General features: G+C 52.6%; 61 protein-coding genes and 1 tRNA gene (1 of these 62 cut by a window edge). 39 read left to right on the top strand and 23 right to left on the bottom strand.

Annotated features, from left to right (window positions below):
- Both QI197_02225 and QI197_02220 read right to left on the bottom strand, forming a co-directional pair.
- Positions 1 to 12 carry the 5' portion of an acyl-CoA dehydrogenase family protein gene (locus QI197_02225; protein ID MDK2372176.1) on the bottom strand. It extends 1,191 nt beyond the left edge of the window, so only the first 12 of its 1,203 coding nucleotides appear in the window; the start codon lies at positions 10 to 12; its stop codon lies off the left edge, out of view.
- Between the two features lie 83 nt (positions 13 to 95).
- Positions 96 to 392 (bottom strand): 4Fe-4S dicluster domain-containing protein, encoded by a 297-nt coding sequence (locus tag QI197_02220; protein MDK2372175.1) that lies wholly within the window; start codon positions 390 to 392, stop codon positions 96 to 98.
- Positions 393 to 474: 82 nt separating this feature from the next.
- Between QI197_02220 and QI197_02215 the strand changes: the two genes are divergently transcribed.
- The 8 genes from QI197_02215 to moaA are packed head-to-tail and all read left to right on the top strand — an operon-like array spanning position 475 to position 6,731.
- Positions 475 to 1,248, top strand: coding sequence for an electron transfer flavoprotein subunit beta/FixA family protein (locus QI197_02215; protein MDK2372174.1), 774 nt, complete (start codon positions 475 to 477; stop codon positions 1,246 to 1,248).
- Between the two features lie 14 nt (positions 1,249 to 1,262).
- Positions 1,263 to 2,177 carry an electron transfer flavoprotein subunit alpha/FixB family protein gene (locus tag QI197_02210; GenBank protein ID MDK2372173.1) on the top strand — a complete coding sequence of 305 codons (915 nt, stop codon included), beginning with the start codon at positions 1,263 to 1,265 and terminating at the stop codon, positions 2,175 to 2,177.
- Positions 2,170 to 3,468, top strand: coding sequence for an FAD-dependent monooxygenase (locus tag QI197_02205; protein MDK2372172.1), 1,299 nt, complete (start codon positions 2,170 to 2,172; stop codon positions 3,466 to 3,468). Before QI197_02210 ends, QI197_02205 begins: the two co-directional genes overlap by 8 nt.
- A 23-nt stretch (positions 3,469 to 3,491) precedes the next feature.
- A complete protein-coding gene (locus QI197_02200; GenBank protein ID MDK2372171.1) occupies positions 3,492 to 4,676 on the top strand; it encodes a thiolase family protein in 1,185 nt (394 codons plus the stop codon).
- A gap of 3 nt (positions 4,677 to 4,679) precedes the next feature.
- On the top strand, positions 4,680 to 4,916 hold the full coding sequence (locus QI197_02195) for a MoaD/ThiS family protein (protein MDK2372170.1): 237 nt from the start codon (positions 4,680 to 4,682) through the stop codon (positions 4,914 to 4,916).
- Positions 4,917 to 5,339 carry a molybdenum cofactor biosynthesis protein MoaE gene (locus tag QI197_02190; protein ID MDK2372169.1) on the top strand — a complete coding sequence of 141 codons (423 nt, stop codon included), beginning with the start codon at positions 4,917 to 4,919 and terminating at the stop codon, positions 5,337 to 5,339.
- A gap of 14 nt (positions 5,340 to 5,353) precedes the next feature.
- Positions 5,354 to 5,785: a cyclic pyranopterin monophosphate synthase MoaC gene (gene moaC / locus QI197_02185; GenBank protein MDK2372168.1), complete on the top strand. Its 432-nt coding sequence runs from the start codon at positions 5,354 to 5,356 to the stop codon at positions 5,783 to 5,785.
- Between the two features lies 1 nt (position 5,786).
- The gene (gene moaA / locus QI197_02180) at positions 5,787 to 6,731 is read left to right on the top strand and encodes a GTP 3',8-cyclase MoaA (GenBank protein ID MDK2372167.1); all 945 of its coding nucleotides are present in this window, start codon (positions 5,787 to 5,789) and stop codon (positions 6,729 to 6,731) included.
- 29 nt (positions 6,732 to 6,760) lie between these two features.
- Here the strand turns inward: moaA and QI197_02175 are convergent, their stop codons facing one another.
- The gene (locus tag QI197_02175; GenBank protein MDK2372166.1) at positions 6,761 to 7,276 is read right to left on the bottom strand and encodes an HD domain-containing protein; all 516 of its coding nucleotides are present in this window, start codon (positions 7,274 to 7,276) and stop codon (positions 6,761 to 6,763) included.
- Positions 7,277 to 7,347: 71 nt separating this feature from the next.
- On the opposite strand from QI197_02175, the gene QI197_02170 reads away from it, so the two are divergent.
- Positions 7,348 to 8,070 carry a PH domain-containing protein gene (locus QI197_02170; protein MDK2372165.1) on the top strand — a complete coding sequence of 241 codons (723 nt, stop codon included), beginning with the start codon at positions 7,348 to 7,350 and terminating at the stop codon, positions 8,068 to 8,070.
- Here QI197_02170 and QI197_02165 read toward each other — a convergent pair.
- Positions 8,057 to 9,160 carry a magnesium transporter gene (locus QI197_02165; GenBank protein MDK2372164.1) on the bottom strand — a complete coding sequence of 368 codons (1,104 nt, stop codon included), beginning with the start codon at positions 9,158 to 9,160 and terminating at the stop codon, positions 8,057 to 8,059. The two genes, QI197_02170 and QI197_02165, sit on opposite strands and share 14 nt — an antisense overlap.
- Before the next feature lie 279 nt (positions 9,161 to 9,439).
- On the opposite strand from QI197_02165, the gene QI197_02160 reads away from it, so the two are divergent.
- Positions 9,440 to 10,345 (top strand): hypothetical protein, encoded by a 906-nt coding sequence (locus QI197_02160; GenBank protein ID MDK2372163.1) that lies wholly within the window; start codon positions 9,440 to 9,442, stop codon positions 10,343 to 10,345.
- Positions 10,346 to 10,379: 34 nt separating this feature from the next.
- Positions 10,380 to 11,477 carry a DUF373 family protein gene (locus tag QI197_02155; protein MDK2372162.1) on the top strand — a complete coding sequence of 366 codons (1,098 nt, stop codon included), beginning with the start codon at positions 10,380 to 10,382 and terminating at the stop codon, positions 11,475 to 11,477.
- Here the strand turns inward: QI197_02155 and QI197_02150 are convergent.
- On the bottom strand, positions 11,418 to 11,954 hold the full coding sequence (locus QI197_02150) for an NYN domain-containing protein (GenBank protein ID MDK2372161.1): 537 nt from the start codon (positions 11,952 to 11,954) through the stop codon (positions 11,418 to 11,420). The genes QI197_02155 and QI197_02150 overlap by 60 nt on opposite strands.
- Positions 11,955 to 11,970: 16 nt before the next feature.
- On the opposite strand from QI197_02150, the gene QI197_02145 reads away from it, so the two are divergent.
- The 7 genes from QI197_02145 (at position 11,971) to QI197_02115 (ending at position 14,684) form a co-directional block, all read left to right on the top strand.
- Positions 11,971 to 12,297: a transcription factor S gene (locus tag QI197_02145; protein ID MDK2372160.1), complete on the top strand. Its 327-nt coding sequence runs from the start codon at positions 11,971 to 11,973 to the stop codon at positions 12,295 to 12,297.
- Positions 12,298 to 12,500: 203 nt separating this feature from the next.
- On the top strand, positions 12,501 to 12,842 hold the full coding sequence (locus tag QI197_02140) for a nucleotidyltransferase domain-containing protein (GenBank protein ID MDK2372159.1): 342 nt from the start codon (positions 12,501 to 12,503) through the stop codon (positions 12,840 to 12,842).
- Positions 12,835 to 13,140, top strand: coding sequence for a HEPN domain-containing protein (locus QI197_02135; protein MDK2372158.1), 306 nt, complete (start codon positions 12,835 to 12,837; stop codon positions 13,138 to 13,140). Before QI197_02140 ends, QI197_02135 begins: the two co-directional genes overlap by 8 nt.
- 194 nt (positions 13,141 to 13,334) lie before the next feature.
- Positions 13,335 to 13,739 (top strand): hypothetical protein, encoded by a 405-nt coding sequence (locus QI197_02130; GenBank protein MDK2372157.1) that lies wholly within the window; start codon positions 13,335 to 13,337, stop codon positions 13,737 to 13,739.
- Positions 13,729 to 13,905, top strand: coding sequence for a hypothetical protein (locus QI197_02125; protein MDK2372156.1), 177 nt, complete (start codon positions 13,729 to 13,731; stop codon positions 13,903 to 13,905). Before QI197_02130 ends, QI197_02125 begins: the two co-directional genes overlap by 11 nt.
- The gene (locus QI197_02120; GenBank protein ID MDK2372155.1) at positions 13,886 to 14,047 is read left to right on the top strand and encodes a hypothetical protein; all 162 of its coding nucleotides are present in this window, start codon (positions 13,886 to 13,888) and stop codon (positions 14,045 to 14,047) included. Before QI197_02125 ends, QI197_02120 begins: the two co-directional genes overlap by 20 nt.
- A gap of 235 nt (positions 14,048 to 14,282) precedes the next feature.
- Positions 14,283 to 14,684 carry a DUF3883 domain-containing protein gene (locus QI197_02115; GenBank protein ID MDK2372154.1) on the top strand — a complete coding sequence of 134 codons (402 nt, stop codon included), beginning with the start codon at positions 14,283 to 14,285 and terminating at the stop codon, positions 14,682 to 14,684.
- A gap of 115 nt (positions 14,685 to 14,799) precedes the next feature.
- Here the strand turns inward: QI197_02115 and QI197_02110 are convergent, their stop codons facing one another.
- The 3 genes from QI197_02110 to aroA all read right to left on the bottom strand — a co-directional run bounded on the left by QI197_02110 (position 14,800) and on the right by aroA (position 18,104).
- Positions 14,800 to 15,498: a DUF3800 domain-containing protein gene (locus tag QI197_02110; GenBank protein ID MDK2372153.1), complete on the bottom strand. Its 699-nt coding sequence runs from the start codon at positions 15,496 to 15,498 to the stop codon at positions 14,800 to 14,802.
- A 582-nt stretch (positions 15,499 to 16,080) separates the two neighbouring features.
- Positions 16,081 to 16,830, bottom strand: coding sequence for a hypothetical protein (locus QI197_02105; protein ID MDK2372152.1), 750 nt, complete (start codon positions 16,828 to 16,830; stop codon positions 16,081 to 16,083).
- Positions 16,827 to 18,104, bottom strand: a complete 1,278-nt coding sequence (gene aroA, locus QI197_02100) for a 3-phosphoshikimate 1-carboxyvinyltransferase (protein MDK2372151.1) — start codon at positions 18,102 to 18,104, stop codon at positions 16,827 to 16,829. Before aroA ends, QI197_02105 begins: the two co-directional genes overlap by 4 nt.
- A gap of 89 nt (positions 18,105 to 18,193) precedes the next feature.
- Here aroA and QI197_02095 point away from each other — a divergent pair, with 89 nt between their 5' ends.
- From QI197_02095 to trxB, 4 genes are read left to right on the top strand one after another with little or no spacing between them, the layout of a single operon-like run.
- Complete coding sequence (locus QI197_02095) at positions 18,194 to 18,469, top strand: ACT domain-containing protein (protein MDK2372150.1); 276 nt, start codon at positions 18,194 to 18,196, stop codon at positions 18,467 to 18,469.
- A gap of 14 nt (positions 18,470 to 18,483) precedes the next feature.
- Entirely contained in the window at positions 18,484 to 19,854 is a 1,371-nt protein-coding gene (locus QI197_02090) for a PFL family protein (GenBank protein MDK2372149.1), read from the top strand.
- A 6-nt stretch (positions 19,855 to 19,860) separates the two neighbouring features.
- Positions 19,861 to 20,193: an ASCH domain-containing protein gene (locus QI197_02085; protein MDK2372148.1), complete on the top strand. Its 333-nt coding sequence runs from the start codon at positions 19,861 to 19,863 to the stop codon at positions 20,191 to 20,193.
- The gene (trxB, locus tag QI197_02080) at positions 20,190 to 21,212 is read left to right on the top strand and encodes a thioredoxin-disulfide reductase (GenBank protein MDK2372147.1); all 1,023 of its coding nucleotides are present in this window, start codon (positions 20,190 to 20,192) and stop codon (positions 21,210 to 21,212) included. The genes QI197_02085 and trxB overlap by 4 nt, the downstream gene beginning before the upstream one ends.
- Here the strand turns inward: trxB and QI197_02075 are convergent.
- The 3 genes from QI197_02075 to QI197_02065 are packed head-to-tail and all read right to left on the bottom strand — an operon-like array spanning position 21,209 to position 22,966.
- Complete coding sequence (locus QI197_02075; GenBank protein MDK2372146.1) at positions 21,209 to 22,219, bottom strand: DUF711 family protein; 1,011 nt, start codon at positions 22,217 to 22,219, stop codon at positions 21,209 to 21,211. The genes trxB and QI197_02075 overlap by 4 nt on opposite strands.
- Before the next feature lie 8 nt (positions 22,220 to 22,227).
- Complete coding sequence (locus QI197_02070) at positions 22,228 to 22,698, bottom strand: ArsR family transcriptional regulator (protein MDK2372145.1); 471 nt, start codon at positions 22,696 to 22,698, stop codon at positions 22,228 to 22,230.
- Positions 22,688 to 22,966 (bottom strand): hypothetical protein, encoded by a 279-nt coding sequence (locus tag QI197_02065; protein MDK2372144.1) that lies wholly within the window; start codon positions 22,964 to 22,966, stop codon positions 22,688 to 22,690. The genes QI197_02070 and QI197_02065 overlap by 11 nt, the downstream gene beginning before the upstream one ends.
- Before the next feature lie 198 nt (positions 22,967 to 23,164).
- On the opposite strand from QI197_02065, the gene QI197_02060 reads away from it, so the two are divergent.
- Entirely contained in the window at positions 23,165 to 23,632 is a 468-nt protein-coding gene (locus QI197_02060) for a hypothetical protein (GenBank protein ID MDK2372143.1), read from the top strand.
- Here the strand turns inward: QI197_02060 and QI197_02055 are convergent, their stop codons facing one another.
- The 3 genes from QI197_02055 to QI197_02045 are packed head-to-tail and all read right to left on the bottom strand — an operon-like array spanning position 23,633 to position 26,316.
- The gene (locus tag QI197_02055) at positions 23,633 to 24,652 is read right to left on the bottom strand and encodes a hypothetical protein (protein MDK2372142.1); all 1,020 of its coding nucleotides are present in this window, start codon (positions 24,650 to 24,652) and stop codon (positions 23,633 to 23,635) included.
- Positions 24,633 to 25,439, bottom strand: coding sequence for a nucleotidyltransferase family protein (locus tag QI197_02050; protein MDK2372141.1), 807 nt, complete (start codon positions 25,437 to 25,439; stop codon positions 24,633 to 24,635). Before QI197_02050 ends, QI197_02055 begins: the two co-directional genes overlap by 20 nt.
- Entirely contained in the window at positions 25,426 to 26,316 is an 891-nt protein-coding gene (locus tag QI197_02045) for a DMT family transporter (protein ID MDK2372140.1), read from the bottom strand. Before QI197_02045 ends, QI197_02050 begins: the two co-directional genes overlap by 14 nt.
- A 97-nt stretch (positions 26,317 to 26,413) precedes the next feature.
- On the opposite strand from QI197_02045, the gene QI197_02040 reads away from it, so the two are divergent.
- The 3 genes from QI197_02040 to QI197_02030 all read left to right on the top strand — a co-directional run bounded on the left by QI197_02040 (position 26,414) and on the right by QI197_02030 (position 30,099).
- The gene (locus QI197_02040; protein MDK2372139.1) at positions 26,414 to 28,438 is read left to right on the top strand and encodes an STT3 domain-containing protein; all 2,025 of its coding nucleotides are present in this window, start codon (positions 26,414 to 26,416) and stop codon (positions 28,436 to 28,438) included.
- A 4-nt stretch (positions 28,439 to 28,442) separates the two neighbouring features.
- Complete coding sequence (locus QI197_02035; GenBank protein ID MDK2372138.1) at positions 28,443 to 29,549, top strand: nucleoside-diphosphate kinase; 1,107 nt, start codon at positions 28,443 to 28,445, stop codon at positions 29,547 to 29,549.
- 121 nt (positions 29,550 to 29,670) lie between these two features.
- Positions 29,671 to 30,099, top strand: coding sequence for a helix-turn-helix domain-containing protein (locus tag QI197_02030; GenBank protein ID MDK2372137.1), 429 nt, complete (start codon positions 29,671 to 29,673; stop codon positions 30,097 to 30,099).
- 39 nt (positions 30,100 to 30,138) lie between these two features.
- On the opposite strand, the gene QI197_02025 is transcribed toward QI197_02030, so the two are convergent.
- Entirely contained in the window at positions 30,139 to 31,473 is a 1,335-nt protein-coding gene (locus tag QI197_02025) for an acetyl ornithine aminotransferase family protein (GenBank protein ID MDK2372136.1), read from the bottom strand.
- A 363-nt stretch (positions 31,474 to 31,836) separates the two neighbouring features.
- Here QI197_02025 and QI197_02020 point away from each other — a divergent pair, with 363 nt between their 5' ends.
- The 7 genes from QI197_02020 (at position 31,837) to QI197_01990 (ending at position 39,720) form a co-directional block, all read left to right on the top strand.
- A complete protein-coding gene (locus QI197_02020) occupies positions 31,837 to 34,425 on the top strand; it encodes an ABC transporter substrate-binding protein (protein MDK2372135.1) in 2,589 nt (862 codons plus the stop codon).
- Between the two features lie 88 nt (positions 34,426 to 34,513).
- Positions 34,514 to 35,587 (top strand): ABC transporter permease, encoded by a 1,074-nt coding sequence (locus QI197_02015; protein MDK2372134.1) that lies wholly within the window; start codon positions 34,514 to 34,516, stop codon positions 35,585 to 35,587.
- Positions 35,584 to 36,966 (top strand): ABC transporter permease, encoded by a 1,383-nt coding sequence (locus QI197_02010; protein ID MDK2372133.1) that lies wholly within the window; start codon positions 35,584 to 35,586, stop codon positions 36,964 to 36,966. The genes QI197_02015 and QI197_02010 overlap by 4 nt, the downstream gene beginning before the upstream one ends.
- Before the next feature lie 10 nt (positions 36,967 to 36,976).
- A complete protein-coding gene (locus QI197_02005; GenBank protein MDK2372132.1) occupies positions 36,977 to 37,933 on the top strand; it encodes an ABC transporter ATP-binding protein in 957 nt (318 codons plus the stop codon).
- Positions 37,934 to 38,893 carry an ABC transporter ATP-binding protein gene (locus QI197_02000; protein ID MDK2372131.1) on the top strand — a complete coding sequence of 320 codons (960 nt, stop codon included), beginning with the start codon at positions 37,934 to 37,936 and terminating at the stop codon, positions 38,891 to 38,893. It begins immediately after the preceding gene.
- A gap of 131 nt (positions 38,894 to 39,024) precedes the next feature.
- A complete protein-coding gene (locus tag QI197_01995) occupies positions 39,025 to 39,423 on the top strand; it encodes a hypothetical protein (protein MDK2372130.1) in 399 nt (132 codons plus the stop codon).
- Positions 39,424 to 39,489: 66 nt separating this feature from the next.
- Entirely contained in the window at positions 39,490 to 39,720 is a 231-nt protein-coding gene (locus tag QI197_01990; GenBank protein MDK2372129.1) for a hypothetical protein, read from the top strand.
- On the opposite strand, the gene QI197_01985 is transcribed toward QI197_01990, so the two are convergent.
- Positions 39,710 to 40,819 (bottom strand): inositol-3-phosphate synthase, encoded by a 1,110-nt coding sequence (locus QI197_01985; GenBank protein ID MDK2372128.1) that lies wholly within the window; start codon positions 40,817 to 40,819, stop codon positions 39,710 to 39,712. The genes QI197_01990 and QI197_01985 overlap by 11 nt on opposite strands.
- Before the next feature lie 470 nt (positions 40,820 to 41,289).
- On the opposite strand from QI197_01985, the gene mvk reads away from it, so the two are divergent.
- Positions 41,290 to 42,255 (top strand): mevalonate kinase, encoded by a 966-nt coding sequence (gene mvk / locus QI197_01980; protein ID MDK2372127.1) that lies wholly within the window; start codon positions 41,290 to 41,292, stop codon positions 42,253 to 42,255.
- Positions 42,256 to 42,259: 4 nt separating this feature from the next.
- On the opposite strand, the gene QI197_01975 is transcribed toward mvk, so the two are convergent.
- Positions 42,260 to 43,453 (bottom strand): nicotinate phosphoribosyltransferase, encoded by a 1,194-nt coding sequence (locus QI197_01975; GenBank protein MDK2372126.1) that lies wholly within the window; start codon positions 43,451 to 43,453, stop codon positions 42,260 to 42,262.
- 43 nt (positions 43,454 to 43,496) lie between these two features.
- Positions 43,497 to 43,573: transfer RNA gene (locus QI197_01970), tRNA-Asn, on the bottom strand.
- A gap of 73 nt (positions 43,574 to 43,646) precedes the next feature.
- Between QI197_01970 and QI197_01965 the strand changes: the two genes are divergently transcribed.
- The gene (locus tag QI197_01965; GenBank protein ID MDK2372125.1) at positions 43,647 to 44,360 is read left to right on the top strand and encodes a class II glutamine amidotransferase; all 714 of its coding nucleotides are present in this window, start codon (positions 43,647 to 43,649) and stop codon (positions 44,358 to 44,360) included.
- 8 nt (positions 44,361 to 44,368) lie between these two features.
- Here QI197_01965 and QI197_01960 read toward each other — a convergent pair whose 3' ends face one another.
- Positions 44,369 to 44,608: a 4Fe-4S dicluster domain-containing protein gene (locus QI197_01960; GenBank protein MDK2372124.1), complete on the bottom strand. Its 240-nt coding sequence runs from the start codon at positions 44,606 to 44,608 to the stop codon at positions 44,369 to 44,371.
- 51 nt (positions 44,609 to 44,659) lie between these two features.
- Between QI197_01960 and QI197_01955 the strand changes: the two genes are divergently transcribed.
- The 3 genes from QI197_01955 to QI197_01945 are packed head-to-tail and all read left to right on the top strand — an operon-like array spanning position 44,660 to position 48,480.
- Positions 44,660 to 46,123, top strand: coding sequence for an MBL fold metallo-hydrolase (locus QI197_01955; GenBank protein MDK2372123.1), 1,464 nt, complete (start codon positions 44,660 to 44,662; stop codon positions 46,121 to 46,123).
- Between the two features lie 57 nt (positions 46,124 to 46,180).
- Positions 46,181 to 47,308, top strand: coding sequence for a Xaa-Pro peptidase family protein (locus QI197_01950; GenBank protein MDK2372122.1), 1,128 nt, complete (start codon positions 46,181 to 46,183; stop codon positions 47,306 to 47,308).
- A gap of 8 nt (positions 47,309 to 47,316) precedes the next feature.
- Positions 47,317 to 48,480, top strand: a complete 1,164-nt coding sequence (locus tag QI197_01945; protein ID MDK2372121.1) for a class I SAM-dependent rRNA methyltransferase — start codon at positions 47,317 to 47,319, stop codon at positions 48,478 to 48,480.
- Here QI197_01945 and QI197_01940 read toward each other — a convergent pair whose 3' ends face one another.
- Complete coding sequence (locus QI197_01940; protein MDK2372120.1) at positions 48,481 to 48,687, bottom strand: AbrB/MazE/SpoVT family DNA-binding domain-containing protein; 207 nt, start codon at positions 48,685 to 48,687, stop codon at positions 48,481 to 48,483.
- 7 nt (positions 48,688 to 48,694) lie between these two features.
- Positions 48,695 to 49,066, bottom strand: coding sequence for a hypothetical protein (locus QI197_01935; GenBank protein MDK2372119.1), 372 nt, complete (start codon positions 49,064 to 49,066; stop codon positions 48,695 to 48,697).
- 94 nt (positions 49,067 to 49,160) lie between these two features.
- Between QI197_01935 and rgy the strand changes: the two genes are divergently transcribed.
- A complete protein-coding gene (rgy, locus tag QI197_01930) occupies positions 49,161 to 52,460 on the top strand; it encodes a reverse gyrase (protein ID MDK2372118.1) in 3,300 nt (1,099 codons plus the stop codon).
- Here the strand turns inward: rgy and QI197_01925 are convergent.
- Both QI197_01925 and QI197_01920 read right to left on the bottom strand, forming a co-directional pair.
- Entirely contained in the window at positions 52,441 to 55,341 is a 2,901-nt protein-coding gene (locus QI197_01925; GenBank protein ID MDK2372117.1) for a hypothetical protein, read from the bottom strand. The genes rgy and QI197_01925 overlap by 20 nt on opposite strands.
- 127 nt (positions 55,342 to 55,468) lie before the next feature.
- Positions 55,469 to 56,215, bottom strand: a 747-nt coding sequence (locus QI197_01920) for a glutamate--tRNA ligase family protein (GenBank protein MDK2372116.1), incomplete at its 5' end; no start/stop codon positions are given.

Here is a 56,215-nt window from a genome sequence, read left to right as displayed (position 1 = left end):
GAAATCGACCAAAGGGTTACACCCTAGGCTAGGGTGTGCTGGGAATCTTAAAAATTATGAGAGCTCTTCTTCGTAAAATATCAGCATGTTATATCTTATCCGAATCTATAGACTACCCCCATCCCTCCCGAAGGGTAGCTCCAGTGAACATTATCATGAGGGCATATCAGGAGGCATGTACCGCACTCCAAGCAGCCCTCATAGTTATACAGCATCTCCCTAGTCTCCTCGTCCCACTGATACAGTTTAGCCGGACAGGCTACCTGACAGGGCTTTTCCGAACATTCTCTGCAGACCTCCTGGTCCTTTATCCATATATGAGGCTTGTCGTCCACCTCGAAGTGAGTCGCGGCCAGCTTATCCTCTATGGAGAGGCCAAAGAGCTTGGACATTGTCCCACACCATCACATAGCCTTCCCGTTTAACTAATCAACTTTTTGATATTTCCATTCCCGGGCCAGCGCGGTGGCGATTATGGATATAGCCGTCCTCGTTAAGCAGTCTCTTGACGTTCAGGAGCTCAGAGTAGATCAGGATACCGGAAAAATCTACATAGAGGATGCTCCCACGAAGGCGGGGGATATAGAGCTCAATGCTACGGAGGAGGCCGTCAGACTGAAGGAGAAGCTCGGTGGAAAGGCCATAGCTATAATGCTATCCACTTGGGGCTCCTCGGGGAAGAGACAGAAGGAGGCTAGAGAGGCTCTCACCAGGGTATTGGCCATGGGGCTAGATGGGGCGGTGCTGATCATGGGAGAGGGTGCAGAGAAAGGTGACACATACGTGATAGCCAAGGCCTTAGCTGGGGAGATAAGGGATAAGTTCAGACTGGTCTTGGCAGCTGAGGGTAGTGAGGACAATTTCTCAGGCCTGTTACCGGCCAGGTTAGCTGCCGAGCTCGGCTGGCCTTACGTAGCCTATGCAACCGCCATCGAGGTTGAAGGGGATTACGTGAAAGTAACCCGGAGCTTGGAGGACTTCGAGGAAGTGGTGAAGGTCAAACTTCCAGCCGTGATAAGCGTTACTCAAGAGATAAATAAGCCTAGGGTACCTAAGCTGGTCGAGATAGTCAAGGCCAAGAAGAAGCCCATGGACCAGAAGGACTTCTCCCCTCCTGTTGAGCCCAAACTCGTGATTAGGGAGTTGAAGGTTCCGAAAGTCGAGAGGAAGCAGATAGTGATAGAAGGAGATGTTGAAGAGGCGGCAGAAAAGCTGATTCAGGCCCTGAAGGAGGAGGGTGTCCTGTGAGGGGGGTGGATAGGATGAAAGTCCTAGCGTTCTCTCATTCCATGGATCTGGCCCTCGAACTCATATCAGCCGGTAGGGAGCTGGGAGATGTATCCCTTCTCATGACCTCCGATCAGGAGGGCAGGATCAATGAGGTTAAGGGAGCCAAAGAAATCCTGCTCTGCAAGGGAATGGGTAGTGGAGATCAGGAGGGGTTGGTCGAGCTGATAAGCGGGCTTGCGGATGATTACGAGATCGTGCTCCTAGCCAGTGATAGGAGGGGCAGGGAGCTGGTGGGTCAGGTGGCCCACAGGCTGGGAGGCTCCTCGGCGGTAGATGTCTCCTCCCTGTCCGTGGAGGACGGGAAGCTCGTAGTCGAAAGGATGACCTTCGGTGGGAAGGCCATAGCCGTGGAGGAGCTGGGTCTTCCCGCCGTGATATCAGTCCAGAAGGGTAAGTTCAAGCCTCCAGAGGAGGGTGAGCCCTCAGTAAGGGAGATCAGTGCTCCCTCAGTGGAGAGGAGAATTGAGATCATCGAGAGGAAGGAGAAGCCTAAAGTCGGTGTCCCCCTCGACAAGGCGGAGATCGTCGTAGCTGTAGGTAGGGGATTCAGGAAGAAGGAGGACCTTAAATTAGCTTACGAGCTGGCTGATGTGCTGGGAGGGGTGGTGGGCGCCACTAGACCCCTAGCCGCGGACCTGAAGTGGATGGAGGAGGAAGTCTGGATAGGGATAAGCGGCGTCCGGATAGCTCCTAAGCTCCTGATAGTGGTCGGGGCGTCAGGCCAGCAGCAGTTTGCCGCCGGTATAATGGATTCCAAGGTCGTAGTCGCGGTTAACACGGACTCCAAGGCGCCCATATTCGAACAGGCTGATTATGGGGTCGTCATGGATCTGTACGAGTTCCTCCCCGTCCTCACGAGAAAGTTGAAGGAGATTAAGGGTGGCTGAGTTGGCGGACTTCGACGTCATAGTGGTGGGCGCGGGACCAGCTGGTTCCGTCGCCTCCTACCTCCTAGCGAAGAGAGGGTACACCGTATTGACTGTGGAGAGGGGGAAGAGGCCTGGAGCAAAGAACATGTTCGGGGGACGGCTCTACTCTTGGTCGTTAGAGAGGATCTTCCCAGAATTTTGGAAGGAGGCTCCTGTAGAGAGGGAGGTAACAAAGGAGGTCTTAGGGTTCCTCCATGGCGATAGGGGGGTGGAGATAAGGCTATGCACCAAGCCCGAGGGGAGGAGCTTCACCCTACTCAGGGCCAAGTTCGACCAGTGGCTGGCCGAAAAAGCGGAGGACGCCGGGGCAGAGGTGATATCCGGATTCAAGGTGGAGGAGCCCCTCATCAGGGACGGTCGAGTGGTCGGGATAGTGGCAGAGGGCGACGAGGAGATGGGGGCTGAGGTCGTGATAGCAGCTGATGGTGCCCTGAGCTTCATGGCGGAGAAGGCCGGTCTCAGGCCGAAACTATCCAAGGAGGACTTTGCCGTCGGTGCTAAGGAGGTTATAGAACTACCCAAGGAGGTTATAGAGGATAGGTTCGGTCTCTCCCAAGAAGAAGGTGCGGCTCAGCTCTACGTGGGAGACCTGACCGAGGGAGTGATCGGCGGAGGATTCATCTACACCAACAAGGAAAGCGTCTCCCTCGGTGTGGTGATGAGGATAGGTTCCTTAGCCTCCAAGGTCTCCGAGGTATCCACTGCCATGTGGGAGATCACGGAGAAGTTTAAGTCGCACCCCATGATCAGGAGATACTTGGAAGGGGGGAAGCTCGTGGAGTACTCTGCCCACATAATACCCGAGACTCAGTTCATGAGGGGCGTCAAGCTCTATACCGATGGGATGGTCGTCGTCGGCGATGCCGCTGGCTTCTGCATTAACTACGGGGTGACAGTCAGAGGGATGGACTTCGCCATCGAGAGCGCCAGAGCCGCGGCGGAGGCGGTGCATCACGCCCTAGAGAGTGGGGATACCTCGGCAAGATCCCTGAGCAGGTATCAGGAGATCCTGTCGAAGGGAATGCTAAGGGAGTTCGAGACCGCCAAGAAGGCGGTCGATCTAATGGAGGACGAAAGGCTTTACTCCTCCATACCGAGGATGGCGGTGAAAACTCTGGAACATCTCTTCTTGGTTGATGGTAAGCCTAAGGAGAACCTTTACTCCTTCCTGAGGAAGGAGCTGTCCGATGAGGGGATATCCCTTCTGTCTGCCTTGCTGCTGGGGTGGAAGGCCCTGAGAAGTATGTGAGTTTGGGTTATAGGGTGATGCCCATGGGTTTGGAGGATGTCTTCATCGTTAGTATCGCTCGAACACCTATAGGCAAGTTTGGTGGGAGTCTGAAGACTTGGCCGGCCCCGAAGCTCGGGGCCGTAGCAATAGAGGCCGCTGTCAGGCGATCGGGCCTCGATCCCAGTGACGTAGATGAAGTGATAATGGGGAACGTCCTCCAAGCGATGGTCGGCCAGAATCCGGCCAGGCAGGCGGCGATACTCGCTGGCATACCGAGCACCGTTCCCGGATTCACGGTCAACAAGGTGTGCGCCTCGGGCATGAAGGCCATATCTCTAGCGGCTCAGAGCATAGTCTTCGGTGAGAACAAGGTTGTGGTGGCCGGTGGAATGGAGAGCATGAGCATGGCGCCCTACACCCTGCCCTCGAAGTGGAGGTGGGGGGTGAAGTTCGCCTTCGCCGGGGAGAAGCTTGTGGATATAATGGTCCACGACGGTCTGACGGATCCTCACACTGGGCTTCTCATGGGGGAGGAGGCCGAGGAGACGGGGGAGAAGTGGGGCATAACTAGGGAGGAAGCTGACGAGTTCGCAGTTAGCAGTCACATGAAGGCGGCGGAAGCGACGGAGAAAGGATACTTCGCCAAGGAGATAGAGCCTGTGAGGAAGGGTGAAGAGGTGATCTTAGACAGGGATGAGGGCATAAGGCCGGACACAAGTCTAGAGAAGGTCGCTAGGCTGAAGCCCGTATTCAGACCCGACGGGACCATAACCGCCGCCAACGCCTCCCAGCTCAGCGATGGTGCTGCAGCCCTAGTGTTGGCTCACAGAGATGTGGTCGAGGAGAAGGGCCTCAAACCTATAGCTAGGATCCTTGGATTCGCTTCAGCGGGAGTGGAGCCGAGGGACTTCGTTGAGGCCCCTATTCCGGCTACCCAGAAGCTGCTCAGGAACCTCAACATGAGAGTAGATAACTTCGACCTTTACGAGCATAACGAGGCCTTCGCACTGGCCAGCCTCGTCGTGGCAAGGGGTCTGAACATACCGCTGGATAAGCTGAATGTGTTCGGTGGAGCCGTGGCCATAGGACATCCCTTGGGCGATAGTGGGGCCAGGATAGTAGTTACGCTGATAAACGCTCTGCAGATAAAGGGTGGAAGGAAGGGGCTAGCTACGATCTGCCATGGTGGTGGTGGAGGACAAAGCATAGCCATAGAGCTGGTGTGAGTGATGGTCAGGATGAGGCTCTACGGGTGGGTAGCCGAGAGGTTCGGATGGAGGGAGAGGTCCCTAGAGTTTGAGGGTACGTTAGAGGATCTACTCAATGGTCTGAACGCCGAACTCGTAGAGTTTATTTCGAAGGGTAGGGTTATGGTGGCGGTTAACCACTCACTAGAGAGGGATCTAAGCAAGAGGATATCGGGGGACGATATTATAGCGATACTACCCACATTTTCGGGTGGTTAGATGGGGAGATCCGGCATCGTTGAGGGACCCATAGACGAGGAGACCGAGATGAGATCAGTGGTTGAGGGCAGGACTGAGGTAGGGGCTATCGTGACGTTTAGGGGTGTGATACGGGAGACGTCTCCTCATGGAAGGGTGAAATTTCTCTACTACGATTTCTACCCTGAGATGGCCGGCAGGGCGTTGGAGGAGATAAGGAGGAAGGCTGTAGAGAAGTTCGGCTTAGTGGATGCCACCATCCTACATAGGGTGGGGGAGGTCCCGGTGGGTGAGACGGCCCTCCTCGTCATCGCTGCCTCGGAGCACAGGGAGGCTGCCTTTGAGGCCGCGAGGTGGATGGTAGACGAGGTGAAGAGGAGCGCCGCCATCTGGAAGAAGGAGGTTTTCATCGGGGGAGAGGAGCGCTGGGTGGAGGAGGGATAATTGAGGTGGTTCAGATGATCGATATAACGAGCAAACCTCAAGTTTACAGGGAGGCTGTAGCTAGGGGAAGCATAAGGCTCCGGAAAGAGACTATAGAGGCCATAAGGGAGGGTAAGGTGAAGAAGGGTGATGTCTTCACCGTGGCGAGGGTGGCTGCCGTGCAGGCAGTCAAGGACACACCGAGGATAATCCCGTACTGCCACCCAATCCCCATAACAGCCGTCGAAGTCAGTTTCGGCCTGGAGGAGGAGAGGGTGTGGGTAGAGGTGACGGTTCGGACCACCTCTCAGACGGGAGTAGAGATGGAGGCCCTGACAGGGGCATCGGCAGCGCTCTTAACCGTCTGGGATATGGTGAAATACCTAGAGAAGGATGAGAGCGGAAATTACCCGATAGCGAGGATAGAGAATGTGGTGGTGGTCAGGAAGTTGAAGGGAGAGGGTTGAATTGCTGCTGGATAGGTGGGGTAGGCCCGTCACCAATCTGAGGATTTCCGTCACTAACTCCTGCAATTACAACTGCTTCTTCTGCCACAAGGAGGGACATGAGATAGAAGGGGGTGAGATGACTCCCGCCGAGATAACCCGCATGGTGAAATTGCTAGCGAAGCATGGGATAAGGACCGTCAAGATCACGGGAGGAGAGCCCCTGATAAGGCGTGACTTGGAGGAGATAGTGCGAGGCATTCGGGAGGCTGGAATTGAGGAGATAAGCTTGGTGACCAACGGGTGGTTCCTCCCAGAGAGGGCCTGCTCCCTGAAGGAGGCCGGTCTGGATAGGGTAAACATAAGCCTCCATTCGCTGAGAAAGGACATTTACGAGAGGATAACCGGAGTAAATGGTTTGGATAGGGCGTTAAAAGCAGTTGATACTGCCTTAGAGTGCGGATTGATCCCCGTGAAGGTTAATGTGACTGTCCTCAGGGGGTACAACGATGATGAGCTCTGGGAACTGGTGAGGTACGCCTCATCCAAGGGGATAAAGATACAATTCATAGAGCTCTTGGATGTGGATCCCGGCCTCAGGAGGTACTACTATAGCCTCGATGGATTTGAGGAGGAACTGGAGAAAGTGGCTCTGAAAAAGGAGATAAGGGAGCTCCACGGTAGACCTCTCTACTATTTAGACGGTGGAGCCGTTGTGGAGATAGTCAAGGGGACGGGCAATCCCTTCTTCTGCATGAGATGCAACAGGATAAGGGTGACCTCCGACGGCTTCTTCAAGACATGCATAAGGAGGGAGGACAACCTCGTTGACTTCCTCTCTATAATGAGGAACGGAGGGACAGATGAGGACCTCTTAGAGGCCTTCAAAAGGGCAGTTAGACTTAGAGAGCCGTTCCACAAACCTCCTAGGGCCGGTCCGAGGTATGACGATATAGTCGAATTGTGAACTGTGTTTTCCTTTCCCCCTCGCTTACGTCAACTCTCTCCCCCTTCTATGACGAGTCCTAGCTCCTCGGCTAGCTTCAAGGATTCCCTTTCTGTAGATCTCATGATGTCGTCCACAGGAAATCCGAGTTCCTTGTAGTAGATGGACATCCTCCAAGTGGCCATTAAATCGGCCAGCCTCGCTATCTTTGCCTCCATCCTCCTCCCCTCGCTGTACTCCCTCCAGAGGTCCAAGAGGTCGGCTTGGGTGACCTCCATTGAGAGCGCCTCCTCCTCAAGCTTACTCTTGTTCACGCGGTCTCCAGTCCATTTAGGCAGATCTCCCACTACACCTTCAGCTATATCGTGAATTAGGACCATCTTCAACACTTTATTCTCGCTGAACGTCTTTCCTCTTCTCTTGAGCTCCTTCATCAGATCCAACGCGATGAGAGAGGCTAGGAACGTATGTTGAGATACGGTTTCAGCCATAGAGGGCGGTATACCTGACTGCATCCACCCCGTTCTCGCCAACCAAGTGACCCTGATACCGAGATCCACGAGCATAGTAGGGAAGGGTTGATGGGAAATATAACAGTGAGTCTTGTCGAGCTATGTTTAAATCCGAAGGTTGGGAAATGCCGAGATTGGAAATGAAGCTGGCCAGAGGAGAGGAACTTCTAGTCGACGCTAGGCCGCATCCCCTAGCTTTCGTTGGGTTATATCTCATCTACGGGTACGTGTTAGTCTTGGGTTTGCTGCTTTGGTCGAAGGTTCTCAATATTCAGCTCCCCAACATCTTCCCGATTGAGGGGGAGTTGCTGCTGCTCTGGCTTTTGCTGGTGGTGCCCTTAGTAATCGCTTCGATAATCAAGATATCTTGGAGATGGGCCTTCGTCTCTGTTTTACTGGCCGCCATCTCGACGTACATGAACTACAGCGGTTATCCTCCTTGGGTGCCGGAGGTGGCCTTTGGCCTAGTGGGAATTCTCAGCGTGGACCTCTACAGGAGGGGACACAGGTACTACGTAACCAGCAGGAGAATTGTCATGGAGAAGAGGTTCTTGTCTGTTAGAAAGAGGGAGCTTCCGATCAATAAGATAAACGATGTGGTCGTGGAGATCCCCCCGCTGGGAAGGATATTCAATTTTGGAACGGTCATCCCGCTTACAGCCTCAGGTCTGGGAGTTGGGGAGGATCTGGCCCTCGCAGGAACTTCAGTGAAGGTAAACAGATTCGAAGTAGGAGTTGCCGGCGGTAGGGGGGTGAATGTACCTCGGGCGAGGACGTTCCTTGCCTTGTACGGAATACCCGATCCAGACAAGGTTTCCGGCGTGATCTCCAGCCTTATAGTAGGCTGAGAACTAGGGCTACGGTAGCGGTTGTTATCAGATCCGCGGTAGATGTGGCGATGGGAATCGTGAAGTTGTCGGGATCCAGCTTCCTGCTAGCAAGGAGGACGACGGATGTGGTCACTACCAGCATTATTGGGAAAGCGATCAGGAAGGTCAGGACGCTCACCCAAGGGTTACCTCCCAAGACCCAGAGCATTCCACCCATCAGGAAGAAGAAACCTAAGTAGACCCCAAACACGCCGATGAGTTCGGGGAGTATGTCTGCCAAGGGTATCTTCCTCCTGAGGGTGCCCAAGAAGAGCCTAGTCGTGAGAATCGAACCTACGATCGAGCTGGCATCTCCCAACTCTGTGAGCATCGCCGGATAAACGAATAAGAGATTGGTATCTGAGATGGAAACCGCTTCGCTGAGGAATATGCCGGCGATGCTCTCTATCGCTATAACTATGGCCGTTGCAGTCAGTACCTCGGCTAGTATCCTCAGGTACTCCTTGGAAAACCATTTCATGACCAGTATGATAGAGATCGCTGCTACAGCCGAGGCTAGTGTGAAGCTGATGAAGGTACCGGCAGTCCTGATTGAGTATATGTAGAGAACCGTGACCACTATGTCCGCAGCCGTGGAAATGAGAGGATAGACTACTATATCGGGATCCAATCCCCTCTTGAAGGACTCGAATGATACAGCGATTTTAAGGGGGAGAAGGATGAGAGATACGCCGCACACAGTGATGAGCGATATGGCCAGCAGGTCGAGGTACCCGACATCGATTTCCGTCAGGTAGAAAGGGAACACAATAATTACAGATGCAAGGAGGGAGGCGAATACACCCGTTGACAGTATTTCCCAGAGTTTCTCGTTCTCCCTCCTCAAGTTAGTCTCTACGGTACCCAAGTTCAGAGCCGAGGTCAATCTCCCCGCAACGGAACCGGAGATAGCTCCTCTAGCCCCTATCAGGGGAGGATATAGCAGAGCGGCCCATTTGATGTCCGTAGGAAAGTAAAGCCAGAGTATTAGACCTGCCACGATGTCTCCCAGGCCATAGAACGCAGAGATTACCGCTTGCAGCGCTGTCCTCTTTACCCTGCTCCACATCAATGGTCTCACCCTGTGATCGTTGGAGGGGTGAGGGAGGTCGTGCTTGAATAAATCCTCCCATTTCTAGATAATGTTGTTTGCAGGGATGTCTAAGAAGGAGCGCATGGTTGGGCGTCTTCGCTCGAGGGTTAGAGGATGGGAGCAGCCCATGGAGCTTATAAAGTTTCTCAGGAAGTCACCGAATCATCGAAAGCAACCGAATACTTTTTAAGTAGGGGATCGTGTTGGATCGTTGGACATCAGCCTAATCATCAAAAAATGGCAGGAGGAGACCGCATGGCCGCAGTAGAGGAAGCCATTGGTACCCTAAAACAAAAGGAAAGGGAGCTGAGGCGGAAATTATCTGAACTTCGTGAACAGAGAAGATCTCTCATAGAAGAGCTTAAAGAGCTGAGATCCAAGAGGTTGGAGCTAGTTGAGAAGATAAGAGAGAGGAGAGCCAAGTTAAGGGAGAAGATCGAGGAGAAGAGAAAACTTCAAGGCGAGCTAGCCAAGCTCAGGGAGGAAAGGAAGGAGGCCCTCGAGAGGTTCAGGCAGGCGAGAGACGAAGCCCTGAGGATAAAGAAGGAGTACGAGGAGATAGTTAATTCCGTGGGTGTCCCCGAAAGAGTTCTTAGGAGGAGGATCTCGAGGTTGGAGAGGAGGATAGAGACCTCTCCTCTAACCAAGGATCAGGAGAGAGACATAGTCATGCAAATAAGCCAGTACGAGGCCATGCTTCAAGAACTCAATAGAGCCAAGTCCCTGAAGAGGAAGTTCATAGAGATAATGGCTGAGGCCGAGAGATGGAGGTTCTTTGTAAGGGACTCCGGTGAGAAGATAGGGGAAATAAAGGGACAGTTAAAGGAGATCTATGACTATATAACGAAGGAGAAGGAGGAGCTGGATAAGATAAGAAGTGAGATAGACGAGTTAAGCAATATAATAAACGAGAAGAGCTCAGAAGTCGACAAGATGAAGGAGGAGTTGGATAAGATAAGAGAGGAAATGAGGGCGATACAGGAGGAGATAAAGAAGAGGTTCGAGAGGATAGTCACCAGCAACAAGGAGGTCGAGAGGAGGCTCAAGGAGAAGCTGGCTGAGGAGGCGTTAGAGAAGTATAAGGCTGGTGAAAAGCTCACCATTGAGGAGCTGAAAGTCCTCATGGAGCTCGGGCTGCTCGAGAAGCCTGCCAGCAGTTGAACTTTTTATGTTGTGAAGGTCCTCTCTCGCGGAGATGGAAAAGAAGTCGCCCCCTGAAAGAATACTTGTAGTGTGCGTGGACCGAGATGATGATCTGGGCGTCAAAGCTGGCATTAAGGGCCCGGTCATAGGTAAGGAGGCAAACATAAAGGCGGCCTCTGAGCTGGCCCTTGCTGATCCAACGGAGGCGGATGCTAATGCCATCTTTGGGGCTGTGAAGGTCTACGAGGAGGTAAAGCAGGTATTCTCCAACTCTCCAGCGGAGGTCGAAGTGGTCACCATTACCGGACATCCCAAGAGCGAGCTCCTGGCTGATGAGGAGATCAAGAAGCAGATAGAGATCGTTGTGGAAGAATTCAAGCCAGACAGCATAATACTGGTCTCTGATGGCGCTGACGACGAGTTGGTCATTCCCCTCCTAATGAGGTATGCCCCCATAAGGAGCGTCAGGAGGGTGATAGTACAGCAGAGCAGGGAGATCGAGCACACCTACATACTCATAAAGAGATACTTCGAGAAGCTGATGAAGTCTCCTACCTCTAGAGCCCTCTTATTCGGCCTTCCTGGGGCACTGCTGCTCTTGGCAGGGGTCTTTTCTCTATTGGACCTGCAGAGGTATCTATACATCGGAGCTACCGTGGTGGCCGGGCTGATATTCCTAGATAAGGGATTCGACCTGACCGATAAACTCAAGAGGGGGGTCAATTACTTCGGGAAGCAGGTGGGTCTGCTCTCCTTCATAATGGGGATGTTCGGTGTCTTCATCTCTCTCTTCTTCTCCTACAGCAGGGCTACCTCCCTCGCGGCCCAGAACTACCCATTGGAGCTCATAATGGCGAGGCTCTTTCAGGAGGTGAGCGGCTTTATCGCCCTCTCCCTCACCGTGATGTTCGTCGGCAGTGCAATAGAGAGTTTCGCCAACAGAAATGTGAACGCCTTCGAGAAATTGATGGGCGCCGGTCTCGTGCTCTCCCTCTGGATGTCCTTCTACTTCATAGGCCAGTACATGGAGGGAAGTATAGGCCTTCTCAGATTCTTGGCGATGCAGCTCGGAGCGCTGGTATTCGCGATATCAGTGTTCTTCATAACCCTTAGGCTGGGTAAGATCTTCAGGGAGAGAGGATGGAAGTGATATGTATAGATCTGCGGCTTTCTTCAGTGCGGTGCTGAAACCTGGCTCTGCTCCGATCACGATAACCTCCTTTCCCTCCTCCTTGGCCCTGTGGACTATGGGCATATAGGCCGCGCTTCTAGCCACCAGTACCAACGAATCTATCTTCTCGTTGTAAACGGCATCCATAGCTGCTATGGTGAAGTCCACCTCGACCTTTCCGGTTGATATGATGGCCCTAAATCCCGCGTTGACCACCGCCTCCACCAGCTTCTCGGGCGCCTTCCTATCTAGAACAACGGTGGCGACCCGAATCCTCCCCTCCTCCTCGGCCAGTCTGCGTATCTCCTCAAGATCTATTCCCAATTCCTTTCTCAGGATGTTGGGGCCATCCACAATGATCGCCAGCTGTTTCCCCTTCTTCCTTCTGACACTCCTGAGGACCTTCATTCCTATCGGATGGTCCGCCACCTCATAACTTAAATAGACTACTTCCATCATGCCCTGAGGCCAAATGTTCTGTCCCAAGTGCGGAACTCTCATGAGGCCAAAGAAAGTGGGCAAGGAGCTCGTCTACTACTGCCCCAGCTGTGGATACGAGATGAAGGGCAATCCGGGGAAGTCAACGGCCGTAGTAACCAAAGTCGCCTCAGACAGCGATGGCGTGATAATAGCGGAAGGAGGCAAGAAGCTGGCCGCGCCGATAGTAGAGGCCAAGTGTCCCAAGTGCGGTAACGACAAGGCTTACTTGGAGATAGTCCAGACCAGAGCCGCTGACGAACCGCCCACGAGGATATATACCTGTACCAAATGTGGGTACACTTGGAGAGAATATGCCTAAATGTCAGTATTTTATTCAGCTGCGGGTCTAGGCTTGTGGGCTTACGCGCGCCGCGCGATCTAGAGTAGCTGAGCTTCCGTCATCTGTAACCTTTGCCGAAGGACAGTCCCTAATCAAACCTAGAGATGTGAGATTCCGCTACACTAGATGGTGAATAGAGTTAAGAGGATGGAAGTTATAAGGGGCAGCTATGGGTGATTATGATGTTAGGCACCGAGATCAAATATTTATCGCGAGTAATCAAGGACATAATCGTTAATACAGCTAGGAGTGAGGGGGTCGAAGTCAAGAAAATTATTCTCTTCGGCTCACGTGCAAGAGGTAACTACAGAGAAGATAGCGACTGGGATTTACTAATTATCGTAAGCGATCTCCCAGATAGGAGAATCATTAGGAAGCTTCAGTATGAAGTATATAGAAAGCTCTCACAAAATAGGGTTTACTGTGATGTAATAGTGGTTAATGAGGAATACTATACAAAGCATAAAAACGTCGTGGGGTCGATAGCATACTATGCTCAGCTGGAGGGAAGGCCCATTGAGTGAGGGAGAGAAGGTCTCAGAAAAGTGGTTAAAGAAGGCTCAAACGGACCTAAGGATTGCTGAGAAGCTCCTTAGGATCGGTGAGGAGCCATGGGTCATAGTTTTCCACGCACAAGCTGTCGAGAAAGCGTTGAAAGCTTACTTAGTATTCCACAGTAAACACTTTGACAAAGTACATAACATAGCGAGACTCATAGACTTATGCGCAGAGGTAGACCGAGATTTTAACCAGCTCTACGAGATTGGCATAGAAGAGCTTTATCCATTAGCAATAGAGGCTCGTTATCCAGAGATTTCATAAAGAGTAAAATTAGGGGAGAGAGCCTATAGAAGGACGAAATTAAGGATCTGATGGGCTTATCTTTCGCGCGTGAAAACCTCAATGTGTAGATAACCTTGTTCTTATCGTCTATAAGATAAAAGAGTCTGTAATCCACCCTAGCCCTACTTTTGCTCTCCAGACTTTGGTCTTTATAGTCCCAGCCAGTATTTCTATTGCGCGCGGAACTCCCAGTCATAAGGACCGAACTTCCCAAATTACCTCATGGAGGGGAAGTTCACTACGGCTATGCCTTCCTACTTCCCTATGCTATGGGCATATGGCTTGACTTCCTCGAGGAAAATAGGGGGCTAAAGCTCACCTATCTCTTCCTCCCAGATACCTCGTGGTTCCTCGTCGATATTGCTGAGCAGGGACGTTTTGGCATAGCTGATAGCTCACTCGAGGAGATCCTAGCTCTCAAAGTGGGTGATAGGGTAAGAAGGAACTTCAGCATCAAGGTCAGCCAGTTCTCCCTTGTTGGGAACATGAAAGAGACTAGGATGTTTCTCTCCTACTTCTTCGGGTATGAGGACTGGTTGAAGGAATATGCCGTGAGGTTGATGAATGATGAGGGTTAGGTACGTCTCCTACATACCCCGTAATGTTAGGAGGCTAGCTTCCTACCAGGGTGAGGGTTATACCCTGGTGCTCTTTCGGAATGGGAGCGCTTACTATGCGCTGCTCGATGTAGGTAATGAGCTATACAACTTGGCGATGAAGGTCCATGCTGAGGAACAAGAATAACAGGGCACAGCTCAGAATAGCTGGCTTCCGCTTCTTCGAGGACACTGAAGGAAACTTGCTTGGTGAAGTTGATGTGGCTAGATACAGGGCACACATGCAGGCCAATGGACCCAAATACGACAGGGTAGTGGGTACATTCTGATGACCTCGATTTTCAAGCCTCACTTCCCCCTGGCGATTCCCCTTCTTTCGCACTCACTCTCTGTCTCCCTCCCCTCTCCATTCAAATCGAAGTTGCTGAAGCTGATGAAATTTCTCAGATATCGGCCCGCGTTGGCAATAGTGCGCGAGAACATCCCATAGAACCCTTCATAGGGGGCCATTCCGCTTACTATGAGCTGATCTCAGGGAGATTATATGCCCCACATCCTCGAGTCGTGAGTTACTATACTAGAGCTGGGTATAAGCTCGAGCTCGTTGTGATGGAAGCTATTGAGGAGAGCTTGGCGATATTAGGGCTAACAGACGTGAGGCTCACGAGGGTCCACTCTGGCGCTCCCTACGACATCGAGCTGATCGTAGGGGACAGGAGGGCCTTCATCGAGGTTAAAGGAGCGAGTGATGAGGACAGGCTACAGTGGAAAGTGAACCAAGCGTTTAGGCGGGAGCATCCTGAACCCTTCTGCGTCATAGGAGTGTTAGGCTACCCTAAGAGCGCTGATGTACTGATGAAATCAGATAAGTCGTGGATCTGGGTGAAGCCAGGGAGGAAAGGTAGGTTAGGGAGATTCACGCCTGAGAACCTGAGGAGGTGCCTGAAAAAGGAATCAATGATCTGAACTGTAGATTTTTATTTTATGTGTGCCTGACCCACATGCGGGTATCCCCCTCATAGGGGGGAGCGGCCTGGGAGATGATGCCAGGGGTAGCCCTGGGTGGGACCCGGGCCGTCCGCTACTTCTTAAAGAGGGACCTTAAGAACATGATTTTATCCCTTATGATCTCGTAATACTCCCAGTTCCCCTTCTCGTAACCTTGCCATATGGCGCCAGACACTAGATCAGCTAGCTGGACCCCGAGCTCAGCCTTCGAGTCCACATGTTCCACCTCCAAGTGGATTGGAGGTTTGTGAAGCATATCCTTCGTCCAACTGTGCTTGCTCCTCAGATATTCATTGAACTCCCATATGGATTTCGGGCCCATGGATTTGTCATATATGATCACTAATTTGTCTCCCTCCTTGATCCTCAGGTTGGCGTCTCGATACAACCCCCATATCACATGATGCACTAGAATGTAGTTCCTTAGGACATGCCGTGGCTTCCTCCTGAGATCCTCGTTTACTGTTGCCTTATTCAATGCAATTCCTCCGAACCTCACATCCCCAAGCCTATCGTTCTCAACTATCTCCTTGAGGACGTGCTTGGCCACATCTTCTATTCTTTGGGCCTTCCTCCTCAACCTGAATTTTATCTCATCTTCGGCATAGCCTTTCCTCCTGAGCTTTTCCCTAATTCTCTGCATCTCCTTCCTCAGTCTAGCTGCCGATGTTGTGTAGACGCATCCCACAACGAAGTACCGTGTGGATTTCTTGTCAAAGCCGAGATCTCCCGTCTCATCAACGAACAGGTAATGCACGCTCCTAACGGGCAAAGAAACAATTAATGCTTGCCTTCCCAGAGTGGTAGCATTAACCCCACCCTAGGGAAATGCACCCTGACGTTCATCCCGGGGGAAGGAGGTTGATCCCCTCCTTCCGGCCCGCGAGTGGTAGCATTAACCCCACCCTAGGGAAATGCACCCGAGCTAATGCTATCCCCACCCTACTATCTGCAGGCTCACAAGATGAATTTATCAAGCGATTTGAGTATTCTCCAAGCTATGATATCCCCAATACTCACTCTGAAATGCGATCATAACCGAAGGACACATCCTATCTCCAAACAACTATGGTGATCATGGTAGAGGTAGCATAGTGGCAAGTGATAGCATTTCTCGGGAGGTAGAATAATGGGATAGTTGCACTGCTTTGGACTGATTGCTACTAACTTAGGTTAGTAGCAAAGAGACTATGCCTGCTTATCGCGCGCGGAGATGATTAGGTAGGGAGCAAGAAGAAATTTAAATTAAAATCCGATTAATTACTCTTGATCATCTTCATATTTATGGATAAAGATGAGAAACTATGAAAAAAATACTCTCGAAAAGTTGAATTATTGGAGGGAATATACCTGATCAGAGGGAGGTAACAGCCGCAAGGGCTATCTTCACCAAGTCGGTTTGATCTGGATGAGTGAAGGTCAAGCCGCGCGAAACGAACGGTGACACAACTAGGAACAGACCGCCAGCCCTCAATACCCCTCCCCTTAGGTTGTACCAGTTGGTAAGGGCGAGGATCACGGACATCTCCATCTCAGTAGCCAAGACGCCCATCTTGGACAGGAACTCAATTCTCTTCCTTCCAGATTCTGGATCTACAGATAGTTCGGGATCCTCAAATTCATACAGGGCATCCTTAGTGTGAGTTACCCCTGTGTGAAGGTTCCTGCCTCTCTCATATCCCAGCTCCTCAGCTGCGGTCTCTAGAGCCTTTACAACGTCTTCGTGGGACATAAGTGGTAAGTCTCCAACTATCCTCTTGGATACTTGCTCATCTGCTATCACAGCCTTCGATATTACGAGATGTCCCACCTCAACGTGGGGCTGCAGGCTACCGCAGGTTCCGGCCCTTATGAGTATTCCCTCCCGGTTCATTGCCTCTATTACTTCCCTGACGATTATCGATGTGGAGGATGGACCCATTCCTGTGTCAACAGCTGCGACCTCCTTTCCATTGTAGGTACCTACCGCTATGAGCTGTCTGCCCTCCTCCATCAACCTTCCCTTCATAATCTCGGAGATGAGGGAGACCCTCCTACGGGATCCCACCAAGAGTACTCTGGGGGGAAGGGTACCCTTGGAGATCCCTAGGTGGTAGAGCTTCAAGAGATCACCAAGCCGAGACCTCGAGCATCCTTTAAGAAATTAGGGTAGGAGTCCGAAACCCACTCCTCTCCTCTGACCTCGCATCCTTCCTCGGACGCCGCCGCCAAGGCAGTAAGGGCCATGAAAATCCTGTGGTCGCGGTGGGACTCCAATGTAGGGCATCTCCTTACTCCTCCCATTCCATCAACGATCAGACCGTCCTCCAGCTCCTTGACATCAACTCCCGCTTTCTCCAGCTCCACCCTCATGTTCCTTATCCTATCGCTTTCCTTCAATCTGGCGTGAGCTACGCCCCTTATCACACTCCTACCTCTGGCGAAGGCGGCTAATACCGCGGCGAGGGGTAGGAGATCTGGGGCGTCCCCCAGATCCAAGATCGCTGGCCTAGTGGGCCTCCCCTCGACGACCAGCAACTCGTTCCGCCACTCAACTGAGACTCCGAAGGATCTGAGGATTTCCACGATTAATTCATCTGCCTGCGGGATCTTCCTGTCTAACCCAACAACCTCTAGTTTACCTCCTGTGACTGAGGCCATGACCATGAACGGGGCTACAAGACCGAAATCCCCCGGTATGGACATGTCCAGCCCTTGGGGGCGGGTGGGTTCGACCTCGAGGACATCCCCCAGCCTCACGCGGGAACCGGCCCTTCCTAGCGCGTAGGCGGTCATCTCGAGATAAGGCTTAGAGACCAGCTCTCCCTCATACCTGAGCTTCAGACCCTCCTCCGACATGGTCCCAGCTATCAGCAGGGCAGAGAAGAACTGAGAGCTCACGTTGCCCGGTAAGACGGCCTCTCCGCCCTTAAGCCCCCCTCCCCTCACGATGATGGGCGGCAGACCGTTTAGTCCGGCGCTGACGGCCCATCCACCTAGGGAGTTGATGGCCTCTATCAAAGGGCCCATCGGTCTCTTCCTGAGTCCCTCATTCCCTGTGAGGACAGTATATCCCTTCTCAGTTAAAGTCGATATGGCAGTATAGAATCTCATGGTCGTTCCCGATCCCCCGCAGTAGATCACGTCCTCCGGATTAGTGGGAAGGTCTGGAGGTTCTACCACGATATCCGCTCTCCCTTCGCCGTCCCTTACTTGGAGGGAAGCGCCCATCATTTCCGCGGCCCTCAAAGTGGCAAGCACATCCCTAGCTAGGGACACGCCTCTAAGTACCGACTGTTTATCAGAGAGATGGGCGATCGCTACAGCCCTATGGGAGTAGCTCTTTGATGGCGGGGGGTTGAGCCTTCCCCCTATCAGCGAGGGGCCTATTAGGACCATCCATCCTTCATGAGGTGAGCCTATATAATTGGGGTGCTCGCTGAGGGCCACACCTATAAGCGGGTGCTTCCGACTCCTTCGGTGTGTCCATGGGGGAGATGATAGTCGTCACGGTCGTCGGCGCTGATAAGCCGGGCATCGTAGCTGCGATATCGTCCGTACTTGCCGAGGCCAAGGCGAACATCGTCGACATATCCATGACCGTACTGAGGGGCTTCTTCTCCATGATAATGGTGGTGGACATCTCGGAAGCAACCTCCGATCTTTTCGAGCTCAGGGACCGTTTAGAGGAGAGAGGGAAGGAGATAGGGGTTAGGGTGATGGTTCTCCACGGGGACGTATTCAGATACATGCAGAAGGTTTAACTGGGGTGAAGGGAATGACCAAATACGATGCCTCTGAGCTGGCTGAAATAATTGAAATGCTGTCATTTCAACACTTGGACATCAGGGCTGTGACCATGGGTATCAGCATCATGGGGGCTCTAAGATACGACGACTTAGCGGAAGGAGTGCGCGAGACAGTTAAAGAGAGGGCTGGGGAATTGAGGGATGCCGTGGAGGAGGTGTCATCAAAGTTAGGGGTGCAGATAGTCACGAAGAGGGTAGCTGTCACTCCAATCAGCATGTTGCTGGATGCCAAGGCAGGAGACTCGGAAGAGGCCTTCAAACTGGGGGTCTCCATTGCCGAGGCGCTGGATTCGGTCGCTGAAGATCTGGCCGTGGACTATGTAGGGGGGTATGCCGCGTTCGTCGAATCTGGCTACTCTCTTGGCGATAAAGGGGTCGTGAAATCGATACCGGAGGCCCTGTCCTCGACTGAGAGGATCACCGCCATGGTGAACGCCGCTTCAACCCTAGCTGGGATAAACATGGACGCGGTGTACGAGATGGGAGAGGTGGTGAAGAGGACCGCGGATCTCACCGAAGGAAGGGGATGCACGAGATTGGGGGTATTCGCCAACGCGCCCGAGGGCACCCCATTCGTTCCCGGAGCCTACCATGGGAGGGGAGAGGAGGATCCCGTTATCAATGTGGCGGTCAGCGGACCGGGCGTGATAGAGAACGTGGTCAGATCCCTTGAGGATGCGGATCTGAGGACGTTGCATGACGCCATGAAGAGAGCCGCGTTCAAAATCACGAGGCTGGGTGAGCTCGTAGGTAGGGAGGTCGCTAAGAGGTTAGGAGTGAGGTTCGGATCCGTGGATCTCTCTCTAGCTCCCTCACCAGCGGTTGGAGATAGCGTGGCGGATGTGCTGAGGGCCATGGGAGTGGAGGAGCCCGGAGCTCCCGGTAGCGTGCTAGCGCTTGCCATACTAACTGACGCAGTGAAGAAGGGCGGTGCGATGGCCACTTCATCCGTCGGAGGGCTAAGTGGAGCCTTCATACCGGTGAGTGAGGACTTAGGAATGGCTAAAGCGGTTAGGAGAGGAGCTTTAGCTCTCAGCTCCTTGGAAGCGATGGCAGCGGTGTGTAGCACCGGTTTGGACATGATAGTGCTGCCGGGTGATGTGGAGGAGCACGTGATAGCGGCCATAATAGGGGATGTCATGGCCTTAGGCATAGTGCTGGATAAGTCTTTGGGTGTGAGGCTGATCCCAGTTCCTGGGGCCAAGGAGGGAGATGAGGTGGATTTCGGTGGGCTGTTGGGTAAGGCCCCAGTGATGCCGGTGGGCAGGTTCTCCTCGAAGGCGCTGGTGATGAGGGGAGGGATAGTCCCTCCGACCGTGTCTAGGCTGATGAAGGGGTGATCTTCCATGAAGAAGCTCAAATTTAGGGGGAAGTACAAGGATAGAATATTGAGCGGGGAAAAGAGGGCCACATTGAGACGGGAAACTAAGTTAAGGCCTGGGGATAGGGTCTTGGTGGAGGCCGGTGAGGAGGAAATAGGAGAGGCAATAATCGAGGAGATCTCGGAAATTAAAGTAGAGGAGCTAACCGATGAGCACGCTAGGGAGGACGGTTTTTCCAACCTAGAAGAGCTGTTGAGGGAGCTCAGCTCCATCTATGGGAAGGATGTCCTGAGCAAGGGGACCAAACTAAAGTTGATAAAGTTCGACATGAGGCCCAAGGTGGAGGGAGAAAAATGAGCTTCGGAGCGTTTCTCATGCCCGTCAAGAGTGAGGAGGGGCTTCCTCGGGACTGGGACGTGATAATTGTGGGTGGCGGGCCCGGTGGATTGACAGCTGGCATATACCTAGCTAGGTATGGACTCAGAACCCTAGTCATAGAGAAGGACACGCCGGGCGGCAAGGTGTCCATAAATCCCGTGGTGGAGAATTACCCGGGCTTCACCTACATCACGGGAGAGGAGCTCTCCAAGATATTCCACGAGCATGCCAGCAAAGCGGGGGTTAAGATCCTATTTCCTGAGGAGGTGGTGAGGCTAGACCTGAGAGGTGATTGGAAGAAAGTGTACACAAGGAGCGGTAAGGAGTTCTCAGCTAGGGCCCTGATCATCGCGACTGGTGCCGAGGATAAGAGGTTGGAGGTTCCTGGGGAGATGGAGTTTTACGGTAAGGGGGTGAGCTACTGTGCCGTCTGCGACGGACCCCTCTTCAAGGGGAAGAAGATAGTGGTCGTCGGTGGGGGGAACACAGCAGCAGTTTCCACGCTTTACCTAGCTAAGCTAGCCAGTAAGGTGATTTTAGTGCATAGAAGGGACAAGTTGAGGGCCGAGCAGGCTCTGGTGGATCAGGTGATGGGCCTTCCGAACGTCGATTTCAGGTGGAAGAGTGTGGTAGTGGAGATAGTCGGTGACGAGAGAGTGAGAGGGGTTAGGATAAGGGACTTGGAGAGTGGTGAGGAGGAACTGGTTGAGGTTGATGGCGTCTTCATCTTCGTGGGAGTCATCCCCCAGAGCCACATCGCCAAGCAGGCTGGCGTCAAGACGGATGAAAAGGGATTCATCTTGGTGGACTACTGGCAGAGGACCAACTGCTTCGCCGTCTACGCGGTGGGTGATGTTACGGGTGAGCCCATGCAGATAGCCAAGGCTGTGGGAGATGGGGTCAAGGCGGCCACGGACATACACGACAGGATATTTGGTGGCGCTTACGGGGAGCCCAAAGCCTCTTGGCATCCCACTCCCTGCATCCCAGAGGACTAGTTCACCCTCATCACCGGGACCTTACCGAACCTGCCCAGCTCCACCTCCTCCCCCGGTTCCCCATCCACTAAAATGATCCTGACGCCGAGAACCCTGTTTTTAACGTAGCTCGAAGCCAGGACGTCACCTATAAGCGCAGCTATCTCCCTGTCGGGCGTGGACCTAGGCAGGATGACCATATCCAAGCCGGCTATACAGTAAGGAGTGAGGGAGACCAAGTCTCTGGCGGTGAGGGATCCCTCAAGCGCCATCTGCTTGAGGAGGTTGTCCTCGGCCATTGGGAGCATTACCTCGTTGTAGCCTAAGGGCTTCAGTCCCTTGGAGGTCTCCTCTATGGATCTGTTGAGTTCCAATATTGCTCTTGCCGTTCCTGGGGACATGAAAGGAGCCCTAGCCATGAGGCTAACAACATGAGCCGAGCTCTCATCCATCCATGGACTGAGAGAGTAATCCATACCAAGTACCGGAGCCTCATCCCCCACGGTATCTACGAATTCCTCGTAAGCCTCACTGAATATGAGGGAAAGCACGTGCCTTATTGTTGTGTCTGGCTCCTCCGCCTCGTAGAGGGCCCCGTAAAGATCCGAGGGGTAGAGGAGGGAGGCGCTCAATCCGAGGGAGGAGGACCTAGATGCTGGGAAGTAAGGTCCCTCGGGCGGTGGATCTGACGTAACCGCGAGCATCGTTCCGTACTCCGGACCGAGCTCCTCGGACACCCTCCTTATGAAGGAAGCCGTGTACCCTAGATGAGCCGCGTAGGGATCTCTCCCCAGGGACACGGAGGTGAAATAGCCCCCCTTGAGCAGTTCCCACGCCTTATCGAAACCCTCTAATCCCTCACCAGAGTATACCGCTTTAAGATCGAGGTCTAGCTCATCTCCCGGTCTAGGTGATACTACCCTAGTTGTGAAGGACTCCAGCTTGGATGAAACTTTCTTAAGCAGGTCCGAGTAGGAGAGGTAATCCTCCGGGTCCCTCACATGTAGGGTAACTGCCCTGAACCTCATGATAGCACCTATCCCATTCTGAGTAAGATCTCCCTCACCAGCAGGCTATAGACCTTCCTCTTTCCCCTCCTCTCCGACTTCACCAGTCCCTTGGACTCGAGGATCTTCAACATCTCGGACACTGAACCAACAGGTCTCCTCAGGGAGCGAGCTATCTCCGACACCGTGGCCTCCTTCTTCTTGGCTAGGTAGCCCATTATCTCCAATCTAGCTGGAGTGAAGATCTCGGTGAGCTTCTTGGCGTCCTCAACGCTCAGTTCAAGCCTTCCCAGGGAGGATCTCCTGAGGATCTCGCTCACGTACTGCTCCCATAAGAACCCGTCGGCCAGTTCCTCCATGCTCGCTCTATCCTCCCTCAACGAGGAAATGAATTCCTGGAAGCTCTTCCCGTACTTTTCCTCGAACTTCCTGATCTCGCTTAATAGCTTGGATAAAGGGGCCTCAGACAGATCTTCCTCCACCTTCCTTTTAGTCCTCATTCTCCCCGAACTCCTCACTGCCAAATCCCCCCAGCTCCTCCACTTTATCAAGTATCTCCTCAAGCGCTTGCTTGAGGTCCTCGCATTTCAGCTTACCCAACCTCCTCCTCACTTGGAGGTAGGAGTCACCTCCTTCTGAGTCTATCCTCACCCATTCATCTTCCCTCCAGCGGTCTTTCCTGTACAAGATCCTGAATTTCCCACTCTCCTTCTCGTCCACGCAGATTATTGTGGCCTTTCCTCCTCTCAGTACGATTTCCTCTTTCATTAGGCGGGCCATTGCCCCGCTAGTGTAATGCAGTATACCAATAAAAGATTTTTTCTAAGTTAGCTTTTTCCTAAATTAAGAACGATTAATATCCGCTTCAGATATATCTGGTTATTTTATGAGAGACTGCTTTAATAGAATTTATTTAGTGGAATATTTATAAATTAGACTGAATATATTTTGCTTAGAGGTGGTACCATGACCGAGATGGGAATACCGCTCAAGCCGATGGGCAAGGAGGAGATCCATAAGCTGGAGTACAGCCTGCTCATCTCTTCTCTGATCGAAGTGCTCACGGATCCGAAGTTTGTGGAGCAGTTGAGAGATCCCAAGGACAGGCTGACTTGGATAGATAGCATAGCCACCGCGGCCGCTGCCCTCGCGAGGGATAAGGCGGGAATGACCCTTTCTGAAATAGCTGAGGATATTGGAAGGACCGAGGCCACCATAAAGAAGCACCTTAAGGGTGAGACCGAGGCAGGCAAGATAGTGTTGGAGGCTTACAAGAAGCTGGAGAAGAGGGAGATAGACGATACCCTAAGTGTAATCTTGGGCCTCAAGAAGGTTAAGGGACTGGATGAAGCCAAGGAGCTTCTGATGAAGGCATCAAGCCTGTTAGAGGAGGCTGTCAAGAATCTAAAGGAGGCGGTAGAGAAGCTCGGGTGATCACAAGCTAGCCACCTTCTTTTCCCACTTCACTTGGGCTTCCGGTGATACAAATAACTTCTCCGTGTAGTACACCTTTTCTACCATCCCGCTAGCCACGTAAACCCTCTCCGCCGCTATTTGTGATACCCTAGACCTTCCCATCACTTCGACCTCCACTGCATTAACGACTCCAACGCGGGAATCCCTTACCCTCACCCTCTTTCCGACCACCTTCGAGACTCTGGCGTTTATCAGTTGGATCTCCTCTCCCTCAACCTCGGTGGCCTCCCCAACCACTGTGACCCTTCCACCCGCCAATCTACCCTTACCCTTCCCGGATACGTGAGCCTCCTCCGCGGAAAGTGATCCCGATACTTTAAGAGCCCCCCTTACCTTCAAGTTCCTTACTCTAACATCACCCTTTACCTTCAGCACCTCATCTACTTTCAGTAGACCTCCAGTTAAGCGCCCAGTCACCTCAGCCATTCCCGTTTCCGCTTCCCCGATGTCAGTGTTGCCAGTTACTCTTAGGGTTCCTCCCACCCTGATTCCTAGTATCTTGCAGCTTCCTAGCTTGGCTGATCCTCCGACTGAGACTCGATCTATATGCCCCTCTTCTACCTCAAGGGATCCTTTTACCTCCAGATGCCTGACATCTACTTTCAGGGCTCTGAGACTGCCTGAGATCCTTGCCTCCTCCACCTCTAGTGCGGCGCAGGATAGGGAACCCTCCACTCTCATCTCAACCGCCTTGATGGAGCTGTTAACCCTAGCAGAACCGCGGATGTACGCCTTTTCTACTTCCACCGTTCCTGCATCTAGGAAGTCCGTGATTATCTCTTCTGCCTTGATTTTCCTGCATTTCAGACCCTTGGCCTCCACCCTTACCGCATACAACTCCTCAGCCTCAAGCTTTCCCTTGCACATGACCTCGGTGGCTTCTAAGGTCCCCTTTATCCTAGCTGACCCACGGCACTCGACCCTGTCGTACCTCCCAACCGGCTCTAAGGTCTCGTTCTTATCTATCACTACCTCCATCCTTCCCACCCAGTGATCTCAGGTCCCTGCTCACATGATCGCGGATGTTTTCCACATCTTGAAACACGAGCAGCTCCAAATTAAACATCTCACGGGCTCGGCTGAGGGACCCTCTCTCTAGTTCCTCGATGGCCCTCCTGTAGGGGTCTCCCAAGGTTCTGGGAGCGATGTATAGGAGTTCTTTTTCCCATTTTCCCTCCCTTCTTGTGAGATCTTCGGGTCTGTCTACATCTAAGAGCCTCCAAGGGTCATCCAGAAGACCAGCTGAGATCATCAGGAGGGAGGAAGCGGCCCTATGGATATCGGTCACTCTCACGTTCTTCAGAGGACAGGCCCTCCTTACATGGATCAGCGGTTCCAAGGAGCGGATGTGAGCGATCATCGGATCCAAGTACCTTCCCTTAGCGGACCACAGGAGACCACAGATATGGACTGAGGAGCTCCTGCATATCCCCAGAAAGGACTTCAACACATCACCATCCACCCAAGGCAGGTCAGCAGGGAGCAGCAGAGTGTACTCCTCTTTGACCGAGGAGAGCACTCCCCGGATGGGGCCCGTGCAGGGTAGCGGTTCATCAACCCTGTAGTCCAACCCAGTCAATTTGGAGAGTCTCTCGCCATCCTCATCACTTCTAACCGAGAGAATGACTTTCTCCGTTATTTCCCGAGCTGCTTCAGCCACCATAACTATTATCTCTTTACCGTCGATTTTGTAGGTCAGTTTATCCCTCCCGAATCTGGTGCTCCTCCCCCCGGCTAGGATAACTACTTCCCTAACACTTCCCATCAGGAGCACCTCGCTGTGAGGTGACGGCTGTATAGATCCCACCTAAAACTAGGGCGCCCCCAATAACCGTCGTGACACGGGGTAACTCACCCAGCAGGATTGCAGCCAAGATGGATGCGCCAATAGGCTCCCCTAGTATGGATACGCTGACGATGGAGGCCTTCAGGTACTTTAGGGCGTAGTTGTAGGAGTTATGCCCTAATCCGCTAGGGATGAGAGCCAGCGCTAGGAATATCGCCCACTCCTTTAGAGGATAGCCAGAGAGGGGGATGCAGAAAGCTCCAGCTGTTAGGAGGAGCGAAATACCAGATATCCCGTAAACCGATGCCGTGTACGGCGCGAGATCGAGCCTCCCCCTCAACCTCCTCCCAGCCACTAAATATGCTGCTAGGGATATAGATCCTATCAGTGCGAGGAAATCTCCGAATAGATTGGACCCCTTATCTATGTGGCCCATCGCGATTGTCGATGCACCCAGAAAGGATATCGCTATGCCCGCCGCCTCCTTAGAGTTTACCCTCTCACCTAACGCCAGATAGGAGAGGAGGACCACGAATATGGGTGAAGAGTCCACTATGACCGTGCTTGCAGCTATAGAGGTATACTTCAAGCTGGCCGTCCATGTACCAAAGTGCGCCGCCAAGCTCACCCCGGATAAGAGGAGGATCCCTTTTTCCGTGCTGGAGAGACCTCTTAGTTGTTTTAGGGAGCTTGCAGAGAGGATTAACATGAGGAGGGAGGCGAAGGCCATCCTGTAACCTGCTATGATTAGGGGGTTACTGTCGCTGAACCTTATCAGTATGCTCGCAGTGGATACTGCCGCTATACCCACGGCCAGCGCTAGTTTCGGGTTTAAGGGCGGTTCCGATCTCACCATTGGGCCTCATCTCGGTCCAATCTTATAACATTGATGCCGCGGGCGCTCGATCAATTTTTATAAGAGGGGGTCAGGCATCCCCGAAGGTGAAGCTAATTTGCCCGATGATGGCGTGAAGGGTGGGTTGGTCGATGTTCTCGTCATAGCAGTCACTTACATCATAGGCGCTTTCATAAGGGTCCTCCCCACCTTCAAGTACGGGGCCCACCTAACCGCTGACGACCCGTTGCTGCACTACAGGATAACGGAGTACCTAGTGAAGACGGGGCACCTGCCGACCTTCGATCCCCTAGCTTGGCATCCCTGGAGCTATAATCCTAGCGAGGTGCTGCCCATACTTCACTACTACACTGGTGCCACGATCTACAAGATCGCATCTCTCTTCGGTTTCAACGACCTTTACACTGTTGTGGTGTACATTCCAGTGGTATTCGCTCCGCTGGTGGTCATACCAGTCTACCTGCTGGCTAAGGAGCTGTGGGGTAGGTCGGCGGCCGTAACGTCTGCATTTGCCATCTCCCTATCTTGGGCCTACATAAACAGGTCCCTAGCAGGATGGTACAGGCACGAGCAATTCGCCATTCCCCTGCTCATGACCTCCATGTACTTCACGATAAAGGCCATGGGGAGTGAGGAGGAATGGAAGGTGCTGGCTTACTCCGGACTTAGCGGTCTCTTCCTAGTTTACTCAGCAGGGGTATGGGCGGGATTCAAGGCGCTCTACGACGGCTACGCATTGCTCCTCATGATCCTCCTCTTACTGAATAGGCTGGACTGGCGTGAGGGTCTGGCATTGGGGTTGCCCCCCCTCTATGTGTTACTGGCCAGCTTCGGATTCCTCTCCAACCAAGCTTACAGGAAGCTCTACATAAGCGTGGAGAGCACGCTCGTCTGGGCCTCTTTACTGGCGGCTCTAGTCTACATCTCCCTCCCAAAGATCAACGTGAGGGCCCTGAGCGAGCGGAGGAGGATTGTATCCGTTGGGGTCGGGCTGATCCTGCTCGTTGCGTTCTTCGCCTTGGGCATATACCAGCCCCTTACGGGCAGGCTGATGAGGGTTCTATTCCCCTCAGTAAAGCTTCCACAGGGAAATGTCGTCGAAACCGTGGCTGAGCATGGTGCTGGAGCGACTGTGGAGACCCTGACCACGCTCCTAATACCTGGAGTGCTGGGCCTCTTCTTCCTTCTGGTGGAGGGATGGAGGAACGACGACGAGCTCATGATAAGCCTCATGACCCTGATATCCCTCTACTTCGCCACAAGTATAGTGAGGCTGCCCCCCTTAGCCGCGCCATTCGTGGCGCTCGTGTCGGGTTTCTTCGCTTACAGGATAGTGGTGTTCTCGGAGCCTTACATGAAGAAGGTGAGATCCCTAGAGAGGGCTAAGAAGAAGAGAGGCGGTAGTCTCCCCATATCCAAGAAGCTGGTGATGATGAAGGTTCCCATCACGATAATGATCCTCTTGGTGGTGCTTCCAGTCGCCTTCCAAGGTCACATAAGGAATTACGGGGCTGGACACTCCGAGTACGTCCTCACCTTCCAAGAGGCCATGGAGTACCCGCTCGGCTTCACTGAGGGATGGAAGGATGCGTTGGAGTGGTTAAAGCATAATACAAAGCCCGATGAGGTCGTAATCTCCTGGTGGGACTACGGTTACTGGATGCAGACCGGAGCGGGGAAGATAACGATTGTTGACGGGCTCACCATAAACTCCACCCAGATAAGGCTCGTGGCCAAGGCCTTTATAGGTCCCGAGGAGAGGATGTTAGACCTAGCAAGCAGATTCAACGCCACCTACGTCGTCGTTGATGTGCCCAGAGAGGTGGGACAGTTCTCGGGAGGTGGTAAGTGGGTAGCCATGGCTTGGATAGCTGGAGAGTTCCAACACAGCCCCTACAGACCTGATGAGGCTAGGAAGTGGTTCGCTCAAGACCTCCAGAAGTTCTTCATCTACGATAAAACCACGGGGCGCTCTCTTCCTACGGATTACACGCTGAATACCACTTTATACAAGATGGCCCTCAACGCGATAGGTGGAGCCAAGCTGAACTACTTCGACTTGGTTCACGTGGGTAAGAATAAAGGGTATGTCGAGGTGGCCATCTTCAAGGTCAAGGGGTGATCTAATGGATCCACTAAGCTACTTCGAAAGGGAAGACGAGGTCGAGAGGCCCGTCTTCGCGGAGCTCAAGGATAAGTTCACCTCCGAGGCCGACGAGGAGCACATCTCCTCGCTACCCAAGATGACCTTCGCCATGGTGAAGCCTGATGCGTTCGTGCGAGGCCTCGCTCCAGAGGTCATAAGCAGGCTGAAAGAATCCGGACTTATTCCCGTAGCAATGAAGGTCACCGAGATGGACGAGACCCTCATAGATGAGCTCTACATGTTCGTGAAGCAGAAGTACTTCGATTCTTGGTGGATTATGCCCAAGGTATTCAGCCAGGCCCCGGTGATCCCGATGATCCTAATTGGGGACCCCGGGGAGTTCGAGCACCTGAGCGCCAAGCTGAGGGACATAATCGGCCCGACAACTCCGGATGCTGGTAAACCGGGGAACCTGAGGTATGACCTGAAGGGTACCAACAGGGTGCTCAACATCATACACGCCGCGGACGATCCCGCAGCCGCTGTAAGGGAGGCCAGCGTATTCTTTGATCTGGATGAGATCTTGGATGCGATGCTCTCCACGGAGGAGGTCAGATATGATCCGAATGAGATAGTGCCGGAGGAGCCGGTGAACCTCCTGAGGTGGAGGACATTCAACGAGGTCAAGCTGGAGGCATTGGACTATATAGACATCAGGAGAGCTGAGATCCAAGAACTTTTAGACAGAGAAGCCGAAGTAGTTGCTAAGGAGTTGCCCATAGATGAGGAAAGGCTCGCTCTCAAGGAAACGGAGGCTAAATTGTCCCTAATTGCTAGCGAGGTCGTGAGGGAGATAGATAGGGAGCTCGTCAGGAATGCTAGGCTTCCAGCAGATCCCAAGGGTAAAGGCAAGCTCGCTGAGAGGCTGGAGGATTCCCTAGTGGCAGCGACAATGATTAAGCTGCTCAGTGATGAGAGGGCCCTCTCTAACGAGAGCGATTTCGACAAACTGCTCATGTTCAGTCTGTCGAGGGAATTGATTGGATCGGGATGGGGAGAGGTAGTCGTTCATAGCACTTGGGCGGTAATGCCCCAAATGGTGAGGGATCTCGAGAAGAATAATAAGGTGATCGTTTCCTCATCCTAATCTTTTTTATGACGTGAGGTATAAATAGCAAAAGGTCCCGTTTTACCGAACGCATACCGTTATATATAACGAAAACATATGTTATAGTAGGTGATAGAGAACGATACAGCCGTGCGAACTCGTGGTTAAGACGCTCATTCCGTCTGTAAGGGCCCTCGTAGCCAAGGAACTCATAACTAAGTACAAGCTCAGACAGATAGACGTGGCTAAGATGCTTGGGGTTACCCAAGCGGCCATAAGCCAGTACCTGAGGGGGGCAAGGGGCAACATAATAGATCTGAGGAATGACAAGGAGATCATGAGGATAGTCAACAGGATAGCTACTGGGCTGATAAACAAGGACCTCACGAAGAAGGACCTTTCCATCCTCATCTGTGAGATATGCTACCAAGCTAGGAAGAAGAGGATCTACTGCAAGTCGGGCATGAGGATCCAAGGAAAGTACGCGGAAGCCGCTGATCTGATGTGCATGGAATACGATATCCCCAGAGAGAAGGGAGAGCTCAGGAATGTAGTCAATAAACTGCTCCAAGGATCCAGTGGAGAATGAAGGGAGGGAAGGAGAAAGGGAATAAAGGGCATAAGGTAATTAAGAGATCTCCTTTATCTTGTCCTCTACTATCTCCAAGGCTCTGAACAGGTACTCCTCCTCTATGTTCAGCGGTGGGAATACCCTGAGAGCGTTCACCCCTGCCGTTATTATCGCCACACCCGATTTCCAAGCCCTCATCATTATCTCGTGAGCCAAGTCCGGGGCCTTCTTCCTGCTGGCTTTGTCCTCCACTATCTCAATCCCTATCATGAGGCCCTTGCCTCTCACATCGCCAACTATCTCGTACTTCTCCTTCCACTCGTTAAGCAGCGTCATCACCTTCTTACCCAGTACTGCGGCCCTTTCCACCAGCTTTTCTCTCTCTATCACATTTATTGTGGCTAAGCCGGAGGCGCAGGATACTGGGTTACCTCCGAATGTGGAGGCGTGGGATCCTCCGGGCCATGTCATCACCTCCTCCCTCGCTATCGTGGCCCCTATTGGGAGCCCACCACCCAAGGCCTTAGCACTGGTAAGGATGTCGGGATCAACTCCGAAGTGCTGGATGGCCCACCACTTCCCAGTCCTGCCCATTCCGGCCTGAACCTCGTCATCTATCAGCAGTATCCCATGCTCATCAGCGAGCTTCCTCAGCTGGGGAATGAAGTTTTCTGGAGGAACGATATAACCTCCCTCACCTTGAATTGGTTCGAATATGAAAGCGGCCACCTCCTCGGGCGGGACGAACTTCCCGAAGACCCAATCCTCTATGAAGGCTATTGTTCTGTTGGCACACTCCTCCGGATCGTCGGGTGATGCTCCAAACGGACATCTATAGGAGTAAGGGTACGGGACATGCACTATCCCTGGGACTAATGGGGAAAAACCGGCTCTCTGCACCGGCTTGCTCGAGGTTATGCTGAGAGATCCGTAAGTCCTTCCGTGGAATGAGCCAATGAATCCGATTATGTACTGCCTCTTGGTCCTCCATCTAGCTAGCTTTATTGCCGCCTCGACCGACTCTGTTCCGCTGTTAGAGAAGAAAACCTTCTTTCCAAAGTTACCGGGGGCAATAGAGACTAGTTTCTCGGCAAATTTTACAGATTCCTCGTAGTAGAAGTCAGTGTTCGAGTAGTGGAGGAGCTTCTCCGCCTGCCTTTTTATGGCCTTGACCACCTCAGGATGGGCGTGTCCTACATTCATTACTCCCAGACCCGAGTTGAGGTCTATGTACACATTGCCATCCACGTCGTAGAGGAGAGATCCTTCACCTCTCTCCACAACAAGGGGGTAGAACCGCACATAGGAGGGGGATATCACCTTGGAATCCCTCTCCAAAATCTCCCTAGCCTTTGGGCCTGGGGGAGTGACGACTATCCTAGGTACATCCATGGCACCACCCTACGACATTCGATCCTATTTGTTAAAAAAATTACCCTAAGCAAACTTTTAGCGCTGATCGAGGCGTAAGGGATCTAAGCTGGGAGGACTGTGGGTTCTCCCGTTCCTCCCGGTAAATACCGGTTATAAACGGGGTTATAATGTCGTTTTGATCATGCCAAGTCAGAAGACCATTGACTAGACGAGCGAGCCAATATGTTGAACGATTGAAGTAGGTTGAGGCAATATAAGAGTATGCCATCTAGTCTTTTTTTGGAGAAATGTATTTCTTGACCCCTCTTTTCTCACACTACAACGTTTATATTTAATAATGGGGGGAGGAGCATACAGACAGCCCTACAATGGGGTGAGTCTATGCGGAATGGAATGAATGGTGTTAGTGTAGCGATCTTCGCACTAATGGTGGCACTTCTACTCCTACCATCGGCTTCGCCTTTGCTGGCTGAACCTGAGGAGAAGCTCCCCTTTAACAAGTACGGATGGTTCGACCAAGTGGTTTTCTTCTCCGAGCCAAGCAGGGACAAGGCTCTTGACATGCTCATAAAGGGAGATATGGATGCTTACTTCATAGACATCTCTGACCCAGTGGCCTTCAAGAAGATCAAGGAATCTCCACAGCTAGAGTACGACTTCTCTTATGGTTTGTACTACGAGCTCACTTTCAATCCGGTCGGCCCCACCTACAAAGACGGGAGGCTTAACCCCTTTAGCGTTCCTAGGATAAGGGAGGCCATCAACTACGTCATAGATAGGGATTACATAGTAAATGAGATAATGGGCGGGTTAGCGGTGCCCAAGTTTACTTGTTTGGTGAAGGCGCTGCCCGAGGGCCAGAGATACATAGATGTACTCGATGAGATAGAAGACATGTACTCCTACGACTTTGAGAAGGGCAAGGCCATAATAGATGCTGAGATGAGGAAGCTTGGAGCGACCTTAGTTGGTGATAAGTGGTACTACAACGGGGAGCCTGTTAAGATCAAGTTCATAATAAGGGTAGAGGACGCTAGGAAGCCCATAGGAGATTACGTATCGACCCAGCTGGAGAAGCTCGGTTTCACTGTTGAAAGGATGTACATGACCTTCAGGGAGGCCGCTAGGTATTGGATATGGGGTGATCCTGCTGAGGGCCAGTGGGACCTCTACACCGGCGGATGGATAACCACCGCTGTTACCAGGGACGACTCTGACAACTTCCTGTTCTTCTACACGCCCGAGGGTCTGCCTGGGTTCCCGCTCTGGGACGCCTACAAGCCCGCTCCTGAGTTCTACGACGTTGCCAAGAAGCTCGCCTACAGGCAGTTCAAGAGCATGGAGGAGAGAAACGAACTCATGAGGAATGCCATCGAGCTCTCACTCAAGGACTCTGTGAGGGTATGGCTCGTAGACCAGACCGCCGTCTGGGTGAGGAGAAAGGGCCTCTTCCTCATAGCCGACTACGCTGGAGGTTACCCGACTCCCATATGGGCTCTGACGATGAACAGAGACGAGAAAATGGGCGGTACCGCTAGGATAGCTAGCGCTGAGGTTATATCCGATCCTTGGAATCCCATAGCCCCGTCCGACGCAATATATGATACTATGCTCTACGATTACGGTGTGACCGAGGCTGCGTTCTCACTGCACCCGAAGACCGGACTTCCGATACCGATAAACGTCAAGACCGTCCAGATGTGGGCTAAGAAAGGTCTGCTAACCTCCGCTAACGAGGAGACCAAGGATTGGTTCAACCTGACGTTTGTGGACGAGGTGACCGTGCCTCCTGATGCCTGGTACGGATGGGATGTCGAGAACCAGAAGATCGTCACTGCTAAGGATGCTGGCGTCACTACGGCCAATGTGAAGTTCATCGTGGACTATGGAGATGTGCTGAACAGGACGGTATACCACGACGGTACCAAGAGGACCCTCGCTGATTTCATAATACCTTGGATCCTACAGTTCGAAAGGGCCGATCCCAAGAGCCCGTGGTACGACGAGTCGTCCGTGCCCAACTTCGAGGTGTACAGGGAGAACTTCGTTGCATGGAGGATAGTGGGCCTCGAGCCTCTCAAGATAGAGTACTACGTGAATGAGGTGCAGCTGGATGCCGAGATAATCGCCGCCGACTACACCCTGTGGCCCGACATGCCTTGGCACACGATAGCTATCGGTATGCTCGCTGAGAAGAATAGAGAGGCCGCGTTCTCCTCCTCCAAGGCCGACAAGCTCGACGTAGAGTGGATGAACTACATAGCCGGACCGAGCCTGAAGATACTCGAGAAGTATTTGAACGAGGCTTACGATGAGGGATACATACCGTTCAAGAACTTCATGGAGAAGTACGTGACCACCGCCGAGGCGAAGAGGAGGTACAAGCTCTACAAGGAGTTCTACGAGAAGTACGGTCACTTCTGGGTCGGTGATGGACCGTACTACCTCGAGAAGGTAGACGCCGTCGCTCACACTGCACTCTTGAAGGCGGTGAGGCTCCTGCCGTACACCATAGAGAAGCCCGCTAGGTTCCTCAGCGAGTTCATGATATACCCGTTCGAGATAGTGGCCTTCGGATTCGACAAGAGCATAGTCTGGAAGTACTATCCGGCCGCTGACATAAAGTCCGGTCCTGAGGGAGTCAGCCTCGTCGTGGGAGGTCCCAGGGTCAACATACACACCAAGGTGGCCTTCGAGGAGGCTGGCATCAAGTTCGAGGGCAATAAGATGGTAGTGCCCGGCGCCGGTACCTATGAGGCCAGATGGGCCAAGATGGACCATGGGATAGCCATCCTGATAGGAGACAACCTGTACGTCGCTGGAATAACGAGATTCGGTACCGAGGCCGCACTGCTGTTCGTTAAGGAGCACAAGCTCAATAAGGCACTCGCCATAGTCAAGTGGGAGGACAAGAACGGCAACGGGCAGGTGGATCTGGACGAGATAACTGCCGTATTCGAGAAGCTCTGAACTCTCCTCTCTTTATTTTTGGGAATGTCTTAGCGCCCTAGATCAACTTTTTTATATTCATGCGGAAGGACATCCCTCGGCGAAGAGGATGAAGGTGCCGCCTGTAGTTAAGGTACTCGTAAAGCGAGCGCTCATACTATTCGTAATAGTCCTCATAGCTACCTACATCACTATACTAGTCGCTAACGTTGGAGGATACATAGATGAACTCAAGAAGAAGGAGATAGAGTTCCAGGTGGCTCAAGCAGTACAGAACAACCCTCAGTATAAAGACCTCTCCCCCACAGAGAAAACCGCGCTTATCAAGAAGCTAGCACAGGTGGAGATAAAGCGGCAAGGTTTAGATCAACCATTCATCATAAGAAGTTTCCGGTATCTATGGGATGCAATAACATTGGACCTAGGCAGGGCAGAGAAGATGACCAGCGATTCAGGCTCCCGTTCCGTCAAAGTAATCATCCTAGAGAGGCTGCCTCAAACCATACTTCTATTCACAACCGCTACGGTAATCAACTTCTTTATCGGCCTGTTCGGGGGGCTGTCCCTATCGAGGAAATTCGGTTCATTCCTAGATAGGCTCGTGATCTACCTATCACCAACCTCCGCCATACCTGGATGGTTCTACGGGATATTCCTGATCATGATCTTCTATACATGGCTGCACGTGCTCCCCCCAGGAGGCTTGGTGGACTACCCGCCACCCCCGGATCCAGTGGGCTACGTCCTGAGCGTTCTAAAACATATGATACTTCCCCTACTCTCTTGGATAGTCTCCAGCTTCTTCATAGGGATATACAGTAACAGGACGTTCTTCCTGCTCTATTCAACCGAAGATTACGTGGAGGTGGCCAAGGCGAAGGGACTTCCGCCAGGTCAGATAGAGAGGAGGTACATCCTCAGGCCCGCCCTGCCCCCAATAATAACGACTTTCGCCTTCGCCGTCGTGTTCTCATGGAGCGGGGCCATAATTACAGAGACCGTCTTCAACTGGCCGGGGCTCGGCCTGACCTACTACCAGGCCATTAACCTCGTGGACGTGCCGGTGATAGTGGGAATCACGGTGGTGTTCGGCTACCTCATAGCCGCCACAGTGTTCATCCTAGACATCTTGTACGGGTTGGTTGATCCTAGAATAAAGGCTGGAATGGGTGAGGCACTATGAGCGTCGTGTCTGAGGAGCTATCCCTTAAGGGAGTGATCAAGGAGCTCTTATCTTATAAAAGCGCAATCCTAGGGCTCATAATACTCGCTGGACTGATAATCCTGTCCATATACGCCGTTTTATTCACGCCCTTCGCGCAAAGCGGTGCACTCTGGAATGATCAACAGGTGTGGCTCAAGTACCCGAGGACAGCGGCTCCTGAGTGGACGAATCTCTTCTCCGGTAAGAAGCTCCCAGAAAACATCTATGTGAACATGAGCAAGCCAGTAAATGTGTCTAAGGAAGGTACTAGGATAAAGAGGACGTATATCTCGAAGTTCTCATTCAGCTACGATGATACGCCATCGGAGATCATATTCTTCTTCAACACGAGTTACGAGAAGCTGCGCCCGAAGGTCAGCATACTTTGGATAAAGCCCGACGGAGAAAACCTCTCGCTAGGAACCTACAAAATTAGAAAAGGAGGCACCAGCATATACCTATCAAATAACCTGCGCTTAGTATCCGATCTCCAAGAGAAGATAGAGGAGGAGCTGGGCAAGAAGATAAACAAATCCTTGACCCTTGAGGATATACTGTTCAGAAATTTCAAAACTGGAGGGATCTTGAAAGGAACGTACACCGTGAGGCTGGACGTCTTGGTGAAGAACGAGACGGATAAGGTTGAATGGCAGGGTATAGTATACGGGAAGGTTTATGGACTGGCGGGAACGGACGATAAGAGGAGGCCCTTGCACTTGGGGCTGTTGTGGGGCGCACCGATAGCCCTAGCATTCGGACTTGTGGCCTCTCTCTCAATCACCTTCATACAGCTCATAATTTCGGCCATCAGCGGGTACTACGGAGGTAAGGTCGATGCGGTGATACAGAGATTGACAGAGATATACATGATACTGCCCTTCCTTCCAATGCTCGTCCTAGTGCAGCTGCTCTACGGAATGAACCTCTGGAGGCTGCTTCTGCTCCTGATAATCCTGAGTATATTCGGGACATCCGTGAAGACTTATAGAGTATGGGTCATGCAGCTGAAGAGCTATCCATACGTCGAGGCCGCGAGGGCCTACGGAGCTAGCAACATGAGGATAATATTCCTCTACATACTGCCTAGGCTGATACCCCCGACGATCCCGAGCTTGGTGCTTGCCGTCCCAGGATACGTGTTCTTGGAGGCTGCCCTAGCCTTCCTAGGACTAAGCGATGTGAACATAGTGACTTGGGGCAGGATAGTGGAGGAGGCGTTCAGCGAGGGGGCTTTGTACAAGGGATACTATCATTGGGTGCTCATGCCTTCATTAATGCTCGTAATCACTGCGATCTCCTTCGCCCTCATAGGTATAGCGCTGGACAGGATAGTGAACCCGAAGTTGAAGGAGATGTGAGGTGAACGGCATGGCGTTACTTAAGGTAGATGATCTGGTCATGTATTACAGAACCCGTAAGGGAACCGTGAAGGCTGTAGACCACGTCAGCTTCGAGATAGAGAAAGGGGAGACCCTAGCCATAGTTGGAGAGTCTGGCTGTGGGAAGAGCTCCCTATCTAGGGCCATAATAAGGCTTCTTCCCCGGAATGTGGAAGTCTACGAGGGAAAAGTCTTCCTCAACGGTACTAACATCATGGAGCTGGGCGAGGAACAGTTCAGGAAGGAGGTAAGGTGGAGGAAGATCTCAATGGTATTCCAAGGCGCCCTCAACGCTCTCAACCCAGTTCTGAAGGTCGGAGAACAAGTGGCGGAGCCGCTGGTCATACATATGGGCATGGATAAGAAGGAGGCTTTGAACGAGGCCAGAAAGATGATCAAGCAGGTGGGAATTGCTGAAGCCTTCGTGGACAGGTATCCTTTCGAGCTCAGTGGAGGAATGAGGCAGAGGATCGTAATCGCCATGGCGCTCATTACCGACCCAGATCTAGTGATACTGGACGAGCCCACATCAGCGTTGGACGTTATAACCCAGGCAAACGTGATGAACCTCCTCAAGAGGTTGAAGAAGGAGAGGGATCTTACCTACATATTCATAACGCACGACATAGCCCTCGCGAGCGAGTTGGCCGACAAGATGGCGACCATGTACGCCGGGCAGATAATAGAGTTGGCTGATTCCGAGTCCTACTTTGGCAAACCCCTACATCCCTACACGCAGAAGCTGCTGGGAAGCGTTCCGACCCTCAGGGAGGATAAGGAAATAATCTCTATCCCCGGAACGCCGCCCAACCTGCTGAACCCACCGGTCGGCTGCAGGTTCAGACCGAGATGCGATAAAGCCATGGAGATATGCGAGGAGGAGCCTCCGATGTTTAACCTAGATGGGCATAGGGTTAAATGCTGGCTATATAGGGGTGAGGAGTGAATGCTGCTTAAGGTAGAGAATCTGAGTAAGTTCTTCCCCATGAAGAAGGGGATCTTCGGGAAGACTTACTACGTCAGGGCAGTTGAGAACGTGACCTTCGAGATAGATAGGGGAGAGTCCATATCACTTGTGGGTGAATCGGGGAGCGGTAAGACCACCCTAGGTAAGACCATATTGAGACTCTACGATCCGACCAGTGGGAGGATAGAGTTCGATGGAAAGGACATTACTCATCTCACCGAGAAGGAGCTTAGGTGGTACAGGAAGGAGACCGGTCTCGTTCAGCAGAATCCCTTCGGATCGATGGTGCCTCATTTCACAATATTCAAGATACTGGAGGAGCCCCTCATAGTGAACAAGGTAGGCGCGAGAGAGAAGAGGAGGGAGATTGTCTACAATATCCTGAGGGAAGTGCAGCTATCTCCAGAGGAATTTGCCTTCAAGTACCCCCACATGCTGAGCGGTGGTCAGTTGCAGAGGGTGGCCATCGCTAGGGCCATAATCATGAATCCCAAGCTCGTTATAGCTGATGAGCCTGTCTCCATGCTTGACGCTTCGGTTAGGGTGGAGATATTGAACTTGTTCGAGGAGATACAGGAGAAGCACGGTATGAGCATTATCTACATTACGCACGACCTTTCTACGACTAGGTACTTCTCCGACAAGATATTCATAATGTACGCAGGTCACTTGGTTGAGAGGGCACCCACTAAGGAGCTCCTGAGGAACCCAGCTCATCCCTACACGAAGGCGCTCCTTGAGGCCATTCCCGATCCAGACCCCGACAACAGATTCAAGTTCAGGGAAGTCCCGCCTGGAGAGCCACCCAGCCTAGTGAACCCACCGAAGGGGTGCAGGTTTAAGCCCAGATGCCCGATAGCAACCGACAAATGCGATGAAGAGCCGCCAGAGGTGGAGATCTCTCCAGGTCATTTCGTTAAGTGCTGGTATGCACAATGACGCATAGAAGACTGGCTCTCCTGGGCCTCCTATTTTTCTTAATATCCTTCGTCCTGGGTGTGGGCACCCTATATTACCGATCCGCCCTCACCTATTCTAGCAGGACTATCAGGCTCTCAGTCGGTGAACCCGTGACTTGGACCTTCGAGGGTCCTACCAGCCCGAGAGTCTACTACAATATATCGTGCATCTCTTCAGGCTCCTTTAGAATGGTACTAAGGTTCATCGATTTTAACAGTAATAATATCGGCCGGTTGGATGTAGAGGGGAGCCCGTCAACCTCGGTTCACGGAGAGAAACTGCTAGATTGTCCGTCGTATGGGATGACCTTGGACTTAGTTAAGGGGAACGACACTACATGTACGGTCGTGCTATCCTACTATTCGGCGGATCTGCAGATCCTCACCCTGTTGCTCGTGGCTCAACTGATAACCTCACTAGTAGCGGTGTCTTTCTCGATCTTGTGGTTCTCTAAGAAGGTGGTCGAGGGCAGTAGAGCGCAGCGAGACAGCGAGTACGAAGTACCTTAACTCTTTATTGATCTCTTTACCGAATGTCGGGGTTCCCCGCAATACCCCTATCGGAGGTGATGATGTATGGACATAGAGTACATAGTGGATCTCTTGATGAAGAGAGGATTCCTGATAAAGAGGCATAGGAATGGGAGGGTAGAGGCTGAACTGGAAGACGAGAGAGTGATAATAGATCCATTGACTAACTCCTGGATGTACATGAGGGGAGAAGGTAAATCCGTCTATGCGAGGGCATTCTTCTCGTTAGAGGGAATAAGGGAGAAGTTAGATGAGGTGAGGAGCTCTACTTTCTAGCAATCTCCTCCAGCTTAACCTCCTCACCCCTTATGAAGGCCTCCACCAGTTCCCTGGCCACATAGTCGGGGAGCTGCCTCGGCGGGTGCTTGAAGAAGTACGCGCTGACCCCTTCGAGAGGACCCGCTATTCCCCTATCCTTGGCAAGCTTCACCGCCCTTATCGCGTCTATGGCCACGCCCGCCGCGTTAGGCGAGTCCATTACGCTCAGTTTCACATCTATGTACACTTTGAACCCGCCAAACTGTTCCGCCTCCATGAACATGTACATCACCTTCCTGTCGCCTAAGAAGGGAACATAGTCGCTCGGCCCCACCCTAGCACCGATCTCGTACGGCACCATGCTCGTGACAGCCTCGGTCTTGCTGACCCTCTTGGTCTTCAATCTGGATTCCTCGATCATGTTCAGGAAGTCCATGTTCCCTCCGATGTTGAGCTGATACGTGTTGAGTACTCTCAAGCCTCTCTCCACAGCGAGTCTCGCGATGGTCCTGTGCAGTATCGTGGCCCCTAACTGGCTCTTGAAGTCATCGCCAGCTGCTGGTATTCCCCTATCCCTGAACTTCGCTGCCCACTCTGGGTCGCTGACGATGAACTCAGGGATCCCGTTTATGAATCCCACTCCAGCTTCCAGAGCTGCTGAGGCGTAGGCCCTGCTCGCTTCATAGCTGCCTACGGGTATGAGGTTAACCAAGACATCAGCACCAGTTTCCTTGAGCACATCAGCTACGTTTACGCTCGGCCTAGAGTCGTCAACGAGGAAGCCCTCCCCGTATCTGAAGTCCCTCATGTGGGAAGCCACGCCGTCGAGTACCGGTCCCTTCAGAACCTCGACTCCGAGTCTTGGAACTTCGGCGAACTTCTCCAAGTTGTTGGGCTTGGAGAATATGGCCTCAGAGAGGTCTTTCCCTATCTTCCTCTCATCCACATCGAAAGCGGCCACGAACTCTATGTCAGCTATGTGGTATGGTCCAAATCTGACGTGCATCAGCCCGGGAACATCCATATCATCGTCGACATCCCTGTATTTGAACACACCTTGAACCAAGGCGGAGGCCACATTACCCACACCGGCAATTGCCACTTTTACCTTCGGCATTCTCTCACCCAGTTATCCACCCCCCTGCAAATATAAGTCTATATCGGGAATTTTAGCTCCTTTAACCGCGTTTCCTGGGGCAAATAGATGTTTTTATCCAAACAATACAAATGATATATCAATAAGCATCTATAGTTGCTAATAATTATTCTTATTATACCATTACATAATTAAAAATACGATATCTTTATACATGTTTTTGTGAATTATATAACTAAAATTGATTTATAATATCACGTATATCTCTTTATATGATTTATAGTGAGCACATTTGTAACATAATTTTATTCGAGACGTCTAAATTTAGAAAAGTTCTAAGTGTTATGGGAATGCCTTATCAATGCCATTTGTGTGGTAGTCTTTGCTAATACGAAGATATTTAAGTGGCCAATGGGCAGTCTTATGTGTTGAATGTTGAACTTTTCATTAAAAGCGTAACGATAATTACGATGTGCTAGACTCCTCTCTAGATGAGAGGAACGGTAACAGCATCGGCCCCCTCCCAAGCTTTCCTAATGGGAGAACATGCAGTGTTATACGGATCACCCGCTCTAGCCTTGAGCGTTGATAGGAGATCCTTCTCTACCGCTAAGGAGTTAGATGAAGGGCATCTGAGGATAAAGTCTCACCTCCTAGGGGTTTACGAGGAGAGGAATGGTTCCGTTCTAGTGAGCAGTCCTGAACTGGAGAGGGTAGCAAGGGGTGTCAAGGGCGTCTTAGAGAGATACAATGTTAGGTCGGGCGTCGAGCTGGAGATAAGATCCGAGGTTCCCATCGGGAGTGGTATGGCTTCCTCCGCCTCGGTAGCGGCAGCCATCTCTAAATCACTTGACGGCCTATTTGAGCTGGGAATGAGTGAGGAGGAGCTCTTGGAGTCCGTGTATCTCTTTGAAAGGATCATACACGGCAAGGCCAGCAAGACGGGACCGGCATGCGCAGTCATGGGCGGGATCATATGGGTAGAGTGGACGGGCGACGTTATGACAGCTAGCAGTTTGGGATTCAAGGATGTACCCCTAGTTATGGCCTGCACCGGGAAGCCCAGCCCGACCAAGGAGATGATAGACAGGGTGAGCACCTTGGGATCCATGTTGCCCGGGGTGAGGGACTCCGTGGTCAGGGCTATATCTGAGCTGGTTGTCAGAGGAAAGGAGGCTATTATGGCCGAGGATTACGAGCTCCTAGGAACCCTCATGAATGTCGATCAAGGGCTGCTCTACTCCCTAGGGGTGAGTAGCTGGGAGATAGAGAGAATAGTCTGGAAGGCAAGAGAGAGTGGCTCCTATGGAGCCAAGTTATCAGGAGCAGGAGGAGGGGGGTGCATCGTTATCTTGCATCCTCGACCATCCTCCCTAATCAGAGAACTAGAACCTGTCGCCGAGATGGTGTTCACAGCGAGGGTCGCTAGGGAGGGGGCGAGGATAGAGCCTATTTAATCCATCAGAGGCCCTCTCCCAAATCCCTGAGTTTTCTCAATAGGTCCTTGGTGGCCTCATTGATCGTCTTGAGATCTTCTATCCTGTAGACCAGCCTCCCTCCATCCAGTATCTTTCTGTAGGCGTAGGACATCTCATTACCGCAGACGGGACACTTTGGAGGTTCGGATCCCTTCGGTACATATTTGTAGATGAGATGCTCCTCGCAGATGTAGAGATCTTTGGCCCCTGACTTTATCCCTCTCTTGGCCCTCGGTTTCCCTTCAACCTCCACTATATCCATGCCGAAGTCGACTGGTTTGGCTCCCATTATGTGAGAACCTACTCCAAATGCATCGGCACCCGCCTCAGAGTACTCTTTAACAGTATATTCGTTCAGGCCCCCGGAGACGAATATCTTCACGTGCTTGAAGCCCCTCACATCCAGCTCCCATCTCACCTCCTTGATTATGTCGGACATCCTTCCCCTCCTAGAGCTTGGGGTGTCTAGCCTGACCCCCTCGAGCCTATCCTTCAGTGCCTCCGCCGCCATTATCGCTTCGGTCTTCTCATCGTAGAAAGTGTCCACCAAGGCTATTCTGGGGACCTCATCCGGCAGGACCTCATCAAATGATTTCCAAGCGGCAACCTGATCCCCGAAGAGTATGATCATAGCGTGGGGCATTGTACCTACAGGTTTGAAACCGATCTCCTCCAGCAGGATACCGGAAGATCCGTCAAGCCCGCCTATGAGGCTAGCCCTCTCATACGCCAGACTTACGGCAGGATGCTGTCTCCTTATCCCAAAGTTGACCACTGGCTTCTCCCCGGCCGCGAACTTCACTCTAGCCGCCATCGTAGCTACTCCGGAAAGGCTGCATAGGAACCCGAGTATCGAGGTCTCCAAGGGTCCTATCTCCGAGTAGGGTCCCTCTATCCTCATGATGGGTATCCAAGGTCTCAAGAGGCTGCCGTCGGGGAGAGCGTGCACATCTAAGTTCCTGCCCTCTAGGAGCTTGGCCACCTCCTCCACTCCCGCCAGTATTCCCCAAGGGACGCCGTTCGGCAGGGATCTGGCCGCTATCTCCATGACGACATGTTTGTCCGCCAGTCCCTTGGCCCCGAGGACCTTCATGGTTCTGAGGAAGTAGATGTCGGTGACCTTTCCCTCCTTGATCTCCCTCCCTGACACTACGAAGAACTCATCCTCCCTTCCCATTAGGGGCACCATGGAAGGGGCGCGGATGAGCTTAAAATCGAGATGGCGGCGGGGGTGGGATTCGAACCCACGACCTCCCGGTTAACAGCCGGGCGCTCTACCTGGCTAAGCTACCCCGCCCCTAGCGACGGGCCACGACATGGAACTTGGAAATAGTATAAAAAGGTTGGCTCGCTCCTCCAGTTGGATTAGCATGTGCAGAATGGCCGCCTTCATGTCTCTGGAGCCGATGAAGGGCTACGAGGTTGAGGATTTCCTAGAAGCCGTGGCTCGCATGGCCAGCCGGGGTAGGTCCTCCAAGGAGAGCGGGATGGGCCACCCTCACGGATGGGGGTTGGCCGCCTTCTCCAGGGGTAGGCCCGTCCTCTACGTGAGGGAGACCTTCCCTATGTGGAAGAGGGGCTTTTACGCTCGTTTCGGAGCGGATGTCGTTTTGGCGCACGCGAGGGCCGCGTCGGTAGGTGAGGTCAGCTTCGAGAACACCCACCCCTTCTCGGTGGTCGTCGGGGACAAGATATGGTTCTTCGCCCATAACGGATCGGTCAGGGGGATAGAGGGGGGAGACGCTCTAGGTAAGACGGACAGCGAGGCTATGATGTTGAGGCTGACCCGCAACGGTGTCGATCCCTCTAAGTTGGTGGAGGGCGTGAGGGAGATAAGAGACGAGTTCTGGGAGGGTCTGTCGTCCATGACCTTCCTGATGGTGAGCGCTGATGAGATCTACGCGCTAAAGGGTGCCAAGGAGAGGCCAGATTACTTCAACCTCTACGTGAAGAAGGGGGAGAGGATAGTCATTCTAGCATCGGAGCCTTTAGATAATGGGAACTGGAAGGAAATGGAGAATTGGGCCCTCCTCCTATTCAGGAGGACCGAAGATAGGATAGAAGAGTATAGATGGGTTGTATAATCGCTTGACTACTTCTCCCATACCTCCTCCTGAACGACTATTGCTCCCACCGGACATGAGACCGCGCAGGCATGACATATGAAGCAGTCTGGTTCGTAGTCCTCCCTTGGATAGGCCTTCTTGTTCTCGTTGAGGTGCCATATGTTGGAGGGACAGACACCCACGCAGACGCCGCATCCAACACACTTGGCCTCATCTATATTGAGTATCACATGGAAGTCCACTTGCACTACAGCCAGGGTGATCACCCGGTGCCCCCCTCATAAAAAATTGATAAAGGTAACCACGGCAGTCGACCTGTGGAAGTCAGGATATTCGGTGGTATCGGGGAGATCGGAGGCAATAAGGTGCTGGTGTCCTCCCCCGACAGGCTAGCAATCATGCTCGATTTCGGAAAGAGTTTCTCCCGCGAGGAAGCATTCTTCCAGCATCCCTTCATGTCCCCAATGTTCCCGGAGGACTACTTCAAGACCGGCCTCCTTCCCCCCTCTCAGGAACCCGAGTGGAGGATGGAGGGCTACGACATCACTGGACTACTCATAAGTCACGCTCATCTAGATCACTGGGGTTACCTCCCCCTAGTTCACAGGGAGATAGCCGTCCACTTGGGAGAGGCCAGTAAAGTGATATTGGAGGCGTACAGGTCCATGGGGTTCAAGGACCTGTCGGTCCTAGAGAAGTTCGAGGTGCACACCTTCAGGACAGGGGATGTACTGGACATGGAGGACCTGGAGGTCATTCCCATTCACGTGGATCACTCCGTACCCGGGGCTTACGGATTCCTGATCGAATGCTGCTCGAAGAGGATGGCCTACACAGGAGATCTTAGGATGCACGGTCCTAGAAGTGATATGACCATAGATTTCCTAGATATGCTAGCGGAGGAAGGAGTTGATCTGCTCCTCATGGAGGCCACCAAAGTGGCGCCCGAGAATGACCCTGAGGCCTCTCTAGTCAAGGTACTGGAAAATAGGATCTGGTACAGATGGAAGCGAGAACCGCCCAAGAGGGTGAACTTCGAGGTCTCCTCCGAGAGGGAAGTGGGGGAGAGGATGATGGAGATCCTAGAGGACAGCCCCCGACTCGTGCTCGTGGAGGTCTCGTCCACGGATGTCGACAGGGTCAGGACCGTGTGCAAGGTGGCTGAGAGGATGGGTAGGGAACTAGTAATCGATGAGAGGATCGGTTTCATGGCAGAAGCATTAAGCGGTGCGGGGATTAGCGGCCTTCCATCACCTGGAGATTACTTGCTGTGGAGAAGGAAGAGGAGGAAAGGGAGGGAGGAGGTGAAGCTAGGGGCGAGGGAGCCCAGACCCCTCGTGGAATTCATCGAAAGGGTGGAGGATAAGAGAGGACCCGGGTCCGTAATATGGGGTGATCTAAGGGGAGAGATACTCAAAGACGAGAGCTCTCACTTCGTGGTCACCAGTAATGCCACGAGGTTCCTGTACGAGATTCCTCTGGGCGTTAAACCCAATATAGACTTCGTGATGAGTAGATCCGAGCCCTTCAGTGAGGAGAGCGCCCTCTCAATGGACAGGCTCATGAACTGGCTCCTGATATACGGGGTTCACCGTTACTATCGAATCCACGTGTCCGGGCACCTGTCCCCGAAGCAGATAGCTGACGTCCTAGATAGGGTTAATCCCAGCAGGATCGTTCCCATTCACACCGAGCACCCGGATCTATTCGATCTGTACGTGCCTAAGGGCATGAGAGATAGGATATTACTGCCAGAAGTCGGGGAGCCCGTAAACATCTAACGACTCAACTTTATCCCCTCTGGCCCGCCTATCATGCCGGCATTTGGGTGACCCGCGATGTATCCAAGGAGTGAGTTGGACTCTAGGATCCGCAGGCTGAAGAGGTGGATGGGAAGGAGGGGCATAGACCTCTCCCTCGTGAACTCCCCAAGCAACATGCTATACTTAGCAGGGACGGCCGAAGCCCAGCTGCTCGTCGTTCCCCTAGACAATGATCCCTACTTGGTCGCGAGATACGCTTTCGGGGACGAGATCGCCCAGGAGAAGACGCCTTATCACGTGGAGGTTCAGAAGCCGTTCTATGGGACCAGTGGTAAGGAAGTGATTAACCCCAGCGTCTACGATCTGGTAGCGGAGAGGCACGGAGATGTTCGGAGGATAGCTGTAGACTTCCTGTCATCGCAGGATCAGGTGGAGAAGGTGAGGAAGAGGTTCAAGAGGGGGAAGAAGAGCGCCGCTATAGTGAGCTTGGATGATCAACTGAAGAGGATGAGGATCGTCAAGAGCGAGTATGAGCTGGGACTCATGAAGGAGAGCGCATCAATAGCGATTAGGGCCTTCGAATCTCTAGAGATAAGGGTTGGGATGACTGAGAGGGAGATAGCTAACCTGCTCGAGTTCAAGATGAGGGAATTGGGGGCTGAAGGACCCAGCTTCCCGACGATAGTGGCGAGTGGGGCAAACTCATTCAACGCTCATCACGTTAACACTGAGAGGAGAATCAGCGAGGGGGAGATATTGCTAGTCGACTTCGGCTCCAGATACATGGGGTACTGCAGCGATATGACCCGTACCTTCTACATCGGAAGCCCGCCGGAGGGCTTTTTAGACAAGTACGAGGCCGTTCTCAACGCACAGTTGAGAGCATTGGATTTCATAAGGGACGGAGTTCCCATGGAGAGACCGGATATAGAGGCCAGGAAGGTATTGAAGGAATCGGGCCTTTTAGAGTACTTCGTTCACTCTCTGGGGCATGGGATCGGCATCGACATCCACGAGTTCTTCAGGCTCCTAGTGGGGAGAGGAGGAAGGCTCCAAGAGGGGATGACCGTGACTGATGAGCCAGGGAGCTACATTAGGGGATGGGGAGGCATAAGAATAGAAGACACCGTGGTGGTCGGGAGGAACAGAGGCTTTCCCCTCACCGAGAAGCTCTCCAAGGATCCGGACTACCTCAGGAGGTAGAATGGCCCTTGCTCTGGAGCCCTGTTGGGGAAGCCGTGCTCGCTGAGGAAGGGGTCTCTAGGCTGAGGAAGGGGCAGCGGAATATCTACGTCAAGTGGCTCATCTCCCTGAGGGGACCCGTGGAGAAGGGGGACTTAGTCGTAATAAAGGATGAGAAAGGAGATACACTGGGTTTGGGATTCTTCGAGGGAATAGGGGCTATGGCAGTGAGGGTCCTCTCCACAGAGCTGGAGGATCCCTTTTCTCTGCTTTATCGTAGGTTAGAGGAGGCCTTGAGGTTGAGGGAGAAACTCAAGCTGGACAATTTCTTTCGATGGGTGCACAGTGAGGCTGATGCCCTCCCGGGGCTGATAATTGACGTATACGACGATGTCGTCGTCATCTCCTCCACCTCCATCGGAATGGATAAGCGTGTGGAGGAGATCTCGGCCATGGTGGGGGACCTATTCAGGCCTAGTTCCATAGTTCTTAAGAACGACAGTAGGCCGAGAAGGGAAGTCGGACTGCCTTCGGAGAGGAGGGTCCTTTCAGGCAGTAAAACGAGAGCTGTAGTGAGGGAGGGTGGAGCTCTCTTTCACGTGGACACGATCAAGGGCCAGAAAACGGGCTTCTTCATAGATCAGAGGCTGAACAGGATTGAAGTTGGCTACCTTGCTGGTCCCGGTGATAGGGTCCTAGATCTCTACAGCTACACAGGCGGTTTCGCGATACATGCCGCTCTCTCCGGCGCCGAGGTCGTTGCTGTCGATGAATCGGAGTACGCCGTCACGGAAATGAGATCTAATGCGGGGCTCAACTCGATCGAGTTAGTGGCCGTTCAATCGAGGGTAAAGGAGTTTCTGGAGGGAGATTCCTCAGTCTACGATCTGGTTATCGTGGATCCGCCTGCTCTGGCTCCAAGCAGGGACATGGTCCCCAGAGCTAGGAAGACCTACACAGCAGTCAATGCCGCCGCTATGGAGAGGGTGGTAAGTGGCGGCCTCATGTTCACAAGCAGCTGCAGCCAATTCATCACCAAGGAGGAATTCAAAAAGATCGTGATCAGAGCAGCTACCCTCTCCAATCGGGAGATCACGATCCTTGGTGAGAGGGGGGCTTCGCCCGATCACCCGATGGATCCCATGCATCCTTGGACGGGATACCTCAAGGGCCTCCTCTTGAGAGTTGGGTGATTATAGTTCTAGTCTGGTCTGTTTTCCCCTTCTGGGCCTTTCTCTGTGTCTGTAAACCAGTTCCCCATTCCTAACGTATACGTATAAGGTGTCACCCTTCTCCCAACCGAGTTCCTCTACTAATGATTTGGGAGCGGTTACTTGGTAGCTTAGGTACCTCCTCCCGTTTCTTTCCCACCTCTTTACCCTCAGCTTCACATAGGGCATAACATAACTAGTTGGCATACTTTATGGGCATTTCCTTTCCGGGCATGACGAAGGTCTTTCCCGCGAGGAGGTCCCTCAGGGCATCTTTGACATATTTTGACTTAGTCAGCGCCACCTTTACGTTGTTGCTCAGCAGGAGCTCACTAAGTTCCGGTTCGATGTCCTCGCTCAATACGATGTCCGCCTCTAGTCCCACGAGTATGTCTAGCATGGTCTCCCCTTGAACCTGACCAACTTCTAGGGAGAAGGCGTCCATGACGACACCGAAATCACTCAGGTCTATGACCATTAGCCCTTTAGCCAAGCTGAAGCCCCTTGATATGCGGTTGAACTTCACGTTTCCGTCTGTCTCCTCGATAGGGACGACTAGCCGAGTCATTTCGATCCTGTATTTTTCCTTCACCCAATGATATAAAGCCTCCAGGCTGCATGTTGGATCGAGATATTGTCCAGGTAATGCGCGGTGAGTGGGAATGATACCAGCGGTTTTCAGGGATCTGTGTCCCGGAGGTGACTTGGAAACCCGTCACAGGTCTCCTTGTGTTGAAGATGAGATCTCTAATGTGGGTTCTGAGTTTAAAGACTATGTTAAATTCTTCAAATCATGTCTAGGTTCTCCTCCTTGGGAGATTCAGATGATGTGGGCCCGGCGAGCCTTGGCTGGGCGCAGCTTCGCTGCGATAGCTCCCACAGGGGTTGGCAAGACTGCTTTTGGTCTCGTTACCAGCTATTACTTCGCCGTGAGGAGGAGAGGTCGCTCCTACCTCCTTTTTCCTACATCGCTCCTCGTTGACCAAGCCGTAGAGACCCTTGCTAAATATGAGAGATCTGCTGGGGAGCCTCTCAGGATTCTGGCCTACAGGAGCGGAATGGGAAGCAAGCGGAGGAGGGAGTTCCTAGATAAGCTGGAGAGCGGTGATTTCGACGTCTTGATCACGACCTCCCAGTACCTCGCGAAGAACCACGAGAAGATAAGGCGCTCCGTGGGCCAGTTCTCCTTCCTATTCGTGGACGATGTGGACTCCTTCCTCAAGAACTCGAGGAACGTCGATAGGGTTCTCACCCTCATGGGGTTCACCGAGGCTGATGTGAGAGCCGCTTTGGCCGGTAGGGAAGTGACTAGGAACACGGATAGCGTCCTAATAGTCTCAACTGCAACCGGTAAGCCGGGTTCCCGGGCGGTCCTATTCAGGAGGTTGCTGGGCTTCGATATCGGGGTATTGAGGCAGGAGTTGTTGAGGAATATAGCTGACCTCTACGCGAGGAAGAGAAATCAATTGAAAGAGTTCTTGAAGTTCATGGGAGACGGGTTCCTCCTCTTCGTCCCGAGGATGGAGCTGGCTGATGAGGCGAGGGCATTGGCGGAGGATGCTGGCTACGAGGTAGAGGTGTTGCACGGTTACGACGAGAAATTGGTTGAGGCTTTCAAGTCCGGCGAGCTAGACGGTCTGATTGGAGCCGCTAAGCCCTACGGAGTCCTAGTTAGAGGAGTGGATCTGCCTCAGAGGATCAGGTATGTGGTCTTCTACGGAGTTCCCCGCTTCGAGATGACCTTGAGAGATGTGGATGAGATGAGCGACCGGGCTGTTGTGGCAATGCTGTCCGCGCTGGCCAAGGGCCTAGATCCCCAGACTAAGAGGTTCGCCATGAGGTTGAGGAGGCGACCAACGGAGAAGGATATCATGAGGACTAGAGAGGTGCTTAGGGAGTTACTTTCCAGCGAGAGCAGGCTGAGGGAGTTGGCTGGCACTGGGGACATAACGGTTATCCCCGAGGAGGGTAAAGTCATAATCCCCGATGTCAGGACGTATATACAAGGATCTGGACGTTCTTCTAGGCTCTATCCTGGGGGAATGACTAGAGGAGCTAGTCTCGTCTGGGACACAGATCCTCTACTATCTTCCTTCATAAAGAGGGCCAGCGCTTACGACATAGAACTGTCCCCGCTGGAGGAAGTGGATTTGGAGAGCCTGAGGAGGGAGATTGACGAGAGTAGGGAGAGGTACTCCTCACTCAAGACGGGTTTCGAGATGGCTGGTCTGCTCAAAACTGCACTTTTCATAGTGGAAAGCCCCAATAAGGCACGGACGATAGCTAGGTTCTTCGGCAAGCCGGGGAGAAGGGTTGTGAATGGGGTGCTCGCTTACGAGGTAACTACTGGCGACTATGTGCTGACGATAATGGCCAGTGGGGGTCACGTGGTGGATCTCTCAACGCAGGGAGGGTATCATGGGGTTCTCATAGAAGAAGGCGAGCGCAGAACCTACATACCCATTTACGCTTCCATCAAGAGATGTCTGGACTGCGGTTACCAGTTCACAGATGGTGAGAGGTGCCCGAGATGCGGTTCCACCAATCTGAGGGACAGCAGGAACAACATAGTCTCCATGAGGAGACTCGGATTCGAAGCATCCCGGGTCATAATAGGGACGGATCCTGACACGGAGGGGGAGAAGATAGCTTGGGACATTTATCAGCTGATCAAAGATGCGGCTGAGGAGATATACAGGGCCGAATTCCATGAGGTCACCAAAAGGGCGATCTTGGAGGCTCTGAGGGAGCTTTCAGAGACCAACGAGTCGAGAGTGAAGGCTCAGGTGGTAAGGAGGATAGAGGATAGGTGGATAGGATTCGAGCTGAGTTACGAGGTACAGAGGAAGTTCAACAGGAGGAACTTGTCTGCCGGGAGGGCCCAGACCCCCACGCTAGGTTGGATAATCGATAGGTACGAGGGACACAAGAAGAAGAAAGACCTCACCGTAATCAGTGGAGAAGGCATCTTCATCAAGGTGGAGGGTAGAATAGGATCTCCCGGAATCGTTGAAGCCCAAATCTCGTCGATAAAATTGGAGGAAGGCGAAGTTAAGCCACCTCCTCCTTTTACCACAGACGAGATGATAAAGGAGGCCAGTAGGGTGCTGAAGCTGGGCGCCAAGAGAGTGATGGAGATTGCCCAGTCCCTCTTCGAAGCCGGTCTAATCACATACCACAGGACGGATAGCGTGAGGGTGAGCGACGCCGGTCTGAGAGTAGCAGCGGAGGTCCTCGGTGACGATTTCGTTCCGAGGAGATGGGGTGAAGGAGGGGCTCACGAGTGCATAAGGCCTACCAAGCCCCTGTCAGCCAAGGAGTTGCTCGACTACGTCAGGGAGGGACTGATAGTGGCTCCAGAGGGGTTCTCAAAGGACCATGTGAAGCTGTACGACCTGATATTTAGGAGATTCATGGCCTCGCAAACCAAGGAGAGCATCATCGTGAAGCAGAGGTACAAGCTGGTCTTGAATGGCGATGAGGTGACCGATGAGAGGGTTGTAGATGTCAGAGGGGGTTGGGCTCTCATATATCCATTTCTCTATAGGAAGGAAGCCCCTCTTTCGGTGGGGACGGTCAGAGTCGAGATAAAGCACCTCCAAGTCCCCTCCGTACCCCTGTACACGCAAGGAGATGTCGTTGCTCTCATGAAGGAGAAAGGTATCGGAAGGCCCTCCACCTATGCTACCATTATAGACAAGCTGCTGCAGAGGAAATACGTCCTCGAGAAGAACAACAAACTTATTCCTACGAAATTGGGCATCCAAGTGTATGACTTCCTTACATCTGAGTACCTGGATCTGATCAGCGAGGAGAGGACAAGGGTTCTGGAGGAGAAGATGACGGCAGTCGAGGAGGGGAGAACCGATTATCAAGAGCTGATCGATGAGCTCTACCATGAGATACAGGAAAAGGTGGTTGGAAAGAGAATGGGTAGGGAGTTCACTCCTCCAGTGAAATGAGCTCGTCTCCTCTCAGTTCCAATTTTCTATCCGGATGCAGCTTTCTGAACCTTTCCAATGCGTGTATCCTGAAGCCAGCCGGGACCATGGTCAGCATGTTAGCGGGAGCCTTACCCCAGACCCTGAGCATTATGTCTATTCTGTTCTCCACGGCACTCCAGTTCTCGAGGAACACCTTCTCCGCCTCGGAGACCTCCGCCTCCAGCACATCAAGCGATTCCTTCACTGAGTTAATTATCCTCTCCGCTTCACTCACATCCCCTTCCTTCAGTTTCAGCTCTGCCGAGACCAGCATGGTCTCCGCATCCACTAGCCTGTAGGGTGAGAGCTCGAATCCTACGATCTCCTCCAGCTTGGATACGGATCTCCTCACATCATCCAACCTCTTCTTCACGGACTCCAGCTCCCTCTCTAGAGATTCCCTTACCTCCTCGGGAACCACTCTTTCCTCCATGATTTCCGGCTTTATGGTCGGGATCTCCTCCTCCATCTCTGGAGGAGTTAGCTTTCCTTCTTCCTCCGCCTCCAGCTTAGGAGCCTCTTCCATTTCTATCCTGCGAACCTTCGGTACCTCAATCCCCATCTCCTCCTGTTCGATCTCTGGTGGAATAGTAGATGGTGATTTGACCTCCGAGATCTCCTCCACAGCCGCCTCCTCTATTGTGGGCGCAGTAATTGGCTTCATCTCCTCCATTTTCACCTCTCTGGGCTTTCTAGATCCTAGTAAGAGCGCGATTGCAATCAAAATGAGTACTGCTCCTATTATCCCGCCTACCAGGTACTCCAGTGGTATGGGAAGAGCGGGCTGCTGGGTTGTAACGATTGGTGGTGTGGACGGTGTTGTGACGGTCACCGTGATCGTGGAGGTCCTCTCATCGACGATCTTGCCTCCAGCCAGAGCTTGAACTCTTAGTTGAAGATCGCCCGTCTTTCTGGGAATGACTTTGACGTGTACCTCAGCACTTCCCCCCGCCCTCAAGGGGCCGACCTTCCTCTCAACAGGGGAGCCATCCAGAGATGTGACTAAGATGAATTGAGCGTTATCCCTAAACCTGTTGACGAGCTTCACCGTCACTATAATGGAGCTGTTGACCTTCGCCTCCTCTGAGGCCCTCACTTCCTCTATTACCTTGCCCTGCTCTACCCTCACGGGTATTTCCTTCTCATAGAGCACCTCATCACCATGTTTTATGTAGAGAGTTGCACCCGTTCCCGGGTTGAGGGCCCGACCCTCTATAGACACTGAGAACTCAGATCCGGGGCCCAACTTTTCTGTGACCTCCTCACCCTGAATCGTGGGTCCCTTGATGACGAAGGTGAGTTCTTCTACGCCCCACGAGTTGATTCCGGAAACGTTTAGTTTGAAACCGTCCCCCACAACCAGCTGGGATGGTGCCTGAACTTCCAGCTTGAGCTGAGCGGCTGGTTTTGTAGTAGTCGTGGTCGTGGGCGCGGTTGTGGTGGTGACCGGCGCGCCACCCTTAAGGGAGATCCATTCCTCCCTAGTTAGACCTATAGGGGCGTTGGGGGGAAGTGTCTCCTCTCCTACTACCAATCCCAGAGCTCCCTTATCCTTTAACATAGTGGAAAACCTGGCGCCACAGCGACCGGGAGTTAGGAAACCGATTGTCTTCTCACCGATCACCTCTCCCTGCTGGGACATAACGTACAGCACGATCTTGCTCCTCTCGCCACTCAGCGCGGTGCTGCAGACGAATCCCTCGACCAAGTAACCTCCATCCTTGGGCTCAGTCTTCTGGACCTTTATCCAGTGATCGGGCAGTCTGAGGAGGTGGAGATCGCCGTTTCCGTCTATGTATGAGACGGAAGTTGTGTGATTACCTATCTCAGAGATCGTAACCAAGCTGAAAGGTGGGTTAGATACCTTAAACTCTGAAAGCAGGAATCTTTGAGTGTAGTGGTAGATTCTGACCTCACCGGACTTTGAGAAGTAGAGAAGAGCTTTCCCCGCCGCGACTGGCTGGGAGGCTGGGGGTATCCACGTCTTTATAGGCCTAGATACGCTGAGATCCGATAGATTGACGAAGAGTATGGTTTCTTTCGAGCTTGTCAGCGCACCTATTCCGTCTACTACCGGGAACATCCCGTAGGGGAATTCATACCCTAGGATTTCGGTCATGTCCCTCCTAGCCACTGGTTCGCCTGTTGAGGTGCTTATGGATATCATAGTACCGTTCTGAAGCATCACCCCGATGAAGGAGGGGTCATCACCGGCAACGAGTATCCTCTCTCCCAGCTCCAAATCCCAGACCAGCTTGTGGGAATTTAAATCGACGTATGCGATCCGAGCATCTCCATAAATTATGGCACCACCATTCACGTAGTGCACATGCCTTATCCTGAATCCCAAATCCATGGACCAGCCAGTCGACTTGGATCTCAAGTCCACAGCTTGGAGGGAGCTAGTGAGGGGGACCACTATTGTCCTACCATCATTCAGGTAAGCCATGGGGGATCCGGAGGGGGCTGAGGGTAACCTGAGCCTCTCTATCCTCAATTCACCAGCAACCGAGTTATAAGCCCTCAGCTCGAATGAGTCCGTTGTCACTATGACCCATGACTCCTTCTTCGCATAGCCATAGAAGGCGTCAGGGATTACTAGTGGGGGGGTAGACACTCTGGCGCCTATCCTGATACTCCAGAGCTTTTCTCCGTTCAGATCCATGGCAATTAAGGTGTCTCCCTGACCTCCTATAGTGTACAGCCTATCTCCATATATAACAGGCTGGGGGATCCTGTATAAAGGCTTGGAATCGTACACCTTAATCTTTGATACCTCGGTTGGTGTCAGATCGTGAGGAGAAGCGGCGACAAGGCTAATCGATAGGACTACCAGGAGGGCCGCTAGTTTCCATCTCATCCATTCATCCCTTCAAGCATAATCAAGCTTGCCCCCTTTTAAATGGAACTCCCGTCAATTAATAGTGCTGTATGAAGGGGATATCGAGCCCCTAATACCTCCGCTCGAGGAAAAATGATGAGGATGATTACCTGTGTGAGAGGATGAAGGTCAGGGGCTTCTGCTTATCCAGTCTGACGAACCCTATCCTCAACATCTGGGCCATCTCGCCCTCCCTCATCTCGGCCAATGCGGGTTCCCCGTAGCCTCCCAGCATCTCGTACGAGTAGGGGGACAGGGGGACGAATACCTTTGCTGGAACACCCCCTTTGAGCGGCGCCCACTGCATAATCTTGACTCCCTTGATCTTCTGCTCCTGGCTGAGGATCAGGGATACCTCGTCGGGGTTCACGCTCCTCACCCTCACTGTAGCTAGACCCCTCAACCTGAATTCGTCTCCGGCCTTCAAACCCTCCACATCGCCCTTTGGTATGTAAACTAAGGGTTCCTCTAGGATTATGGTTCTGTACTCGTCTGAATCGGGATGGATCTGCACCCTCGCCTCTACAGGGGTATCCATCCCGTCTATGACCGCCCTGACTGGATCCGGGACGAACATATAGCGGGGTACCTTGGGATCGAGTATCTTCCTGTTAATGGCCGCTAACATGTCCATGTTGATCGTGGCATCCACCTTACTTGGTCCGAGCTCGTGGAATAACCTCACTATCGCCTCTGGGAGGATGCCCCTCCTGAATAGCCCTCTAAGGGTCGGTATCCTAGGATCGTCCCATCCCTCCAAGATTCCGCTTTCCACTAGGGGCCTTATGTACCTCTTTGAGAGAGGGATTCCCTCAACCGTTATCCTGCCGAACTGCACCATCTGTCTCTTATA

It is taken from the genome of Thermoproteota archaeon (assembly GCA_030130125.1).
GTDB lineage: Archaea > Korarchaeota > Korarchaeia > Korarchaeales > Korarchaeaceae > Korarchaeum.
The sequence above is the reverse complement of the archived record's forward strand: the minus strand, read 5'-3'. Positions and strand labels throughout refer to the sequence as shown.

Bases quoted from the DNA above. Each gene is read 5' to 3' on its own strand.
- QI197_02220 (MDK2372175.1), bottom strand. From the start codon at position 392: ATGTCCAAGCTCTTTGGCCTCTCCATAGAGGATAAGCTGGCCGCGACT.
- QI197_02215 (MDK2372174.1), top strand. From the start codon at position 475: ATGGATATAGCCGTCCTCGTTAAGCAGTCTCTTGACGTTCAGGAGCTC.
- QI197_02210 (MDK2372173.1), top strand. From the start codon at position 1,263: ATGAAAGTCCTAGCGTTCTCTCATTCCATGGATCTGGCCCTCGAACTC.
- QI197_02200 (MDK2372171.1), top strand. From the start codon at position 3,492: ATGGGTTTGGAGGATGTCTTCATCGTTAGTATCGCTCGAACACCTATA.
- QI197_02195 (MDK2372170.1), top strand. From the start codon at position 4,680: ATGGTCAGGATGAGGCTCTACGGGTGGGTAGCCGAGAGGTTCGGATGG.
- QI197_02190 (MDK2372169.1), top strand. From the start codon at position 4,917: ATGGGGAGATCCGGCATCGTTGAGGGACCCATAGACGAGGAGACCGAG.
- moaC (MDK2372168.1), top strand. From the start codon at position 5,354: ATGATCGATATAACGAGCAAACCTCAAGTTTACAGGGAGGCTGTAGCT.
- QI197_02175 (MDK2372166.1), bottom strand. From the start codon at position 7,276: ATGCTCGTGGATCTCGGTATCAGGGTCACTTGGTTGGCGAGAACGGGG.
- QI197_02170 (MDK2372165.1), top strand. From the start codon at position 7,348: ATGCCGAGATTGGAAATGAAGCTGGCCAGAGGAGAGGAACTTCTAGTC.
- QI197_02165 (MDK2372164.1), bottom strand. From the start codon at position 9,160: ATGTGGAGCAGGGTAAAGAGGACAGCGCTGCAAGCGGTAATCTCTGCG.
- QI197_02160 (MDK2372163.1), top strand. From the start codon at position 9,440: ATGGCCGCAGTAGAGGAAGCCATTGGTACCCTAAAACAAAAGGAAAGG.
- QI197_02155 (MDK2372162.1), top strand. From the start codon at position 10,380: ATGGAAAAGAAGTCGCCCCCTGAAAGAATACTTGTAGTGTGCGTGGAC.
- QI197_02150 (MDK2372161.1), bottom strand. From the start codon at position 11,954: ATGGAAGTAGTCTATTTAAGTTATGAGGTGGCGGACCATCCGATAGGA.
- QI197_02145 (MDK2372160.1), top strand. From the start codon at position 11,971: ATGTTCTGTCCCAAGTGCGGAACTCTCATGAGGCCAAAGAAAGTGGGC.
- QI197_02140 (MDK2372159.1), top strand. From the start codon at position 12,501: ATGTTAGGCACCGAGATCAAATATTTATCGCGAGTAATCAAGGACATA.
- QI197_02125 (MDK2372156.1), top strand. From the start codon at position 13,729: ATGAGGGTTAGGTACGTCTCCTACATACCCCGTAATGTTAGGAGGCTA.
- QI197_02120 (MDK2372155.1), top strand. From the start codon at position 13,886: ATGCTGAGGAACAAGAATAACAGGGCACAGCTCAGAATAGCTGGCTTC.
- aroA (MDK2372151.1), bottom strand. From the start codon at position 18,104: ATGGTCCTAATAGGCCCCTCGCTGATAGGGGGAAGGCTCAACCCCCCG.
- QI197_02095 (MDK2372150.1), top strand. From the start codon at position 18,194: ATGGGGGAGATGATAGTCGTCACGGTCGTCGGCGCTGATAAGCCGGGC.
- QI197_02090 (MDK2372149.1), top strand. From the start codon at position 18,484: ATGACCAAATACGATGCCTCTGAGCTGGCTGAAATAATTGAAATGCTG.
- QI197_02085 (MDK2372148.1), top strand. From the start codon at position 19,861: ATGAAGAAGCTCAAATTTAGGGGGAAGTACAAGGATAGAATATTGAGC.
- trxB (MDK2372147.1), top strand. From the start codon at position 20,190: ATGAGCTTCGGAGCGTTTCTCATGCCCGTCAAGAGTGAGGAGGGGCTT.
- QI197_02075 (MDK2372146.1), bottom strand. From the start codon at position 22,219: ATGAGGTTCAGGGCAGTTACCCTACATGTGAGGGACCCGGAGGATTAC.
- QI197_02070 (MDK2372145.1), bottom strand. From the start codon at position 22,698: ATGAGGACTAAAAGGAAGGTGGAGGAAGATCTGTCTGAGGCCCCTTTA.
- QI197_02065 (MDK2372144.1), bottom strand. From the start codon at position 22,966: ATGAAAGAGGAAATCGTACTGAGAGGAGGAAAGGCCACAATAATCTGC.
- QI197_02060 (MDK2372143.1), top strand. From the start codon at position 23,165: ATGACCGAGATGGGAATACCGCTCAAGCCGATGGGCAAGGAGGAGATC.
- QI197_02055 (MDK2372142.1), bottom strand. From the start codon at position 24,652: ATGGAGGTAGTGATAGATAAGAACGAGACCTTAGAGCCGGTTGGGAGG.
- QI197_02050 (MDK2372141.1), bottom strand. From the start codon at position 25,439: ATGGGAAGTGTTAGGGAAGTAGTTATCCTAGCCGGGGGGAGGAGCACC.
- QI197_02045 (MDK2372140.1), bottom strand. From the start codon at position 26,316: ATGGTGAGATCGGAACCGCCCTTAAACCCGAAACTAGCGCTGGCCGTG.
- QI197_02035 (MDK2372138.1), top strand. From the start codon at position 28,443: ATGGATCCACTAAGCTACTTCGAAAGGGAAGACGAGGTCGAGAGGCCC.
- QI197_02025 (MDK2372136.1), bottom strand. From the start codon at position 31,473: ATGGATGTACCTAGGATAGTCGTCACTCCCCCAGGCCCAAAGGCTAGG.
- QI197_02020 (MDK2372135.1), top strand. From the start codon at position 31,837: ATGCGGAATGGAATGAATGGTGTTAGTGTAGCGATCTTCGCACTAATG.
- QI197_02015 (MDK2372134.1), top strand. From the start codon at position 34,514: ATGAAGGTGCCGCCTGTAGTTAAGGTACTCGTAAAGCGAGCGCTCATA.
- QI197_02010 (MDK2372133.1), top strand. From the start codon at position 35,584: ATGAGCGTCGTGTCTGAGGAGCTATCCCTTAAGGGAGTGATCAAGGAG.
- QI197_02005 (MDK2372132.1), top strand. From the start codon at position 36,977: ATGGCGTTACTTAAGGTAGATGATCTGGTCATGTATTACAGAACCCGT.
- QI197_02000 (MDK2372131.1), top strand. From the start codon at position 37,934: ATGCTGCTTAAGGTAGAGAATCTGAGTAAGTTCTTCCCCATGAAGAAG.
- QI197_01990 (MDK2372129.1), top strand. From the start codon at position 39,490: ATGGACATAGAGTACATAGTGGATCTCTTGATGAAGAGAGGATTCCTG.
- QI197_01985 (MDK2372128.1), bottom strand. From the start codon at position 40,819: ATGCCGAAGGTAAAAGTGGCAATTGCCGGTGTGGGTAATGTGGCCTCC.
- mvk (MDK2372127.1), top strand. From the start codon at position 41,290: ATGAGAGGAACGGTAACAGCATCGGCCCCCTCCCAAGCTTTCCTAATG.
- QI197_01975 (MDK2372126.1), bottom strand. From the start codon at position 43,453: ATGGGAAGGGAGGATGAGTTCTTCGTAGTGTCAGGGAGGGAGATCAAG.
- QI197_01965 (MDK2372125.1), top strand. From the start codon at position 43,647: ATGTGCAGAATGGCCGCCTTCATGTCTCTGGAGCCGATGAAGGGCTAC.
- QI197_01950 (MDK2372122.1), top strand. From the start codon at position 46,181: ATGTATCCAAGGAGTGAGTTGGACTCTAGGATCCGCAGGCTGAAGAGG.
- QI197_01940 (MDK2372120.1), bottom strand. From the start codon at position 48,687: ATGCCCTATGTGAAGCTGAGGGTAAAGAGGTGGGAAAGAAACGGGAGG.
- QI197_01935 (MDK2372119.1), bottom strand. From the start codon at position 49,066: ATGACTCGGCTAGTCGTCCCTATCGAGGAGACAGACGGAAACGTGAAG.
- rgy (MDK2372118.1), top strand. From the start codon at position 49,161: ATGATACCAGCGGTTTTCAGGGATCTGTGTCCCGGAGGTGACTTGGAA.
- QI197_01925 (MDK2372117.1), bottom strand. From the start codon at position 55,341: ATGAGATGGAAACTAGCGGCCCTCCTGGTAGTCCTATCGATTAGCCTT.